At 71.0% G+C, this 55127-nt stretch carries 60 protein-coding genes and 3 tRNA genes (1 of these 63 running past the window's edge); 36 read left to right on the forward strand and 27 right to left on the reverse strand.

The genetic code is table 11. From position 1 onward, the window contains the following. Nucleotides 1–113 precede the first annotated feature (113 nt). Entirely contained in the window at nt 114–776 is a 663-nt protein-coding gene (locus Vau01_RS14820) for a TetR/AcrR family transcriptional regulator (protein WP_203992342.1), read from the reverse strand. A 78-nt stretch (nt 777–854) separates the two neighbouring features. Here Vau01_RS14820 and Vau01_RS14825 point away from each other — a divergent pair, with 78 nt between their 5' ends. Beyond that, nucleotides 855–1442, forward strand: a complete 588-nt coding sequence (locus Vau01_RS14825; RefSeq protein WP_203992346.1) for a DUF4386 family protein — start codon at nt 855–857, stop codon at nt 1440–1442. A 181-nt stretch (nt 1443–1623) separates the two neighbouring features. Here the strand turns inward: Vau01_RS14825 and Vau01_RS14830 are convergent, their stop codons facing one another. Genes Vau01_RS14830 through Vau01_RS14840 form a run of 3 tightly spaced genes read right to left on the reverse strand, consistent with a single transcriptional unit; the run spans nt 1624 to nt 5955 of the window. Next, entirely contained in the window at nt 1624–2892 is a 1269-nt protein-coding gene (locus Vau01_RS14830) for a metal-dependent hydrolase family protein (RefSeq protein WP_239151587.1), read from the reverse strand. Next, nucleotides 2832–3962, reverse strand: coding sequence for a glycoside hydrolase family 53 protein (locus Vau01_RS14835; protein ID WP_203992348.1), 1131 nt, complete (start codon nt 3960–3962; stop codon nt 2832–2834). Before Vau01_RS14835 ends, Vau01_RS14830 begins: the two co-directional genes overlap by 61 nt. 22 nt (nt 3963–3984) lie before the next feature. Beyond that, the gene (locus tag Vau01_RS14840) at nt 3985–5955 is read right to left on the reverse strand and encodes a beta-galactosidase (protein WP_203992351.1); all 1971 of its coding nucleotides are present in this window, start codon (nt 5953–5955) and stop codon (nt 3985–3987) included. Between the two features lie 165 nt (nt 5956–6120). On the opposite strand from Vau01_RS14840, the gene Vau01_RS14845 reads away from it, so the two are divergent. Genes Vau01_RS14845 through Vau01_RS14860 form a run of 4 tightly spaced genes read left to right on the forward strand, consistent with a single transcriptional unit; the run spans nt 6121 to nt 10219 of the window. Then, a complete protein-coding gene (locus Vau01_RS14845; protein ID WP_203992354.1) occupies nt 6121–7410 on the forward strand; it encodes an ABC transporter substrate-binding protein in 1290 nt (429 codons plus the stop codon). A 5-nt stretch (nt 7411–7415) separates the two neighbouring features. After that, complete coding sequence (locus Vau01_RS14850) at nt 7416–8294, forward strand: carbohydrate ABC transporter permease (protein WP_203992356.1); 879 nt, start codon at nt 7416–7418, stop codon at nt 8292–8294. Continuing rightward, nucleotides 8291–9187, forward strand: coding sequence for a carbohydrate ABC transporter permease (locus Vau01_RS14855; protein ID WP_239151588.1), 897 nt, complete (start codon nt 8291–8293; stop codon nt 9185–9187). The genes Vau01_RS14850 and Vau01_RS14855 overlap by 4 nt, the downstream gene beginning before the upstream one ends. A 21-nt stretch (nt 9188–9208) precedes the next feature. After that, complete coding sequence (locus Vau01_RS14860) at nt 9209–10219, forward strand: LacI family DNA-binding transcriptional regulator (RefSeq protein ID WP_239151590.1); 1011 nt, start codon at nt 9209–9211, stop codon at nt 10217–10219. Here the strand turns inward: Vau01_RS14860 and Vau01_RS14865 are convergent. Together Vau01_RS14865 and Vau01_RS14870 are read right to left on the reverse strand one after the other, a co-directional pair. Next, nucleotides 10216–11142, reverse strand: a complete 927-nt coding sequence (locus Vau01_RS14865) for an extracellular catalytic domain type 1 short-chain-length polyhydroxyalkanoate depolymerase (protein ID WP_203992362.1) — start codon at nt 11140–11142, stop codon at nt 10216–10218. The two genes, Vau01_RS14860 and Vau01_RS14865, sit on opposite strands and share 4 nt — an antisense overlap. A gap of 50 nt (nt 11143–11192) precedes the next feature. Continuing rightward, nucleotides 11193–11642 carry a GNAT family N-acetyltransferase gene (locus Vau01_RS14870; protein ID WP_203992365.1) on the reverse strand — a complete coding sequence of 150 codons (450 nt, stop codon included), beginning with the start codon at nt 11640–11642 and terminating at the stop codon, nt 11193–11195. A 54-nt stretch (nt 11643–11696) separates the two neighbouring features. On the opposite strand from Vau01_RS14870, the gene Vau01_RS14875 reads away from it, so the two are divergent. Next, entirely contained in the window at nt 11697–12299 is a 603-nt protein-coding gene (locus Vau01_RS14875; RefSeq protein WP_203992367.1) for a DinB family protein, read from the forward strand. Here Vau01_RS14875 and Vau01_RS14880 read toward each other — a convergent pair. The 6 genes from Vau01_RS14880 to Vau01_RS14905 form a co-directional block, all read right to left on the reverse strand. Further along, nucleotides 12289–13254, reverse strand: a complete 966-nt coding sequence (locus Vau01_RS14880; RefSeq protein WP_203992369.1) for a hypothetical protein — start codon at nt 13252–13254, stop codon at nt 12289–12291. The two genes, Vau01_RS14875 and Vau01_RS14880, sit on opposite strands and share 11 nt — an antisense overlap. Before the next feature lie 89 nt (nt 13255–13343). Then, nucleotides 13344–13553 carry a hypothetical protein gene (locus tag Vau01_RS14885; RefSeq protein WP_203992371.1) on the reverse strand — a complete coding sequence of 70 codons (210 nt, stop codon included), beginning with the start codon at nt 13551–13553 and terminating at the stop codon, nt 13344–13346. 140 nt (nt 13554–13693) lie between these two features. Next, entirely contained in the window at nt 13694–14557 is an 864-nt protein-coding gene (locus Vau01_RS14890) for a carbohydrate ABC transporter permease (protein WP_239151591.1), read from the reverse strand. Beyond that, nucleotides 14554–15474, reverse strand: coding sequence for a carbohydrate ABC transporter permease (locus Vau01_RS14895; RefSeq protein WP_203992373.1), 921 nt, complete (start codon nt 15472–15474; stop codon nt 14554–14556). Before Vau01_RS14895 ends, Vau01_RS14890 begins: the two co-directional genes overlap by 4 nt. A gap of 3 nt (nt 15475–15477) precedes the next feature. Continuing rightward, nucleotides 15478–16809, reverse strand: coding sequence for an ABC transporter substrate-binding protein (locus tag Vau01_RS14900; RefSeq protein WP_203992375.1), 1332 nt, complete (start codon nt 16807–16809; stop codon nt 15478–15480). A gap of 152 nt (nt 16810–16961) precedes the next feature. Continuing rightward, entirely contained in the window at nt 16962–17810 is an 849-nt protein-coding gene (locus Vau01_RS14905) for an ADP-ribosylglycohydrolase family protein (protein ID WP_203992377.1), read from the reverse strand. Between the two features lie 68 nt (nt 17811–17878). On the opposite strand from Vau01_RS14905, the gene Vau01_RS14910 reads away from it, so the two are divergent. The 9 genes from Vau01_RS14910 to Vau01_RS14950 all read left to right on the forward strand — a co-directional run bounded on the left by Vau01_RS14910 (nt 17879) and on the right by Vau01_RS14950 (nt 25891). Then, a complete protein-coding gene (locus Vau01_RS14910) occupies nt 17879–18550 on the forward strand; it encodes a 4-carboxy-4-hydroxy-2-oxoadipate aldolase/oxaloacetate decarboxylase (protein ID WP_203992380.1) in 672 nt (223 codons plus the stop codon). Then, complete coding sequence (locus Vau01_RS14915) at nt 18547–19674, forward strand: 4-oxalomesaconate tautomerase (protein WP_203992383.1); 1128 nt, start codon at nt 18547–18549, stop codon at nt 19672–19674. The genes Vau01_RS14910 and Vau01_RS14915 overlap by 4 nt, the downstream gene beginning before the upstream one ends. Further along, nucleotides 19671–20537 carry an NAD(P)-dependent oxidoreductase gene (locus Vau01_RS14920; protein ID WP_203992386.1) on the forward strand — a complete coding sequence of 289 codons (867 nt, stop codon included), beginning with the start codon at nt 19671–19673 and terminating at the stop codon, nt 20535–20537. Before Vau01_RS14915 ends, Vau01_RS14920 begins: the two co-directional genes overlap by 4 nt. Beyond that, on the forward strand, nt 20534–21538 hold the full coding sequence (locus tag Vau01_RS14925) for an amidohydrolase family protein (protein ID WP_203992389.1): 1005 nt from the start codon (nt 20534–20536) through the stop codon (nt 21536–21538). The genes Vau01_RS14920 and Vau01_RS14925 overlap by 4 nt, the downstream gene beginning before the upstream one ends. Then, nucleotides 21535–22431, forward strand: a complete 897-nt coding sequence (locus Vau01_RS14930) for an amidohydrolase family protein (RefSeq protein ID WP_203992392.1) — start codon at nt 21535–21537, stop codon at nt 22429–22431. The genes Vau01_RS14925 and Vau01_RS14930 overlap by 4 nt, the downstream gene beginning before the upstream one ends. Next, a complete protein-coding gene (locus Vau01_RS14935; protein WP_203992393.1) occupies nt 22428–23003 on the forward strand; it encodes a GNAT family N-acetyltransferase in 576 nt (191 codons plus the stop codon). Before Vau01_RS14930 ends, Vau01_RS14935 begins: the two co-directional genes overlap by 4 nt. Further along, a complete protein-coding gene (locus tag Vau01_RS14940; protein ID WP_203992396.1) occupies nt 23004–23918 on the forward strand; it encodes a phosphotransferase in 915 nt (304 codons plus the stop codon). Nucleotides 23919–23995: 77 nt separating this feature from the next. Further along, a complete protein-coding gene (locus Vau01_RS14945) occupies nt 23996–25285 on the forward strand; it encodes a vanadium-dependent haloperoxidase (protein ID WP_203992398.1) in 1290 nt (429 codons plus the stop codon). Nucleotides 25286–25405: 120 nt separating this feature from the next. Then, the gene (locus Vau01_RS14950; RefSeq protein ID WP_203992401.1) at nt 25406–25891 is read left to right on the forward strand and encodes a hypothetical protein; all 486 of its coding nucleotides are present in this window, start codon (nt 25406–25408) and stop codon (nt 25889–25891) included. Between the two features lie 20 nt (nt 25892–25911). On the opposite strand, the gene Vau01_RS14955 is transcribed toward Vau01_RS14950, so the two are convergent. Continuing rightward, the gene (locus Vau01_RS14955; protein WP_203992404.1) at nt 25912–26805 is read right to left on the reverse strand and encodes a serine hydrolase; all 894 of its coding nucleotides are present in this window, start codon (nt 26803–26805) and stop codon (nt 25912–25914) included. Nucleotides 26806–26921: 116 nt separating this feature from the next. Between Vau01_RS14955 and Vau01_RS14960 the strand changes: the two genes are divergently transcribed. Next, the gene (locus tag Vau01_RS14960) at nt 26922–27317 is read left to right on the forward strand and encodes a nuclear transport factor 2 family protein (protein ID WP_203992407.1); all 396 of its coding nucleotides are present in this window, start codon (nt 26922–26924) and stop codon (nt 27315–27317) included. Here the strand turns inward: Vau01_RS14960 and Vau01_RS14965 are convergent. Further along, a complete protein-coding gene (locus Vau01_RS14965; protein WP_203992410.1) occupies nt 27314–28231 on the reverse strand; it encodes a DMT family transporter in 918 nt (305 codons plus the stop codon). The genes Vau01_RS14960 and Vau01_RS14965 overlap by 4 nt on opposite strands. A 55-nt stretch (nt 28232–28286) precedes the next feature. Here Vau01_RS14965 and Vau01_RS14970 point away from each other — a divergent pair, with 55 nt between their 5' ends. The 6 genes from Vau01_RS14970 to Vau01_RS14995 all read left to right on the forward strand — a co-directional run bounded on the left by Vau01_RS14970 (nt 28287) and on the right by Vau01_RS14995 (nt 30799). Further along, nucleotides 28287–28838: a TetR/AcrR family transcriptional regulator gene (locus Vau01_RS14970; protein ID WP_203992413.1), complete on the forward strand. Its 552-nt coding sequence runs from the start codon at nt 28287–28289 to the stop codon at nt 28836–28838. Between the two features lie 7 nt (nt 28839–28845). Continuing rightward, nucleotides 28846–29235 carry a VOC family protein gene (locus Vau01_RS14975; protein ID WP_203992416.1) on the forward strand — a complete coding sequence of 130 codons (390 nt, stop codon included), beginning with the start codon at nt 28846–28848 and terminating at the stop codon, nt 29233–29235. A gap of 98 nt (nt 29236–29333) precedes the next feature. Further along, entirely contained in the window at nt 29334–30389 is a 1056-nt protein-coding gene (locus tag Vau01_RS14980) for a CapA family protein (RefSeq protein WP_239151592.1), read from the forward strand. 152 nt (nt 30390–30541) lie between these two features. Beyond that, nucleotides 30542–30614: transfer RNA gene (locus tag Vau01_RS14985), tRNA-Gly, on the forward strand. A 14-nt stretch (nt 30615–30628) separates the two neighbouring features. Continuing rightward, nucleotides 30629–30699 (forward strand) — tRNA-Cys (locus Vau01_RS14990). A gap of 25 nt (nt 30700–30724) precedes the next feature. Further along, nucleotides 30725–30799: transfer RNA gene (locus tag Vau01_RS14995), tRNA-Val, on the forward strand. Nucleotides 30800–31015: 216 nt separating this feature from the next. On the opposite strand, the gene Vau01_RS15000 is transcribed toward Vau01_RS14995, so the two are convergent. From Vau01_RS15000 to Vau01_RS15015, 4 genes are all read right to left on the reverse strand, one after another. Continuing rightward, nucleotides 31016–31927, reverse strand: coding sequence for a hypothetical protein (locus Vau01_RS15000; RefSeq protein ID WP_239151593.1), 912 nt, complete (start codon nt 31925–31927; stop codon nt 31016–31018). A gap of 131 nt (nt 31928–32058) precedes the next feature. Next, on the reverse strand, nt 32059–32661 hold the full coding sequence (locus tag Vau01_RS15005) for a hypothetical protein (RefSeq protein ID WP_203992422.1): 603 nt from the start codon (nt 32659–32661) through the stop codon (nt 32059–32061). A gap of 3 nt (nt 32662–32664) precedes the next feature. Further along, nucleotides 32665–33507 (reverse strand): lipase family protein, encoded by an 843-nt coding sequence (locus tag Vau01_RS15010; RefSeq protein ID WP_203992425.1) that lies wholly within the window; start codon nt 33505–33507, stop codon nt 32665–32667. Between the two features lie 3 nt (nt 33508–33510). After that, on the reverse strand, nt 33511–34476 hold the full coding sequence (locus Vau01_RS15015) for a trypsin-like serine peptidase (protein ID WP_203992427.1): 966 nt from the start codon (nt 34474–34476) through the stop codon (nt 33511–33513). 216 nt (nt 34477–34692) lie between these two features. On the opposite strand from Vau01_RS15015, the gene Vau01_RS15020 reads away from it, so the two are divergent. The 4 genes from Vau01_RS15020 to Vau01_RS15035 are packed head-to-tail and all read left to right on the forward strand — an operon-like array spanning nt 34693 to nt 40949. Beyond that, the gene (locus tag Vau01_RS15020; RefSeq protein ID WP_203992429.1) at nt 34693–38070 is read left to right on the forward strand and encodes a LodA/GoxA family CTQ-dependent oxidase; all 3378 of its coding nucleotides are present in this window, start codon (nt 34693–34695) and stop codon (nt 38068–38070) included. A 2-nt stretch (nt 38071–38072) separates the two neighbouring features. Next, nucleotides 38073–39164, forward strand: a complete 1092-nt coding sequence (locus Vau01_RS15025) for an NAD(P)/FAD-dependent oxidoreductase (RefSeq protein ID WP_203992431.1) — start codon at nt 38073–38075, stop codon at nt 39162–39164. 43 nt (nt 39165–39207) lie between these two features. Next, entirely contained in the window at nt 39208–40050 is an 843-nt protein-coding gene (locus Vau01_RS15030) for an IPT/TIG domain-containing protein (protein ID WP_203992433.1), read from the forward strand. Further along, nucleotides 40047–40949, forward strand: a complete 903-nt coding sequence (locus tag Vau01_RS15035) for a hypothetical protein (RefSeq protein WP_203992435.1) — start codon at nt 40047–40049, stop codon at nt 40947–40949. Before Vau01_RS15030 ends, Vau01_RS15035 begins: the two co-directional genes overlap by 4 nt. A gap of 21 nt (nt 40950–40970) precedes the next feature. Here the strand turns inward: Vau01_RS15035 and Vau01_RS15040 are convergent, their stop codons facing one another. The 3 genes from Vau01_RS15040 to Vau01_RS15050 all read right to left on the reverse strand — a co-directional run bounded on the left by Vau01_RS15040 (nt 40971) and on the right by Vau01_RS15050 (nt 44145). After that, nucleotides 40971–42923, reverse strand: coding sequence for a sensor histidine kinase (locus tag Vau01_RS15040; protein ID WP_203992436.1), 1953 nt, complete (start codon nt 42921–42923; stop codon nt 40971–40973). Beyond that, nucleotides 42920–43399, reverse strand: coding sequence for a D-alanyl-D-alanine carboxypeptidase family protein (locus Vau01_RS15045; RefSeq protein ID WP_239151594.1), 480 nt, complete (start codon nt 43397–43399; stop codon nt 42920–42922). The genes Vau01_RS15040 and Vau01_RS15045 overlap by 4 nt, the downstream gene beginning before the upstream one ends. Nucleotides 43400–43527: 128 nt before the next feature. Beyond that, nucleotides 43528–44145 carry a response regulator gene (locus Vau01_RS15050; protein WP_203992664.1) on the reverse strand — a complete coding sequence of 206 codons (618 nt, stop codon included), beginning with the start codon at nt 44143–44145 and terminating at the stop codon, nt 43528–43530. A gap of 111 nt (nt 44146–44256) precedes the next feature. Here Vau01_RS15050 and Vau01_RS15055 point away from each other — a divergent pair, with 111 nt between their 5' ends. The 3 genes from Vau01_RS15055 to Vau01_RS15065 are packed head-to-tail and all read left to right on the forward strand — an operon-like array spanning nt 44257 to nt 45925. After that, a complete protein-coding gene (locus tag Vau01_RS15055; RefSeq protein ID WP_203992441.1) occupies nt 44257–44532 on the forward strand; it encodes a hypothetical protein in 276 nt (91 codons plus the stop codon). After that, nucleotides 44529–44864: a hypothetical protein gene (locus Vau01_RS15060; protein ID WP_203992444.1), complete on the forward strand. Its 336-nt coding sequence runs from the start codon at nt 44529–44531 to the stop codon at nt 44862–44864. Before Vau01_RS15055 ends, Vau01_RS15060 begins: the two co-directional genes overlap by 4 nt. A gap of 53 nt (nt 44865–44917) precedes the next feature. Continuing rightward, entirely contained in the window at nt 44918–45925 is a 1008-nt protein-coding gene (locus Vau01_RS15065; protein WP_203992447.1) for an LLM class flavin-dependent oxidoreductase, read from the forward strand. On the opposite strand, the gene Vau01_RS15070 is transcribed toward Vau01_RS15065, so the two are convergent. Both Vau01_RS15070 and Vau01_RS15075 read right to left on the reverse strand, forming a co-directional pair. Further along, the gene (locus tag Vau01_RS15070; protein ID WP_203992449.1) at nt 45815–46591 is read right to left on the reverse strand and encodes a maleylpyruvate isomerase family mycothiol-dependent enzyme; all 777 of its coding nucleotides are present in this window, start codon (nt 46589–46591) and stop codon (nt 45815–45817) included. The genes Vau01_RS15065 and Vau01_RS15070 overlap by 111 nt on opposite strands. A gap of 57 nt (nt 46592–46648) precedes the next feature. Continuing rightward, complete coding sequence (locus Vau01_RS15075) at nt 46649–47623, reverse strand: ArsR/SmtB family transcription factor (RefSeq protein ID WP_203992451.1); 975 nt, start codon at nt 47621–47623, stop codon at nt 46649–46651. 59 nt (nt 47624–47682) lie between these two features. On the opposite strand from Vau01_RS15075, the gene Vau01_RS15080 reads away from it, so the two are divergent. Genes Vau01_RS15080 through Vau01_RS15100 form a run of 5 tightly spaced genes read left to right on the forward strand, consistent with a single transcriptional unit; the run spans nt 47683 to nt 50938 of the window. Further along, nucleotides 47683–48153: a pyridoxamine 5'-phosphate oxidase family protein gene (locus Vau01_RS15080; protein WP_203992453.1), complete on the forward strand. Its 471-nt coding sequence runs from the start codon at nt 47683–47685 to the stop codon at nt 48151–48153. Between the two features lie 17 nt (nt 48154–48170). Continuing rightward, nucleotides 48171–49340, forward strand: a complete 1170-nt coding sequence (locus Vau01_RS15085; protein WP_203992455.1) for a trans-sulfuration enzyme family protein — start codon at nt 48171–48173, stop codon at nt 49338–49340. A gap of 31 nt (nt 49341–49371) precedes the next feature. Next, nucleotides 49372–49968, forward strand: coding sequence for a helix-turn-helix domain-containing protein (locus tag Vau01_RS15090; protein ID WP_203992457.1), 597 nt, complete (start codon nt 49372–49374; stop codon nt 49966–49968). Continuing rightward, nucleotides 49961–50698 (forward strand): B3/B4 domain-containing protein, encoded by a 738-nt coding sequence (locus tag Vau01_RS15095; protein WP_203992459.1) that lies wholly within the window; start codon nt 49961–49963, stop codon nt 50696–50698. The genes Vau01_RS15090 and Vau01_RS15095 overlap by 8 nt, the downstream gene beginning before the upstream one ends. 54 nt (nt 50699–50752) lie before the next feature. After that, complete coding sequence (locus tag Vau01_RS15100; protein ID WP_203992461.1) at nt 50753–50938, forward strand: hypothetical protein; 186 nt, start codon at nt 50753–50755, stop codon at nt 50936–50938. Nucleotides 50939–50954: 16 nt separating this feature from the next. On the opposite strand, the gene Vau01_RS15105 is transcribed toward Vau01_RS15100, so the two are convergent. From Vau01_RS15105 to Vau01_RS15115, 3 genes are all read right to left on the reverse strand, one after another. Next, complete coding sequence (locus tag Vau01_RS15105) at nt 50955–51746, reverse strand: zinc metalloprotease (protein ID WP_203992463.1); 792 nt, start codon at nt 51744–51746, stop codon at nt 50955–50957. Between the two features lie 7 nt (nt 51747–51753). After that, the gene (locus tag Vau01_RS15110; protein WP_203992465.1) at nt 51754–53043 is read right to left on the reverse strand and encodes a hypothetical protein; all 1290 of its coding nucleotides are present in this window, start codon (nt 53041–53043) and stop codon (nt 51754–51756) included. A 96-nt stretch (nt 53044–53139) separates the two neighbouring features. Continuing rightward, entirely contained in the window at nt 53140–54102 is a 963-nt protein-coding gene (locus Vau01_RS15115; protein ID WP_203992467.1) for a helix-turn-helix transcriptional regulator, read from the reverse strand. 86 nt (nt 54103–54188) lie between these two features. Between Vau01_RS15115 and Vau01_RS15120 the strand changes: the two genes are divergently transcribed. Both Vau01_RS15120 and Vau01_RS15125 read left to right on the forward strand, forming a co-directional pair. Further along, nucleotides 54189–54590 carry a RidA family protein gene (locus Vau01_RS15120; RefSeq protein WP_239151595.1) on the forward strand — a complete coding sequence of 134 codons (402 nt, stop codon included), beginning with the start codon at nt 54189–54191 and terminating at the stop codon, nt 54588–54590. A 27-nt stretch (nt 54591–54617) separates the two neighbouring features. Continuing rightward, nucleotides 54618–55094, forward strand: coding sequence for a DUF488 domain-containing protein (locus Vau01_RS15125; protein WP_203992469.1), 477 nt, complete (start codon nt 54618–54620; stop codon nt 55092–55094). 1 nt (nt 55095) lies between these two features. Here Vau01_RS15125 and Vau01_RS15130 read toward each other — a convergent pair whose 3' ends face one another. After that, nucleotides 55096–55127 carry the final stretch of a Xaa-Pro dipeptidyl-peptidase gene (locus Vau01_RS15130; RefSeq protein WP_239151596.1) on the reverse strand. It continues 1813 nt past the right edge of the window, so 32 of the gene's 1845 nt are visible here — the last part of the coding sequence; its start codon lies off the right edge, out of view; it ends in the stop codon at nt 55096–55098.

The following is a 55127-nucleotide window of genomic DNA, read 5'->3' on the forward strand; positions in this document are numbered from 1 at the left end:
AACGGAAGCGACGACGTCGCCTCCGCCTGCTTGAGGGTCTCCGGCTCGATGATGCTGGCCCAGTTGAAGAGCCGCTCGTTGACGCGATTCACCGCCTCACGGTAGGCGGACGGTCAAGGCGGGGCAACGCGTTTGAGCGCCTGCTCCAGTCCGTCGAGAATCAGGTCGAGACCGAAGTGGAACCCGGCACCGAACGTGTAGCCGGGTTTCATGATGTGCTCCACGGCCATCTCGACGAGGTGCGGGTACTCGTCCGGCCGGAACGATCCCATGATGTCGGCCGTCGCCCCGCCCGGATCGTCGGAGGGCAACGCCGCCTCCTGGATGACGAACCCGTACACGTAGCTGTCGAGCAGCGCGTACGCGTTCGCGGCCAGTGCCACCGGGAACCCCGCCCGCCGCAGCACGGCGAGCGTCGTGTCGTGGTGCCGCAGCGTCGCGGCGCCGGGCGCCGTGCGCGATTCGAGCAACGGGACGGCCCAGGGGTGGCGCCGCAGCACGTCCCGCGCCGACGCCGCCCGGCGCCGCACCTGGTCCCGCCATCCGTCGGCGGGCGCCGGCGGTTCGATCCCGGCCCCGATCTCGCCGAACACCAGGTCGACGATGCCGTCGAGGATCTCCTCCTTGCTCGCCACGTGGTGGTAGACCGCCATCGGCTTGACCCCGAGCCCGTCGGCGAGCGAGCGGATGGTGAGCGCGGCGATGCCGCGGGCGTCGGCGAGCGTGACGGCGCCGCGCAGCACACGGTCGCGGGTCAACGGGTCACGTTTCGGCATGTCGCCGATCACTCTAGCAATCGCCGTACTTAGTACGGTAACCTCCTGCCGTACTAAGTACGGGACGAGGGGGTCGGCATGTCCACGAGAACCATCGGGCGGGTCATCGGCATGTTGTTCCTGAGCGCGTTCGTCCTCTACGGGGGCGGCGCGGCGTTGGCCGGATCGGCGTCCACGGTCGAGGCCGGCGCGGTGCTGATGGTCGCCAACTGCGTCGCGGTGGCCACCATCGGCGTGCTGGCGCTGCGCATGCTCGGCACCGACGCCGTCCCGTATCTGGTCGGCCGCGTCGGTGAGGCGCTGCTGCTCGCCGTCGGGGTCGTGTTCGTGCTGCTGCGGGCACCGGTCACCGACGCCGCGGTCGACTACTCGTACCAGGTGGCGATGCTCTCGCTGGGCATCGGCAGCATCCCCTTCTGCGTGGCGTTACGGCGCGGCGGGTTGGTGCCGTACTGGCTCGCGATGTGGGGACTCGTCGGGTACGCGGTGCTCGCGCTCGGTGCGGTGGCGGAGATTCTGGGATATGCCGTCGGGGTCGCGCTGTCCGTACCCGGCGGCCTTTTCGAGCTGACGTTCGGAGCGCTGCTCCTCGTCCGCGGGCTGCCGCTGCGTCCGGGGCGGGGAAGCCGCCGCCCCGAACCGGCCGGAATCGCCTCGGTTGCCTGAGCGCCCGATCGATGGTTCTGTCCACAACTGCAGGCCGCAGGGTTTGCCTGGCTTTGGCGTGGTAATCCAAGCTGGCGCGAGATCGTGGAGGATGATCAGTGTTGGGGGCCTGATCATCCTCCACGATCCGGCGGCTCGGGGTTGCGGAGGCGCGTTACGGACACGACTTCCGGCCCTCTGCCTAGCGTTCGACGATCGTGCCGGCCTGTACCACCGTGCGGACGTGGGTGTCCGGTGTGGACAGTGGACCGGCGTCGGTCAGCGGATCGCCGTCCACCAGCAGCAGATCCGCGTGCGCGCCCGGCGCGATGACGCCGATCTCGCCGGCCATGCCGAGGAGATCCGCCGCCACCGTGGTCGCCGACCGCAGCACCTCGGCGGGCGGCTGCACCTCGGCCCGGATGCGGAACTCCCGCGACTGGTGCCGCTGCATGCCGCCCAGCAGGTCGGAACCGTAGGCGATGCGCACGCCGGCGCGGAACGCGCGCTCCAGCGCGCCGAGGCCGGCGTCGAGCACCTCGGCGACCTTGCGCCAGCTGTCCTCGGGCAGGCCGAACGTGCGGCCCTCGTCCTGCAGCGCCCAGTACGTCACGAGCGTCGGCACCAGGAAGGCGCCGGACGACAGCAGGAGCGACACGCTGCGGTCGTCGATCAGGTTGCCGTGCTCGATGGTGCGCACCCCGGCCTCCAGCGCGCGGTTCACCGAGCGGGCGGTGTAGGCGTGCGCGGCCACGTACCGGTTCGCGGCGTGCGCCTCGTCGACGATCGCCCGCAGTTCGTCCATCGAGTACTGGGTGGAGTCGATGCGGTCGGTCGGTGACGCCACTCCGCCGCCGGCCATCACCTTGATGTGGTGAGCTCCCTTGCGCAGTTCGTCGCGGGCGGCGACGCGCACCGCGTCGACCCCGTCGACCACGCGGCCCAACCCGAGGTGGTGGCACGGGTCCTCGTACGCCTGCTCGCCGGACGAGCGGCCGTCGCCGTGGCCGCCGGTCTGGCTCAACGCCTTGCCACCGAACACGATCCGCGGCCCGTCGAGCAGACCCTCGGCCTGTGCCCGGGCGAGCCCGAAGTCGGCGCCACCCGTGTCGCGCACGGTGGTGAAGCCGCGGTGCAGCATGTCGCGCATGAGCCGCGCGGCGTGCGCCGTGGTGTAGCTCGCCGGCCACCGGCTCAACGATGCCAGGTCGGCGGTGGCGGCGTTGACGTGCACGTGGCAGTCGATCAGCCCGGGCACGACGCGCAGCCCGCGCGCGTCCAGGACGATCGCGTCGTCGGGAGCGCGCAGTCCACGACCGACCTCGACGACGCGACCGTCGACCGCGAGCACGTCGTGCCCCTCGAGCCAGCCGGCAGCCCCGCCGTCGAGAACGTCGCCGGAGCGGACGATCAGCGGTACGCGTTGTACACCTGCAGCGCCGGGAGCGCCCGGTCGTTGAAGTCGAACCACGCCTGATTCTCCCAGCCGTCGCCCGAGGCCGGGTCCGCCGGGTCCCACCCGGCGCCGGTCACGGCCGTCCAGGTGGGCTCCCAGTAGAAGACGCCGATGCCGCGCCCGTTCGGCACCGCGGCCACGATGTCGCAGATCGTGCGGAACGCCGTCACCTGCCCGGCCGGCGTCGCCGGAATGCCCGCCGTCGCGGCCAACGACGCGGTGAAGATCTGCGGTTCGAAGTCGTCCTCGGCGGTGGTGAACCCGTACGCGGTCTCGGCGACCATGATGTCGCGGCCGTACCGCGCCGAAAGGTCGTTCAGGTTGGCGGCGAGCGAGTCCGCGGTGCCGTGCCAGTACAGGTAGTGCGACACCGCGATCACGTCGAACGGCACCCCGTACGAGACGGCGTTGTCGAACCACCACCGGTGCCCCGCGTTGTTGCCGCCCTCGGCCAGATGCAGCACCACCCGCGTGCGCGGCGACGCCGAACGCGCGGCGGTGCTGCCGGCGGTGAGCAACGCGGCGAGGTTCGGCCAGTTGTCCCAACGGCCGTCCGGCCACAGCATTCCACCGTTGATCTCGTTGCCGATCTGCACGAGGTCAGCCGGCGTGCCCTGCGCCCTGAGCGCGCCGAGCACGTCGGCGGTGTGCCGGTACACGGCGTCGCGCAGTTGCGGGAACGGCAGGTTCGCCCACGCGGCGGGCTTGTTCTGCTTGCCCGGGTCGGCCCACGCGTCGGAGTAGTGGAAGTCGATGAACAGCTTCATGCCGGCGGCCTTCACCCGCCGGGCCATCGTGAGGACGGTCGCCTTGGAGTTGTAGCCGTCGGCCGGGTTCACCCAGACCTTCAGCCGGGCCGCGTTCATGCCGCCGGCGGCGAGCAGCGCGAACGGATCGGCGCGGCGCCCACGCGCGTCGCGGTAGACGGCGCCCTTGTCGAGGTTCTTCTTCAGCGTCGAGATGTCGGCGCCACGCAACGCGAGGCGCCTACCCGACCGGCGAGGACCCGCCTCAGCTGGCGTTCCGAAAGCGGTGACCGCAGTGGCGGCTGCGGCCGTCGAGGCGAGGAGCGTTCGTCTGCGCATCATGGATCCCTTCGACGGAAAGCTAGAGCACGCGCAGTACCCGAACGGCGCCGCCGGGCAGCGGCAGCCCGTCCGGGCAGGGGAGGTCGGTGAACAGTTCGTGGCCGGCCGGCGCGGGCAGGCGCACCGGCTCGGAGCCGTGGTTGATCGCGACGAGGTACGACCCGCGCTCGCCGGTGCGGCGCACCACCTCGACGCCGTCGGGAATGTCGGTGACCGGCGGGATCCCGGCGTCGGCGAGCGCCAGGGTGAGCACGGCGTCGAGGCCGTCCGCGTCGAGCCGGGTGGACACGTACCAGGCGTGCCCGTCGCCGTACGGGTGCCGGGTGACGGCCGGCTGCAGCGCCGCCGGTCCGTCCACATAGGACAGCACTGCCTCGGCACCGTTCAGCCGGAGGTCCTCCGTCCAGATGTCCGATGTGTACTGTCCGACGTGGACGGTCTCGCCGGAACGCAGCGGCAGGAACTCCTCCACCCGCACGCCGAGCACGTCACGCAGCGCGCCGGGATGGCCGCCCGGGTGCACGGTGTCGGTCGCGTCGACGATCCCGGAGAAGTACGAGACGACGAGCGTGCCGCCGCCGGCGACGAAGTCGGCGAGGTTCTTCGCCGCCGCTGTCGTGGTGAGGTACAGGCTCGGCACCACCACGAGGCGGTAGCGGCCGAGGTCGCCCTCCGGGTGCGTGAAGTCGACGGTGTGGTGCGCCCGCCACAGCCGCTCGTAGTACGCCTCGACCCGGTCGCGGTACCGCACGTCGGTCGACGGGCGCGAGTCGAGTTCCAGCGCCCACCACGACTCCCAGTCCCACACCACCGCGACGTCGGCGAGCACCCGGCTGCCGACCAGCTCGTCCAGTGTGGACAGATCGGCGCCGAGAGCCGTCACCTCGCGCCAGATCCGGCTGTCGGTGCCCTGGTGCGGAACCATCGCCGAGTGGAACTTCTCCGCGCCGAACCGCGACGCCCGCCACTGGAAGTACAGCAGCGCGTCGGCACCCCGGGCGAGGTGCGCCAGGCTGTTGCGGGCCAGCTCGCCGGGGCGCTTGGCGATGTTGCGCGGCTGCCAGTTCACCGCGCCCGTCGAGTGCTCCATGAGGATCCACGGCGCACCGCCGGCGACCGCGCGCGTCAGGTCGGCGCACATCGCCAGTTCGATGTGGTTGTCGGGGCGTTCGGCCTGCAGGTAGTGGTCGTTGGCCACCACGTCGACCTCGCGGGCCCACTTCCAGTAGTCGATCGACTTGCAGTTGGCGAGCATGAAGTTCGTGGTGACGGGCGTGTCCGGCGCCCGCCGCCGCAGGATCTCCCGTTCCCGCCGGTAGTTGGCGAGGTGCCGGTCGCTCGCGAAGCGCGCGTAGTCGAGTTCCTGCGCCGGGTTGATCACGGCCGTGCTCGCCCGGGGCGGCGTGATCTCCTCGAAGGAGGTGTACCGCTGGCTCCAGAACGACGTCCCCCAGGCGGTGTTCAACGCGTCGACGTCGCCGTGCCGGGCGCGCAGCCACGTGCGGAACGCCGCGGCGCACCCGTCGCAGTAGCAGGCGTCGACGCCGTTGCCGTACTCGTTGTTGACGTGCCACATGGCCACCGCCGGGTGGCGGCCGTACCGGTCGGCGAGCGCGCCGGTGATCCGGTTGACGGCCGTGGCGTACGCGGGGGAACTCGGGCAGAAGCTCTGCCGGGCCCCGCCGCCGAGCACGGTTCCGGTACGCGTCACCGGACGGGCCTCCGGGTGGCGGTGCAGGAGCCACGGCGGCGGGGCGGCGGTGGGCGTCGCGAGATCGACCCGGACGCCGCCGCCGTGCAACAGGTCGAGGACGCGGTCGAGCCAGTCGAACGTGAACTCGCCCGGCCGGGGTTCGAGGTGGGACCAGGCGAAGACACCCACGGTGACGAGGTTGACCCCGGCCTCGCGCATGAGCGCGACGTCCTCGGCCCACACCGTCTCCGGCCACTGCTCCGGGTTGTAGTCCCCGCCGAAGGCGATCCGCCCCATTGATCACTCCCGCTGTGAGCGTTCCCAGTCCTGCTCCCGATGATGCGGTCACATATCGACGGAGCGCAAGGTATTGACACAACGATCGGCGCATTTTAAGACTGGAAACGTTCACAGTCCGGCCACTCCCGTCTTCCACCGCCACCCACACCACGGAGTGCACCGATGAAGCGATCGCGCCTGCTTGCGTCCGTTTTCTGCCTCTTCTTACTCACCGGAACCGCCGCCTGCGGCGACGACGACGACGGCGCCAAGGGCCCGGTCGAACTCACGTTCTGGTCCTGGGCACCCAACATCGAGAAGGTCGTCGACCAGTGGAACGCCGCCAACCCCGACATCAAGGTGACGTTCAACAAGCAGGCCGGCGGCGACGAGATGCTCACCAAGCTGCTCACGGCCGCGAAGGCGAACGAGGCGCCCGACCTGGCGCAGGCCGAGTACCAGGTGCTGCCGACGCTCGTCAGCAACAACGTGCTCACCGACATCTCGAAGTACGTCGGTGACGCCAAGAGCAAGTTCGCCGACGGCGTCTGGGGCCAGGTGACGCTGGGCGGCAACCTCGTGTACGCCGTCCCGCAGGACTCCGGTCCGATGATGCTCTACTACCGCCACGACCTGTTCGCCAAGTACGGCCTCACCGTGCCGAAGACCTGGGACGAGTTCGCCGCCACCGCCGCCGCGCTGCGCGCGAAGGACCCGTCGAAGTACCTCACCACGTTCTCCGCCAACGACCCGGGCTGGTTCACCGGTCTCACCCAACAGGCCGGCGGCAAGTGGTGGGGCTACAGCGGCGACACGTGGTCGGTCACCGTGAACGACGCCGCCACGAAGAAGGTGGCCGGCTACTGGAGCGACCTGGTGGCCCGCGGCGTGGTCGACAACAAGCCGATGTACACGCCCGAGTGGAACAAGGCGCTCAGCGACGGCACCCTGCTCGCCTGGCCCAGCGCGATCTGGGCGCCCGGCGTGCTCACCGGCAACGCCCCCGGCACCAAGGGACTGTGGACGATGGCCCCGCTGCCGCAGTGGTCGGCCGGCGAGAACCGCACCGGCAACTGGGGCGGGTCGTCCACCGGCGTCACCCGGAGCTCCAAGCACAAGGCGGAGGCGGCGAAGTTCGCCGTCTGGATGAACACCGACCCGGCGGCCACCACCACGCTCGTCAAGGAGAGCGGCATCTACCCGGCGGCGCGCGACGCGCAGAACGGTCCGGCGCTGAAGCAGCCGCCCGCGTTCTTCGCGCAGCAGGAGTCGTTCTACGTCGACGCCAAGGCGATCGCCGAGACCGCGGCGCCGTTCGTGTGGGGTCCGAACGTCAACGTGACGTACTCGACCTACAAGGACGCGTTCGGCAAGGCCGCCGCCGCGAAGTCGCCGTTCGGCCCGGCCGTCGACGCGATGCAGGAGGCGACCGTCGCCGACATGCGCAAGAGCGGCTTCAAGCTGGCCGGCTGATACCCATGAAGAGAACGACGACCACGCCGTACCTGTTCCTGTCCCCCGCGATCGTCCTGTTCACCGCGTTCATCGTCGTGCCGATCGGGTACACCGCCTATTTGAGCTTCCGCCAGGTAAAGGTGGAGGGGCTCGGGTTGGGCGCCGACGCGCGGCACGAGGTCTTCGCGGGGTGGCGGAACTTCCGGGACGCCCTGAGCGATCCCGAGTTCAGCGGGAGCCTGCTGCGGGTGCTCGGGTACGGCGCGGTCGTCGTGCCGGTGATGCTCGGGCTGGCGCTGCTGTTCGCGCTGCTGCTCGACACGCCGTCGGCCCGGATGCGGCGCTTCGCGCGCGTCTCCATCTTCCTGCCGTTCGCGGTGCCGGCGCTGATCGGCGGGATGTTGTGGGGGTTCCTGTATCTCCCGTCGGTCAGCCCGTTCCCGTTGGGCGACCTGGATCTGCTGGGCGGCAACGTCCTGCTGTTCTCGGTCGCCAACGTGGCGGTCTGGGGCGGCACCGGGTTCAACATGATGGTCCTCTACACGGCGCTGCGCGCGGTGCCGCCCGAGATCTACGAGTCCGCGCGGATCGACGGGTGCACGGAACTGCGTCTCGCGCTGCGCATCAAGATTCCGATGCTGACGCCGGCGCTCGTGATGACCGGCTTCTTCTCCATCATCGCGACCATCCAGGTGTTCGCCGAGCCGATGATCCTCAAACCGCTCACCAACTCCATCCCGTCGACGTGGACGCCGCTGATGAAGATCTACCGGGACGCGTTCGTGATCGGCGACCACTACAGCGCCGCCGCCACGTCGCTGGTGCTCGCCCTCGCGACGCTGCTGCTGTCGTTCACGTTCCTGCGGCTGTTCGGCCGGCGGGCGTTCGGGGGTGAGCGGTGACCGCGCTCCTCTCCCGGTCCGACACCGCGTCCACTGTGGACGCGGTGCGCCGGACGTCGGGACCGCGGCGCATCGGACTGGTGCCCACGGCGGTGCTGCTGCTGGGCGCCGTCTACTGTCTGGTGCCGGTCGCCTGGGTGCTCGTCGCCGCGACCAAGAACAAGAACGACCTGTTCGACACGTTCACGTTCGCGCCGGGCTGGTCGCTGTTCGAGAACATCGCCGACCTCTCGGCGTACCGCGACGGCCTGTTCTGGCGCTGGATGGCCAACACCGCGCTGTACGCCGGCGTGGGCGCGGCGGTGTCGGCGTTCGTCTCCGGGCTGAGCGGGTACACGCTGTCGAAGTTCCGGTTCCCCGGCAAGGCGATCGTGTTCAACACGCTGCTGGCCGGCGTGCTGATGCCGGCGATCGTGCTCGCGATCCCGCAGTACCTCCTGCTCGCCAAGCTCGGCCTCGCCGGCACCTACTGGTCGGTGCTGCTGCCCAGCATCATCAGCCCGTACGGCATCTACCTCTCCCGCGTGTACGCCGACGCGGCCGTACCGGACTCGCTCGTCGAGGCCGCCCGCACCGACGGCGCCACGGAGTTCCGGGTCTTCTGGTCGGTCGCGCTGCCCGTCATGCGGCCGGGTCTGGTGACGGTGTTCCTGTTCCAGTTCGTGGCGATCTGGAACAACTTCATGCTGCCGTTCGTGATGCTGAGCGACGACACGAAGTTCCCGCTGACGGTGGGGCTGCACCTGTTGCTGTCGCAGGGCGCCGACCAGCCCGTGCTCTACTCGCAGGTGATCGCCGGCGCGCTGCTGTCGATCGTCCCGTTGGTGGCGCTGTTCCTGGCGTTGCAGCGGTACTGGCGGGTCGACCTGATCTCCGGCTCGGTGAAAAGCTGAGTCCTCATGGAGAATGACGGGGTGCCCAGAGGTATCCGTCCCCGCCCGACCATCGACGACGTGGCGGCGGCCGCGGGCGTGTCCCGCGGCACCGTCTCGCGGGCGCTGAACGGCGGCCACAACGTGAGCGTCTCGGCCGCCGAGGCGGTGCGGCGGGCCGTGGCCAAGACCGGCTACGTCGCCAACCAGCACGCCCGCAGCCTGCGCACGCAGCGCTCGCAGTCGGTGGCGTTCATCCTCACCGAGCCGCAGGAACGGCTGTTCGAAGACCCGAACTTCAACGTACTGCTGCACTTCTGCGCGCGGGCGCTGGCGAAGCACGACATCACGTTGCTGCTGGCGCTCGCCGGCACCGACGACGACCGCAAGCGCGTCGGCCGCTACCTGTCCGCCGGGCACGTCGACGGCGCGCTGCTGGTGTCGACCCACTCGGGCAACCCGCTGCTGGCCGAGCTGCGGGCGCGCGGGCTGCCGCTGGTCGCCTGCGGGCGTCCGCTCGGATTCGAACGCGACATCGCGTATGTCGCGGCCGACGACCGCGACGGCGCCCGGCAGATGGTCGGATACCTGCGATCGATCGGACGCCGGCGGATCGGCATCATCACCGGCCCGCTCGACACGTCCGGCGGCGTCGACCGGCTGGCCGGCTACCGCGACGTCCTCGGCTCCTCCTTCGACGAGACGCTCGTCGCACAGGGCGACTACACGCGGGCGGCCGGCGCCGACGCCATGACCGCGCTGCTGGCACAGGCCCCCGACGTCGACGCCGTGTTCGCCGCGTCCGACCTGATGGCCGCCGGTGCGTTGTCGGCGCTGCGGCAGGCCGGCCGCCGGGTCCCCGACGACGTCGCCCTCGGCGGCTTCGACGACTCGGGAATCGCGGTCACGTCACAGCCGTCGATCACGACGATCCGCCATCCGCTGGAGCGCATCAGCGCCGAGATGGTGCGCCTGCTGCTCGCCCAGATCGACGGTGAGGCTCCGGCCGCGGTGATCCTGCCGACCGAACTCGTGGTGCGCGAGTCCGCTTAGAGCTGTGCCTTGAAGAAGTCCCAGACGACGCGGCTCGCGTCGGGGCGCGGCGGGGTCGGCTCGACGGCGTTGGGGCGGGCCTTCGCGCCGCCCGGCCAGCCGTGGCCGCCACCCTCGATCGTGTAGAGGATCACGGCCTTCTCGCACGTGTACGCGGTCCGCGTCACCTCCTGGTCCTTCGTCTCCACCGGCGGCCCCGCGCAGGCGTTGTGCGCCGTCCAGAAGTCGACCGCGTACCGCACCGACCGGTTGGTCCAGGTGCCGGCGGTGGGGAACTCGTCGCTGCTCGGTCCGCCGTCGTAGGGGACGGCCGTGTCGGCGGTGCCGTGCATGATGAGCACCGGGAGCTTCCGCTCGGGCCGGCACGTGTCGAGGTTCATCGCACCGGAGACCACCGCGATCGCCGCGATCCGGTCGGCGAGTTCGCAGCCGAGGCGGTACGTCATCATGGCGCCGTTGGAGAATCCGGTGACGAACACCGCGCCCGTACCGAGGCGCGCCGTCACGTCGTCGATGAGCGCGCCCACGAACGCGACGTCGTCGATGTTCCGGTCCTTCGCGTAGGCGCAGCAGTCGCCGGCATTCCAGGTGAGAAGCTTGTCCCCGAGGCGGCCGCTCCCGTCCGGGTAGACGACCACGAAGCCGCCCTCGTCGGCGACGCGGTCCAGGTGCGAGACCCGCTCGAACAGTTCGCCGGTCCCGCCCCCGCCGTGCAGGAAGACGACCACCGGTCTGCCCGCGGTATCACCGGCCGGCGTGTAGGCCCGGTAGTGCCGGTCCCGCCCGTCGACGGTCACCGTGTACTCCGCGACCCTGCCCGCGGCTCCGTTCGACGGCGTCGGGTCCGGCGCGCGGTCGCGCCCGCACGCACCGACGGCCAGCACCAGCACGCCCACGAGACCCAGTGCGACTCCCCTACGCATCGCCGCACTCAACACCCGAACCTTGTCGAAATCGTGTGAGGACAATCCGCTCAGAGGGCCCGGTCGAAGACCATCATGTCCTTGCCGGGCCCGTCGTACCCCACGACCGGCCCCGTCACCGAGAACCCCATGCTCCGGTGAAAGGCGATCGAACCGGCGTTCACCGGTGCGGTGATCGCACCGACCCCGCTGGACCCGGCCGCGCGGGCCAGCGCGAAGAACTCCTCGTAGAGGCGGCGGCCGAGCCCGCGGCCACGAGCGGCGGGCGTGACGCCGACGAAGTGGATGTAGGCGCGGCCGGGTTGCGACGGCGAGAGCATGCCGATGAGGAAGCCGGCGAGCGCGCCGTCGTCGTCGCGCGCCACCAGGCTGGTGCGGTGGAAATGGTCGAGGAAGAGGCGGGGCAACAGGCCGGCGACCGCGCGTCCCCACCAGTCGTCGACGACGGCGACGATCTCGTCGTAGTCCGCGGCCCGGGCGGGGCTCAACTCCGCTTCCATGATGTGAATCATCGCTGTTGATGCCACCAGCCGCGTGTGGCAGGGTCCTCTCCCATGGCAGACGACTTCATGAAGACGTATCTGCACGACTACCTGAAGGATGTACGCCAGGCCGTGCTCGCCAAGGTCGACGGGCTCTCCGAATACGACGCCCGCCGCCCGCTGACGATGACCGGAACCAACCTGCTGGGCCTGATCAAGCACCTGGCGATCTGGGAAGCCAGGTACTTCGGCGCGGTCTTCGACCGTCCCTTCCCCGAGCCGCTGCCCCGCTGGGACGTCGAATCCGAGCGCCTGGCCACCATGTGGGCGACCGAGCACGAGTCCCGCGCGGACGTCATCGACCGGTACCGGCGGGTGCGGGAGCACAGCGACGCGACGATCGACGCCCTTGCCCTCGATGCTCCCGGCCACGTGGAGTGGTGGCCGGATCCCGAGGTGAAGCTGTTCGACGTCCTGGTCCACATGCTCGCCGAGACCAGCCGGCACGCCGGCCACGCGGACATCCTCCGCGAGGAGGTCGACGGAGCCGTGGGGGCGGACGCGGAGAGCATGGCCCGGAAGCGGCACGACGCGGACTTCTGGGCGGCACGACGCGCGACGATCGAGCAGGTCGCCCGGGCAGCCGATTCCGCCGGGAACGGCGTCAATAGATGACGCGATCCCGTCCGTTGTAGTACGCGAGCCGGAGCGTCACCGTCCCGGTCGACTCGTCGGACCGTAGTTCCAGGCACAGTTCGTAGGGGTTGAGCCAGCCGGTCCGCCGGCAGGGAAATCCGGCGGTGGACGCGTCGTACCCGGTGGCCGGCCAGCCCTTGGCGCGCCGCAGATGGTCACCGAGCCGCCGGGCCAGCTCCCGCACGTCCGCCGCGTCGGTGGCGGCAACCGTGAACTGGCGGAAACAGGTGCGGGGGCCGAAGCCGAAGTTCTCGGGCAGGGCGCACCGCGCCTCCTCCTGGACGACCGTGGTGGCCGGTGGCAGCGGCAGGATCGCGTCGCGCGGCGGCAGCCGTTCGTCGCCGACGACCGGTACCGCCACGGCGGCGGCCACGCCGATCGTCCACACGAGCGCGCCCGCCACCCGGCGCGTGGTCGGCAGTTCCCGCGGCCGGCGCCACGACTCGACCGCGGTGGCGGACCCGACGACGACGCCCGTCCCCACCAGGTACCAGCGCAGCCCGTCGTCGATGGTGGGCGGGGTGCCGTAACTCCCGGACATCACCGTCCACAACGACCACCCGGCGACACACGCGGCGACCACGACGGCCACGCGCCAGGCAAACGGCCTGGACCGGCCCAGCAGGGCCCAGGCGACCGGGAACACCAGGACCACGGGGACGATCACGGCGACCTCGGCCGGCTCCAGCAGCTCGTCCGCGACGGGATCGCCCGGCTGGACGATCGGCCACACCGGCGCCGTGGCGGCGAGCGCGCCGACCACGAACAACAGCCGTGACCGCCAGCGCCACGGTCCCGGCGGCCGGACCACGGCCGCGCGGAAACGACCGCGCCGGCCGCTGATCCATCCGCCCGGATGCGGGAAGCGACGGCCCGTGACGTATCCGAGCAGCGCCACCACGAGCAACACCAGCACGCCCAGCAATGTGTCCACGTGCCTTCGACGCCGGCCGGCGCGGGACGGTTGCCGGTCACGCGAGTTTCATCCGCCCCGCCCGTCACAGGGAGTGGGACTCACTGTCATCACCGGTCGCTGGCGGCACCCCGGATGATCGACACCACCGGTATGCCACGGTCCGCCGCCGGGACGATCACCGGCGACCGCGGGCATCCCGGCGGCAACAGCTCGGCCGGCGACCACCGCGACGCCGTCGGGGCCTCCGGCGCCCCCTCGGCGGTCAGCACGTCGGCGCGCCGACGGGGATCGGCGTGCGGGACGGTGTACCTGGTCATGGGGGGTCCTCCAGGCGGTCGACACGGTCGGCGGGCGGCGCGTACACCTGACCCGTCGACCGCCGGAGGCGGTGGTTGACACGTCGGTCGATCGCCCTTTGGTTGTTTCCGCGGAGCGGTAACGGTGCCGGTCGATGTTCCTAGCCCTTGGTGGAACCCAGGGTCAGGCCGGCCACGAACTGGCGTTGCAGGATCAGGAACACCAGCAGCGTCGGCAGCGCCACGATGATGGACCCGGCCGACAGCAGGTTGTAGTCCGTGAAGAACTGGCCCCGCAGGTTGTTCAGCGAACTGGTGATCGGGAACTTGTCGCCGTCGCTCAGCAGGGCGGTGGCCCAGAAGAACTCGTTGTAGATCCAGGTGACCTGCAACGTGCCCAGCGCGGCGAGTGCCGGCCGGATCAGCGGCAGCGTCAGCTGGAAGAACTGGCGGGCGACGCTCGCACCGTCGACGGCCGCCGACTCGTAGAGCTCGTGCGGAATCGTCTTCATGTAGTTGCTCAGCACCAGCGCGCAGAAACCGATCTGGAACGCGGTGTTCACCAGGATCAGCCCGAGGTAGCTGTTCAGCAGCTCCCCGTCGGAGTTCAGCCATTCCGGCAGCGGAATCTCGTTGAACGCCTTGTACACCGGGATCAGCAGCGCCTGCGGCGGCAGCAGGTTCGCCGCCACGAACACGCCGAGCAGCGGGATGTTCAGTTTGAAGCTGAACCGCGCCAGCACGAACGCCACGCACGCCGACAGGAACAGCGTCAGCAGCACGGCGGGAACCGTGATGTAGACGGAGTTGAGGAACTTCTCGCCGAACTCGGCCCGCTCCCACGCGTCGGAGTAGTTGTCGAGCGAGAACCCGCCGAACGAGAAGTAGCCGTGCTCGGCGGTGTACTCGTAGTCGCGGAACGAGTTGAACGCGCCCCACAGCAACGGCATCAGCCACAGGATCGCCATCGACGCGAGAAAGACGTGCAGCACGATCCGCTGCGGCCGGGTGGGTTTCCGGTTCACCCGCGGTCCCCTTTCATGGTTGCCCGCAGGTGGATCACCACGTACGCCGACGAGATGACGAGCATGATCGTCGCCAGCGCCGACCCGAACCCGACGCGGCTGGCCTCACCGACGATGTTCTGCACGACGAGCGCCGCGATGACCTCCAACCCGTTGCGCCCCTTGTTGACGATCCACACGATGTCGAACGCCCGCAGCGACTCGATGATCGTGATCACCAGCACGATCAGGTTGATCGGGCGCAGCACCGGGAAGATGACCGAGAAGAACGCGCGTCCCTCGCTGGCACCGTCCACTGTGGCCGCTTCCCGCAGCACGGGGTCGACGGCCTTCAGCCCGGCCAGGTAGATCAGCATGATGTAGCCGGTGTGCTTCCACGAGGTGGCGACCAGCACCGCCCACAGGTTCACGTCCGGGTCGCCGTACCAGTCGATCTCGGTACCCAGCACGGCGTTCAGCAGGCCCTGGTCGCGCGAGTAGATGAGCTGCCAGATGAAGCCGGTCAGCGCCAGCGACAGGATGACCGGCAGGTAGAACGCCGTCTGGTAGAACCGCGAGAAGCGCATCTGCCGGTCGACGAGCACGGCCAGGAACATGCCCAGCGGCGTCGGGAACAGGAACAGGAACCCGACCCAGATCAGGTTGTGCCACATCGCCGGCCAGAACGGCGGGTAGTTGGTGGCGATGTTCTTGTAGTTCTCGACGCCGATCCAGTCGATCTCGTCGAGGCCGCCGAACCCCTCCCAGCGGGAGAACGACAGGATCACCGACGCGAGCGCCGGCAGCCACACCAGCAAAACGACGAACGTCAACGGGACGCCGACCATGAACGAGACGACGACGCGGTCGCCCCCGGTCAGCTTGCGAAGCCGGCGCCGGTTCTTACCCGGCGCCGGTTCGGGGAGGATCTCAGCCATGGTCTAGTCGACGAAGATCGTCTTCTTCTGGCTCTCGATGCTCTTCAGGATCGAGTCGGCGTTGCCGGGCGACTTGATGAACTCCTGGAGCGCCGGGATCATCACGGTCGACGCGAAGTCGGGCCGGGTGTCGCGGTCGAGGAACTGGGCGATGTTCTTGGCCTGGCTCACCAGCTCGGCCGACTTCTTCTGCAGCGTCGTGTACTTCGCCGTGTCGGCCTTCGAGTTCGACGCGATGAACGGCTCGCCGAGGTTGCTGGCCTGCTGGGACGCGTCGGTGCTCGCCAGGTACTTCAGGAACTTCTTGGCGCCGGCCTTGTTCTTCGGCTTGGCGGCCATGCAGAAGCCGTCGATCGGCGCGTCGATCGCGCTGGCGCCGATCTTCGAGTCGATCTCCGGGAAGTTGAACAGGTCGATGTCCTCGCGGTCGGCCTGCGGGATCTGGTCGATGATGAACGTGCCGAACATGTACATGCCGCTCTTCTTCTGGTGCAGGCCCTGCGCGGCCTCCTGCCAGGTGCGGCCCAGCGAGTCGGGCTGGTGGTACTCCAGCAGCGTCTTCCAGGTCTGGAAGACCTTCTTGACCTCCGCGCCCTCCCACGACTTCTTGCCGGCCATCAGGTCGATGTGGAACTGGTAGCCGTTGATGCGCATGTTGAGGATGTCGAACGTGCCCATCGCGGGCCAGCCGTCCTTGTCGGCGAACGCGAACGGCGTCAGGCCGTCCTTCTTCATCTTGTCGGCGAGGGCGTACAGCTCGTCGAGCGTCTTCGGGATGGCGTAGTTGCGCTCGGCGAACAGGCTCTTGCGGTAGAAGACCGCCCACGGGTAGTACGACTGCGGCACGAAGTACTGCTTGCCGTCCTCGCCGGTCGACGCGGTCTTGAACGCGTCGGAGACGCCTTCCAGCGGCCAGACGTCGCTGACGTCGCCGATGAGCTTGCGGCGAGCGAAGAACTGCATGCGGTACCCGGCGAACCAGCTGAACACGTCGTCCGGGTTGCCCTGCAGGTAGTTGTTGATGTTCTCCTGGAACGAGTTGTGGTCGATCTCGTTCAGCTTGACCGTGATCCCGGAGTTCTTGCTCTGGAAGTCGTCGACGGCGGCCTTGCGCTGCTTGGCGAACGTCGACCCGACCTCGTTGGACCCGAACGTGACCTCACCGGCGCCCGAGCCCTCGTCGGCGCCGCCGTCGTCGTCGTCACCGCAGGCGGCCAACGTCGGAACCGCGGCGAGGGCGCCCATCGCGCCGGCACCACGCAGCAGGGCCCGGCGGCCCAGCGGAAAGCCGACCTCGGACGGCGACGGGGACCGGTGACGGAGCCAGCGTGACATCCGAACCTCCAGCGGAGCGGGCGGCGGGGACGCCGCTAGAACGTTAAAAAGTTGGGGCAGCAGACAAATTGGAGTCGTAGAGGAACATCAAAAGCAATCGTCTCTGCTTGTTTCGCAATCGTTTCGCAATCTTGACGACCGCGAGGTGACGCTCAGAGAGCGCGCAGACGCGCGTCGAGCGCCTCGAGGTATCCGCGCCCGTAGGTGCCCGTCTCCAGGCCGGCGAGCAGGTGGTCGGGGAGGTCCTGCGGCAGGTCGGCCGCGCACGACCCGGCGGCCAGCGCGATCGTGGCGACGGTGTCGACGTCACCGGTGAAGTCGACGCAGCGCCGCAGCACGTCGCTCATGCTGCTGCCGGCGGTCACGGCCGTCACCGCCGCCCGCACGCTCATCCAGCCCGGCGCGCCGACGGCGCCGGTCCACGGCGTCGCCCAATTCCGGGCAGATCCGGCATCCGGCACGTGCTCGGTCAGGAACCGGCCGAGGTCGGCGCGCGGGCCCAGGTCGTAGCGGAAGTAGTGCGGCATCAGCGCGGCGGCGCAGGCGGCGGCGATGCCGGCGGGCGTGTCGTGGGTGATCGCCGCCTGCACGCGCGTACGGGCGAGCACCTCGTCGAGATCGGGGAGGACGCCCACCGGGCAGGCGCGCATCGCCGCCCCGCTCTTGTCGCTGTGCGGGCGGATGCGGGCCAGGAACTCGTCACCGTCGGCGACGCTCTCCAGGAAGCGCTGGAAGCCGCCGGCGTAGCCGGACCGCGGATCGCGCCGGAACACCTCGACGAACTTCGCGGCGAGGACGCGCGGGGTCCAGTCCAGCCCGTCGACGAGCGCCTCGGCGATCGCGAGGCTCATCTGGGTGTCGTCGGTGTAGTGACCGGCGGGAATCTCGTGCGTCGGGTGCTCGATGTACCCGGACAGGTCGTTGTGCGCCCGCACGACCTGCTCGGGCGCGTACTCGAAGCCGGCACCGTACGCGTCACCGATCGCCAGTTCCACCAGCACGGGAGTGACGGTACCCGATCTTGCACCGGGTGTGCGTCATCTAAGATCCTCTGAGCTGGAGGTGTTCCATGCCTGTCGTCGTCCGCAACACGCCCCGCACCGATCTCTCCGTCGTCGACGCGCTGGGCGCTCTCGGCACCGCGACCGTCCACGAGGCGCAGGGCCGCACCGGCCTGCTGCACCACCGGTTGCGCCCGATCTACCGGCCGGCCGCCGTCGCCGGCAACGCGCTGACGTGCACCGTCGCGCCCGGCGACAACTGGACGATCCACGTGGCGGTCGAACAGGCGCGGCCCGGCGACGTCCTGGTGGTGACGCCGACCAGCCCGTGCGACGACGGTTACCTCGGCGACCTGCTCGCGCTCAGCCTGCGCACGCACGGCGTCCGCGGGCTGGTGATCGACGCCGGCGTGCGCGACGTCGCCGCGCTCACCGAGATGCGCTTCCCGGTGTGGGCGAAGGCGATCTGCGCGCAGGGCACGGTCAAGGAGACGCCCGGCGACGTGGGGACGCCGATCGTGTGCGCGGGCGTGCCGATCCGGCCCGGCGACGTGATCGTGGCCGACGACGACGGCGTGGTCGCGGTCCCCTGCGCCGACGCGGAGACCGTCCTCGACGCCGGCCGCCGGCGCGAGGAGAAGGAGGCGTCGACGCGGGCCCGGCTCGCGGCCGGCGAACTCGGCCTCGACATCTACGGGATGCGCGAAAGGCTTGCCGCGAAAGGGTTGCGGTACATATGACCGGTGTTCCGTGTGACGTCATGCGGGGTGGCACGTCGAAGGGGCTGGTGTTTCGCGAACGCGACCTGCCCGCCGACCGGGCCACCCGCGACGCGGTGCTCCTCGCGGCGATGGGCTCGCCCGACCCGCGCGAGATCGACGGCCTGGGCGGCGCGCACCCGCTCACGTCGAAGGTCGCGGTGGTCTCGCCGTCCGACCGGCCCGACGCCGACGTGGAGTACCTGTTCCTCCAGGTGTGGCCGGACCGGCCGGAGGTCTCCGACAACCAGAACTGCGGCAACATGCTCGCCGCGGTCGGGCCGTTCGCGATCGAGCACGGCATGGTCGAGGCCGGCGACGGCGTCACGCCGGTGCGCATCTGGATGCGCAACACGTCGACGCTCGCCACCGCCGTCGTCTCGACGCCCGGCGGTTCGGTCTCCTACGAGGGCACCGCGCGCATCGACGGGGTGCCCGGCAGCCACGCGCCGATCCCGGTGGAGTTCGCCGACATCGCCGGATCGTCGTGCGGCGCGCTGCTGCCGACCGGCAACGTCGTCGACGTCGTCGAGGGCGTGCGGGTCACCTGTGTCGACAACGGGATGCCGGTGGTGTGCCTCGCGGCCGCGGACGTCGGGCTCACGGGTGCCGAGTCGCCGGCCCAGATCGAGGCGCGCGCCGACGTGCTGGCGCGCGTCGAGGCGATCCGGCTCGCGGCCGGCCCGCTGATGAACCTCGGCGACGTGACCGACCGGACCGTGCCGAAGATGAGCCTGCTGTCGCCGCCGGTCGCCGGTGGCGCTATCGGCACGCGCACGCTGATCCCGCACCGGGTGCACGAGGCGATCGGCGTGCTCGGCGCCGTGTCTGTCGCGACCGCGTGCCTGCTGCCGGGATCGGTCGCGGCCGACATCGCAACCGGCATCGCCGCCGGCATCGCGGCTGGCGTCGCGGCTGGCGTCGCGGCACAAGGCGGCGGCGTGGACGTCGAGGTCGAGCATCCGACCGGGTTCTTCACCGTGACGCTCGACGTGACCGCCGGAACCGACGGGCCGACCGTGCGGCGGGCGGCGTTGCTGCGCACGGCGCGGCTCCTGATGCGCGGCGAGGTCATGGTTCCGTCGTCGGTGTGGGAGGGGCCGTGAGTCGCGTCACGCTCGTCGGGCTCGGCGAGGTCGGCCGAACCTTCGCCGAGGACCTACACGGATGTGAACTGTCCACATGGGACACCGCGTTCGACCGGCCCGACAGCGCGGCGTCCCGGAACGCCGCCGAGCTCGGGATCACCGTCGCCGCCTCCGCGCCGGACGCTGTCGGCGGCGCCGACCTCGTCATCAGCGCGGTCACCGCGGCCAACTGCGTCGACGCCGCGGTCGCGGTGGCGGCCGGGATCCGCGGCGGTGCCTGGTACTTCGATCTGAACTCCAGTTCGCCCGGTCACAAGACCGAGGCGGCACGGGTCATCGACGGTGCGGGTGGCCGCTACGTGGAAGCGGCACTGATGTCGCCGATCGGGCCGCGCCGATTGGCGTCACCATTTCTCCTCGGTGGCCCGCATGCCGCCGACTTCGCCGCGGTGGCGGAAGCGTGGGGGCTCTCGGGGGTGAGCGTCGCGTCCGACACCGTCGGCCGCGCGGCCGCGACCAAGCTGTGCCGGTCGGTGCTCACCAAGGGTCTGGAGGCGTTGTTCACCGAGTCGCTGCTCGCCGCCCGGAGCTACGGCGTCGAGCGCGAGGTGCTCGCGTCGCTGTCGGACCTGTTGCCACCGGCCGACTGGGAGGCGATCGCCGGGTACTTCGTGTCGCGCTCGCTGCAGCACGGCCGGCGCCGCGCCGAGGAGATGACCGAGGCCGCGGCGACCGTCGCGGAGGCCGGCGTGGAACCGTTGATGTCGACCGCGACCGCCGCGCGCCAGGCGTGGGCCGCCCGCTTCCCGGATGCGGCCGACGCGAACGCGACGTTCGCGATGATCGACGCCGTGCGGGCGGCGATGGAGGAGCCCGAATGATCATCGACTGCCACGGCCACTACACGACGGCGCCCGCCGCGCACACCGAATGGCGGGCGCGCCTGCTGAACAGCTCCGAGCCGCCGGACTACCCGCACATCCCCGACGACGAGATCCGCGAGTCCATCGAGACGAACCAGTTGCGGCTGCTCACCGAGCGCGGCGCCGACATGACCATTTTCTCGCCGCGGGCGTCGGCGATGGCCCACCACGAGGGCGACCTCGCCACCGGCATCGCGTGGGCCCGGGCGTGCAACGACCTGATCGCCCGCGTGGTGCACCTGTTCCCCGACACGTTCGTCGGGGTCTGCCAACTGCCGCAGGTCGCCGGCGCGCCGCTCGACGCCGCGATCGCCGAGCTCGAACGATGTGTGTCGATGGGGTTCGTGGGTCTCAACCTGAACCCCGACCCCAGCGGCGGCCGGTGGACCTCTCCCCCGCTGACCGACCGCTACTGGTACCCCATGTACGAGGCGATGGTGACGCACGACGTGCCGGCGATGGTGCACGTCTCGGCGAGCTGCAACCCGGTGTTCCACGCCACCGGCGCGCACTACATCAACGCCGACACCACCGCGTTCATGCAACTGATCCAGGGCGACCTGTTCGCCGACTTCCCCGGCCTGCGGCTGGTGATCCCGCACGGCGGCGGTGCCGTTCCGTACCACTGGGGGCGGTACCGCGGCCTCGCCGACATGCTGCGCAAGCCACCGCTCGACACGCACGTGATGCGCAACGTCTTCTTCGACACCTGCGTCTACCACCAGCCCGGGATCGACCTGCTGGCCACGGTGATCGACGTCGACAACATCCTGTTCGGGTCGGAGATGGTCGGCGCGGTGCGCGGCGTCGACCCGACGACGGGTCACCATTTCGACGACACCAAACGCTACGTCGACGCGCTCGCCCTGGCCGACGCCGACCGCGCGAAAGTGTTCAGCGGCAACGCCCGGCGCGTCTATCCCCGACTCGACGCCCACCTAAAAGCGAGGGGACGATGACCTTCACGCCCGACGCCGGGTGGCTGCCCTACCACCCGTCCCCGTCGAAGCCGGCGTACACGCCGCCGCCCGGCGCGGTCGACGCGCACTGCCACGTGTTCGGACCCGGCGACGCGTTCCCGTACGCGCCCGAGCGCAAGTACACGCCCACCGACGCCGGCAAGAGCGACCTGTTCGCACTGCGCGACTTCCTCGGCTTCGACCGCCAGGTCATCGTGCAGGCGACGTGCCACGGCGCCGACAACGCGGCCCTGGTCGACGCGCTACGGGCGGCGGGCGACCGGGCCCGCGGGGTGGCGACGATCCGGCCCGGCGTCTCCCGCGCGGAACTGGCCGACCTGCACGACGCGGGCGTGCGCGGCATCCGGTTCAACTTCGTGCGTCGACTGGTGGACCCGAAGCCCGCCGCGTACTACCGCGAACTCGTCGACCGCGTCGCGGAGTTCGGCTGGCACGTCGTCATCTACTTCGAGGCCGCCGACCTCGCGCCGAACCGGGACCTGTTCACGTCGTTCCCATGCCCGGTGGTGGTCGACCACATGGGCCGCCCCGACGTCACCAAACCGGCCGAGTTCGACCTCTTCCTCCGATTCATGGCCGAACACGACAACGTCTGGAGCAAGGTGGGCTGCCCGGAACGGCTGACCGTCAGCGGGCCGCCGGAGTACGCCGACGTGCTGCCGTTCGCCCGCACGGTGGTGGAACGGTTCCCCGACCGGGTGCTGTGGGGCACCGACTGGCCGCACCCCAACATGAAGAGCCACATGCCCGACGACGGGCTGCTGCTCGACCTGGTGCCCCGCATCGCGCCGTCGGAGGAGTCGCGCCACAAGCTCCTCGTCGACAACCCCACCCGCCTGTACTGGGGTCACGTGGATAGGGTCGGGAGGTGACCGACACGATCAGCCTGGCCGGGCCGGCCGACCGCAAGCGGGTGCTGGACTCGCTCGTGGCGGCCTTCGCGGCCGATCCCGTTCTGCGCCACCTCTTCCCCGACGACGACACCTACCCGCGGTACGCCACCGCGTTCTTCGGGCGCCTCTTCGACAAGCGCGTCGCCGCGCGCACCGTCTGGACCATCGGTCCGGGTCTGTCGGTCGCGATGTGGGACACACCGGCGAACGGCGCGGCGGAACCGCCCGGCGGCGACCCGCTCGACGACCTGCCCGCCGACGCGCGCGCCCGGATCGACGCCTACGACCACACCGTCCACAATGGACTCCCCGACCACCCGTTCTGGTACCTCGGCGTGCTCGGCACCCACCCCGACCACAAGGGCCGTCGCTGGGGCCGCGCCCTGATCGCCGACGGCCTGCGCCGCGCCGCCGACGACGGCCTGCCCGCCGTGCTGGAAACGAGCAACCCGGGCAACGTCGACATCTACCGCCGCGCCGGTTTCGAGGTCGTGGGCGAACTCACGGCCGGCCCGCTCCAGGTCTGGGTGATGGAACGGCCGCCCGCCTAGATGGCAAGACCCTTATGGGACGCGTTGAGGCCCGCCCTCCGCACGGAAATCGAGCGACTGGCCGGTGGTCGGGTCGTCGACGCCCGATCCTGCGCGGGCGGGTTCTCGCCGGGGTTCGCGTCCCGCCTCACGCTCGCCGACGGCGGGCGGGTCTTCGTCAAGGCGATCGACGCCCGGCGGTGGCCGCACGAGGTCGCCGCGTACCGGGCCGAGGCACGCGTCAACGCGGCTCTGCCGAATGGTGCGCCCGCGCCCCGGTTCCGCGGCGCGCTCGACGACGAGCGGTGGATCGTGCTCGCGTTCGAGGACGTCGACGGCGTCACCCCGGAGCCGTGGACGCCCGACGCGCTCGGCCGTGTGCTCGCCGCCACCGCCGACCTCGGCCGGCCCGCGGTGCCGCTCGACCGCGACCATCCCCGGCTCGGCGGCTGGGCCACGCTGACGGCCGACCGCCTCGCGCCGCACGACCCGTGGGCGGCGGCGAACCTGAAGCGGCTCACCGACCTCGAACGCGCCGGCCTCGACACGGCCTGCGGCGACTCGCTCGTCCACGGCGACCTGTATCCGCACAACATCCTGCTGACGCCCGACCGGGTGGTCGTCGTCGACTGGCCGCACGCCCGGCTCGGTGCGCCCGTCGTCGACCTGGTGACCGTCCTGTCGAGCGCCGCCGCCGACGGCCTCGACCCCGAAGCGGCGCTGCGCCGCCGCGCCGATTCGGGAGCCGCCGGCGTCCCGCCGGGTGACGTCGACGCGGTGCTCGCCGCGCACGCCGGCTTCCTCGTCTCCGGCGGGCTGGCGACGATGCCGCCCGGCCTGGAACCCATCGCGGCCGCCAAGCGCCGCCTGGGCGCGGCCGCCGCCCGCTGGCTCCGCCACCGCATCGATGACGGCAAGAGTCCGATCACGGACTGAATCGACCTCCGCTCCGCCCGATCGGGCAGGGTACGACCGGACGAGCGCGTCGGACCCAACGCCGGGAGGCGGTTCAGATGAGGAAGCTCGTGATCGTGGCCGTTCTCGCCCTGCTGGGTACCGGAGCCGCCGCCCCGGTGCGGGCGGGATCCACCCGGCCCGACGTCGACGCGGTGCGGGGCTGGAACGGGCTGGCGCTGGACGCGGTGCGCACCACGCGGGCCACCGACGCCGACGCCGCCCGGCTCTACGCGATGCTCAACGTCGCCGTGTACGACGCCGTGAACGGCGTCGCCGGCAGCCGGCCGGCCCGGGCGCACGCGCTGGTGCCGGGGCCGGGGCCACGGGACGCCGACCCGCAGGCGGCCGCGGTGACCGCGGCACACGCGGTGCTCGTCCACCTCGATCCGGCCAGGACCACCGACTACGACGCGCGTCGCGACGCCGATCTCGCGGCCCTGCGCGGCGGCCCGGCCGTCGCGCGCGGAGCCGCGTGGGGCCGGCACGTCGGCGCCGGGGTGATCGCCGCACGGACCGGTGACGGCTCGACGCCCGTGGAGAGCCAGCCGGCCGGCACCGGACCCGGCGTGTTCCGGGCCGCGTGGTCGGGCACGCAGTACCGCGCCGTGCGGCCGTTCGCGGTCGCCGACGCCGGCCGGTACGTGCCCGGGCCGCCGCCGGCGTTGACCGGCGTGCCCTACGCGGCGGCGTTCGCGGAGGTGGCGGTGCTCGGCTCGGCCGCGCTGCCGGATCCGGAACTGCTTGCCACGTACCAGTTCTGGTCGTTGCCGGCCGGATCGAGCCAGCCGCCCGGTGAGTGGCTGCGGATCGGGCTGGACGTGGCCGGCGCACGGCACCTGCCGCTGGCCGACCAGGCCCGGCTCACCGCGCTGCTGACGATGGCGCTCGCCGACACTACGGTCGCGACCGTCACCACGAAGTACACCTACCGGCACTGGCGACCGACGACGGCGATCCGCGAGGCCGACACCGACGGCAACCCGGTGACGACCGCCGATCCCCTGTGGAGCGCCCGCGCCGGTTCGGTCGGTGGCACGCCGGAGTACGTGTCGGGTCACAGCTCCTACAGCGCGGCCGGAGCCGCGACGCTCGCCGGCTTCTTCTGCGCCGACGCGATCCCGTTCAGCCACGCCACCGACTCCGCGCCGGGCGGCACGCCGCGCGACTACGCGGGGTTCGCGGCGGCCGCCACCGAGGCGGGCCGGTCGCGGGTGTACGGCGGGCAGCACTTCGAGTTCAGCAACCAGGCGGGTCTGGCGCTGGGCCGCGGGGTGGCCGGTGAGGTGCTGGCGACCCGGTTGCTGGTCCGTTCCGGGCCGACGCACGTCGGCGCCTGCCCGCGCTGAACGGCGTCAATTCTCGGTAACGGGTCCCAGCACGCGGGCCGAATCAGTCGGTGTTCAGTGGGTGTTCAGTGCCACCGGTCACGCTTCCGGCAATTTCACCCCGCCGAAGGGAGCTTGCCGATGAAAACGAGTTGGTGGCGCCGGATCGCCGCCCTCGGGTGCGTCGTGCTCGGAACGACCGCCCTCGCCGCCACACCGGCACAGGCCACGTTGAGCCCGGCCAGTCCGATCAGCATCCAGTTGTCGGGCCGGGACTCCAGCAACAACACCGTGCTGGTCGGCAGCGCGGTCGGCTCGCTGGCGTTCGACGACAGCAACACGTGGTACCGGTTGTCGGTGACGGTGTGCCGGCAGGGCAGCTACTCGTTCCCCAACTTCCGGGTGCTGGTCAACGGCGCCAACCAGTACCTGTACGTGAACGAGAACAACGCGCGGCCGCAGGTGTGCGCGGGATACCCCGGTTACCCGGCGAACGGCACCCTCGACGGTGACTTCTCGTACGGCGGGACCATCTACACCATCACGATCTGCCTGCAGGGCGTGCTGTTCACCAATCCGGTGAAGTTTCCGGAGCGCTGTTTCACGTACGACAACCCGTTCAGCTGAGAGGTAGTCAGGGGCCGTGCTCATCCGCCGACCGTTTCGCGGACGAGCGCGGCAACCTGCTCCACGGTGCGGATGCCCGACGCGTACGCGGAATGGCCGCGGGAGAGGACGACGACGAGCAGATCGCTGTCGGCGTCGGTGATGCGGCCCAGGCTGTTGAGGATCCAGCCGCCGGAGACGGGGTACCAGCCGTTCTTCACCGCGGTCCGCTCGCCCGCGTGCGCCGCGGCCGACACCCCCCAGTCCTGGTCGGCGACGACGGCCGACATGAGGTCGAGAACGTAGCTCCCGCCGGGCACGGCGCCGGCCGGGTCGGCCAGCTGGGCCAGCAACCGGAGCTGGTCCTCGGCCGTGGTCGTCGTCTCGCCCCAGTCGCCGTCGGAGCCCTGCCGGGTCGAGGTGAGGCCGAACGTCGACAGGGTCGCGGAGATGCCGCCGGTGCGGCGCCACAACGCCGACGCGGCGTCGTTGTCGCTGTTCCTGATCATCGTGGCGGCGAGCGACTTCTCGGCGCTCGTGAGGGACCGGCCGGCGCGGTTCGCCTGCAGCAGCAACGTCGCCAGGATGTCGACCTTGACGATGCTCGCCGTGCGGAACTGTTTCGTGGCGGCGTAGCTGTAGGCGCGGCCGGTGCGGCGGTCCAGAACCGCGACGGCGAGGTCGACGGATCCGCCGTCGAGCTGGGCGAGCCGGGCGGTCAGGGCCGCCTCCCGCTGCTGCTGCTCCAACTCCTGCCGAACGGCCTCCCGCGCCCGCGCCACCGGCTCGCCGATCCAGCGCGGCGCCGCGATCTCCACTGTGGACACCGGCGTGCGCAGCGCCCGCGCCGGCACCGGCGGCGCCACCGAACCGACGAGCCCCGCCATCGCGGCGGCCCCGGCGACCACCGACATCAGCAGACGCGGCATCATCATCCGCCGGATGTTCCGCGCACAGCCACAGAGGAGCCTGTGGCCGTGCTCGGTGCCGTCTTCGAAAAGCCTGTGGTTGGCCTGTCAGCCTTTATTCAGGACTTATGTAGGGTGCGGTCGTGGACGGGACAGTGGATGGGACGACCGAGACGCGGCGCATCGCGACGGAGTACGTGGAACGGTTGGAGCGCCGGGACTGGCCGGGCGTCACCGAACTGCTCGACGAGAACGTCGTGTACGACATGCCGCAGACCCGGGAGCTGATCCGGGGCCGGGCGGCGTTCATGCGGTTCAACACCGAGTACCCCGGCGACTGGCACCTCGTGGTGCGGCGCGTGGTCGCCGACGGGCGGTTCGCGGCCCTGTGGCTCGACACCCGCGTGGGCGACGAGCGCCAGGACGCCTGCGTGTGGCTCGAGCTGTCGGAGGACGGGCGCATCACCCGCGTCACCGATTACTGGCCCGACCCGTATGAGCCTCCGCAGGGCCGCGAACACCTGGCCGAGCGTTATTAGCCGAACTGCACCAGCAGGCAGCCCGCCACGAGCAGGCCGAGGCCGCCCAGCCGGGTGACCGTGAGCGGACGGCGCGGGAGCCGGAACAGCCCGTAGTGGTCGATCAGCGCCGAGGCGAGCTGCTGCCCGGTCACCGTGAGGGCGATCGTCGTGGCGGCGCCGATGCGCGGGATCAACAGGAACGTCGCGGTGACGTACGCGGCCGCGCAGGCGCCGCCGAGCCAGCCCCACCACGGCACCGTGCCGAGCGCGCCGACGCGCGGCCGCGCCGTCCCCTTGAGGGCCAGCAGCACGAGCAGCACCACGACGATCGTCAGCGTCGCGACGGCGAAACTGACCAGCCCGACGGCCAACGGCTCGCCGAGGTCCGCCCGCAGCCGCGCGTTGATCGCGCCCTGCACCGGTAGCGCCGCGCCGGCCACCAGGCCGAGGCCGAGCCAGCCCGCCCGGGCCATCGGAATCCCGCCGGCCCGCTGGCCCACGACGATCGTGGAGATCCCGGCGAGCACGGCGACCGCACCGGCGACCGTGGCCGCCGTCAGCGGCCGGCGCGGCACGTCGAGCAGGCCGCCGCCGTCGAGCGCGAGCGACGCGAAGACCTGCCCGGTGACGAACAGCCCCACCGACAGCACCGCGCCCACGCGCGGGAACAGCAGGATGCCGCTGGTGATGTAGAGCGGGCTGGCCAGTCCGCCGACGAGATGCCACCACGTGGCGTCGGGCAGCGCGCCGAGCGCCCCGAGCGCGCCGGCGGTCAGCGCGAGCAGGGCGAGGATCGTGGTGGCGACCATCAGTTGCGCCGTCGACGCGCCGTACGGCGTGCCGAGGGCGGTGCCGAGCTGGATGTTCACCGACGCCTGCACGGCGAGCAGGCAGCCGATCACGAGCGCGGCGGAGAGGAGCGCGACGGACATTCTTCAACCCCTAAGTGGACAACATGTCCACTTAGCCTACATCTAGATTGTCGGGATGGAACGGGCCGACGCCGCGCGCAACCGCACCCGCGTGCTCGACGCGGCCGCCCGCCTGTTCGCGGAGAAGGGCGCCGAGAGCACCACGATGGACGACATCGCCAAGGCCGCCGGAGTGGGCCGGGCGACGCTCTACCGCCGCTACCCCGACCGGGCCTCGATCGCCGTCGCGCTCCTCGACGAGCACGAACGCGCCCTCCAGGAACGGATGATCCGGGGCGACCCGCCGCTCGGTCCCGGCGCTCCCCCGGCCGACCGCCTGGCCGCCTTCTACGCGGCGATGGTCGACCTGCTGGAGACGCACGGACACCTCGCCCTGGCCACGGAGGTCGGGAGTTCCCGGTACGCGACCGGCGCGTACGGCTTCTGGCGCACCCACGTGCGGGCGCTGGCCCACCAGGCTGGCGCACCCGATCCGGACGCCCTCACCGACGTCCTCCTGGCACCGCTGGCCCCCGACCTGTACCGGTACCAGCGGGAGAAACTGGGCCACGATCCCGCCCGCATCGGCGCGATACTCGGTGAACTGGCGCGGGCCGTCCTGCCATGATGCCGAAATGACCTCGTTCATCTCGCACACCACCGTGAACGCCCTCGACGCGTACACCCAGTCCCGCTGGTGGCAGCGGGTGCTCGACTACGTCGAGGACCCCGACGACCCGAACGAGCCCGGCCACGAGGAGTGCCTGATCAGCTCCCGGGACGGGCGGCACCACGTCCTCTTCATCGAGGTCCCGGACAAGAAGCAGCTCCGCAACCGCGTCCACTTCGACCTGCGCCCGGTCGAGGGCTCGCGGGACGACGAACTCGCCCGCCTGCTCGGGCTGGGCGCCACGCAGGTCGAGGACCTGCGCAACCCCGACGGAACCGGCTGGGTGGTGCTGGCCGACCCGGAGGGCAACGAGTTCTGCATCCTGCGGAGCCGGGGCGAGGCAGGCCTGGGCTGACGCCGCTACGGTGGAGCCGTGACCGAGCACTTGTGCGAGGGAACCATCAAGCAGAGCCCGCCCGGTCAGGGCGGCTCACCACGAAGTGGGGAGCCGGCATGACCCGGTTGGCGGCGCTGGTGCTGGTCGCCGTGCTGTGTGCGTCCGGTTGCTCTGTCACGCGTCCCCCGAAGCCGGAACCGGCGCGATCAGCGCCACCACCCTCCACGCCGCCGTCCTCCGCCCCGCCGCCGCAGCCTTTCACGTTGGCCGTCGCCGGCGATGTCCACTTCACCGGGCGCACGGCCCCGCTGCTGCGCGACCCGGCGACCGCGTTCGGTCCGATCGCGCCGGTGCTGCAGGGCGCCGACCTGGCGCTGCTCAACCTGGAGACCGCCGTGACCGAACGCGGCACGCCGGAGCCCAAGGAGTTCCACTTCCGCGCGCCCGCGACCGCCTACGCCGCCGTGCGGGCCGCCGGCGTCGACGCCGTGTCGCTGGCGAACAACCACGTGCTCGACTACGGACAGGTCGGGCTGGCCGACACGCTGGACGCCGCCGCGCAGTCCGGAATGCCGGTGTTCGGCGCGGGCCGCAACGCGTCCGCGGCTTTTGCGCCGTGGCTCACGACGGTGCGCGGAACGCGCCTGGCGATCCTGGGCTTCAGCCAGATCACCACGCTCGCGGAGACGTGGGGCGCCCGCGACGACCGCCCGGGCGTCGCCCTGTCCTTCGACCTCGCCCGCGTCCGTGCCGCGGTGGCGGCCGCCCGTGCGGCAGCCGATGTCGTGATCGCGTTCAACCACTGGGGACCCGAGGGCGACGACTGCCCCAGCCAACGCCAGAAGGACTTCCTGGCGGTGCTGGTCCAGTCGGGTGTCGACATCGTGCTGGGCGCGCACGCCCACGTGCTGCAGGGCGTCGGCTGGTCGGGACGCACGTTCGTGTCCTACGGAATGGGAAACTTCGTGTGGTACGGCACGTCGCGGTCCACCGAGACCGGTGTCCTGATGCTGACGGTGCGCGGCCGCGACGTGACCGGGTGGGAGCTGGTGCCGGCGGTGGTGTCGGCGTCCGGGCAGCCGGTTCAATTGACGGGGGCGGCGGCGGAGCGGGTGAAGAACCGGTTCGCCGGGTTGCGCGGATGCGCGGGGCTGGCGGCGGGTCCGGGTTGATCCTTCCCCGTCGCGGCCTTGTTTGCGTGCCGGGTTCGCGGGGTTCGAGGCGTTTCGTGGCGATCCGACGCGCCAAAGGGGTAACCGGTTTGGCATGGGGTGGAGGGCTAGGCTAGAGTTTCCATCCGTCACCGGGTGTACCGGATGGCAATGCGGACGTAGCGCAGTTGGTAGCGCATCACCTTGCCAAGGTGAGGGTCGCGGGTTCGAGTCCCGTCGTCCGCTCGGAGGCCAGCCTCGGTGGAGTGGCCGAGAGGCGAGGCAACGGCCTGCAAAGCCGTGTACACGGGTTCAAATCCCGTCTCCACCTCGAACCCGTCACAAGCGGGTGCTTCGGGCGATTGGCGCAGTGGGAGCGCGCTTCCTTGACACGGAAGAGGTCACTGGTTCAAACCCAGTATCGCCCACCAGCAGAAATAGGGCCGTTCCCGGTGTCGGGAACGGCCTTAAATCGTCTCGGAGGTCAACCAGGGGGTCTTTGGGGTCGCGGTGAGCCCCCTCGGGCACGCTGAACATCCGGTTCATGATCCCGGCACCGGCTCGGCCAGCCGCATCACCGGCACGCGACAGTCGCGCATCCGAGACGGCATCAGCGTCCGGACGTGTACCCCGAGGGTTCATCACGGCTATGTCTGGAAGGGGTCCCAGTGGGCCGTGTAGCGCAGTAGCGAGCGCGCGAGGTCGGGGTGTGCGGCGGCCCATCGGGTGTCGAAGAGGAACCACTGGTCGAATCCGAAGAAGTCATCGATGTGCCGGGCGACCTGGGCGATGTGCGTGTCCACACGCACCAGCGACCTGGTGGGCGGGTGCGGGCGGCTCCCGTCGTGCTCCGGCGTGTTGCTGATGCCGGCGGGCGACGGGTGATAGCCGGGAAGGCGGGCGTAGCGGTGGAGCGCCGGGGTGAGGTCATCATCGCCGGGCGTGATCAGGTCGCGGAGCAGGCGGAGCTCATGGGGCCAGCCGTCGACGTCGGAGGTGTCGACACCGCCCAGGTGGGCGGCGAGATCCGGCAGGGTCAGGCCGGGAAGGGCGACAGCACCGGCCAGGTCCAGATTCCGGTAGGTGTCGGGTGCGTCCCAGCCGAGCCGGACCGAGAAGACGCAATCCGGACCGGCCGCCCCCAGCTGTACTGTCCGCACCGGCACACCGTGGCTGAACGACGCGCCAGCCGCGGCGGCGTTGCCGGGCAGCGGCCAGGTGTCGTGGACCAGGAAGGCCAGCCGGTCGGGCAGGTCGACCACGGCGCCGTCGTCGATGAAGTAGTAGGCCAGGTCGACCTCGTCGTCATCGGTACGCACACGCAGGCCGCGCTCGCCGAGCCGGATGTAGTCGGCCTTGTCATCGGCCTCGACATACAGATGTTCGTGCAGCAGGTCGCGGAGGTCGTCGATGGTGTGCGGCCGGGGCAGGTTCCGCTTGCGCACCGCGTCAAAGATCGAGTCCAGGCCGTAGACGTTGCCACCCAACTCACGGTCGACCCACTCGTATGGATCGGTGTCATGGGCGTGGTCCCAGCCGTGGCGGAACCAGTCGAGCACCGTCAATCCTGGCCTCGTCACCACCCGTTTGCTGAACGGCGATTCATACCGCCACCGACACACGAAGTACACGGGCTGACTCTAGGCGAGCGGCCCTCCACAACCAGCCGACCCGAGCAACCCGATGCGGTTCAGCCGGGTTTGCGGTCCACCCTGACGATGAGGTCGCCCAGCCGGAACTGGTACGCCGCCTGGGGGTTTCCGGTCGGCGTGGTGACCGGTCCCGGCTCCGCGAGGACCATGGGGCTACCCGGGGCGGGCAGGCGGGCAGTCGCGTGGAGGAACGCGGCCGTGACCACGCCCCGGGCGGCCTGTCGCGCCGCCGACGCGTGGCCGCGGGCCCGCAGGTCCCCGCTGACGAACAGGGCCAGGGCGATCGCGGTGGCGGAGAAGACGACCGCGCCGCCGGCGATCAACGCCACGGTCACCGCCTCACCGACGTCGCCGATGAAGGTCGTGAAGAAGCCGGTGACGACCGGGATCGCACCGGCCAGGCCGCCCACGGCCGCGATCCACTTCGACCACCAGCGCGTGACGGCCGTGGCGCCCGACTTGATCACCTGCATCGACGGCGGCGTCTTGTCGTTCCATCCGCCGGCGGCCGCCGTGGCCCGTTCGCTCTCCTCGCCCAGCAGCGCGAGCCCCTGAAGCAGTTCGTCGAGTCCCACCGTCGGTCGGGTCAGATGCGCCGGTCGCGCCCACTGGAGGTCGTTGACGCTTCCCTTCTCCGCCACCGGTCAGCTCCTCAGAGCGGCCGCGCCGATGACCCGCGCGACCCGGGCGTGGCCGAGGTACCGCTCGATGGAGTGCGGTGCGTCCGAGTTCTCCACCTCGATCTCCTCCAGGGGCTCCTTCCAGGTCGGGCGCAGCGGATGGCCGAGCGCGACGACGTCGTTGACGTCCCAACAGGTCAGCCACGGTATCCCGGGGTTGACCGTGCCCTTGGTGAGCAGGTTGCGCTGCACGGAGTCCAGGCCGAGCGGGGAGCCGGCGGTGACCCACAACCGGGTGCGCTCCCGCAACCGCTGGTCGCTGAGCAGGTCACGGGCGACGACGGTGCCGAGGCTGTGCGACACCAGCACGATCGGGACGGTGTCGGGAATCGCGGCCTTGACGGCGGCCAGCACCGGGTCGCGGGCCTGGGTGAGGTACACGGCGACGTCTCTCAGATGCGCCTTGATGATCTCCTGGTCGAGGCGGGTCCGGCGGGCGAGAATCTCCAGCGTCCTGCGGACGGCCTTGGCGGAGAGCAGGTCCGAGAGGCGCTCCTCGTCGACGCGACCCGTGGCCGCCACCATCTCGGTCAGCATTTCGTTCTCGACCGCGGTGGTGTCGTCGGGCAGGTCGGGGTGTAGCGGCAGCGATTCCAGGTCGACCTCCTCGCCGCGGCGAGCCAGTTCGGCGGTGATCCGGTAGAGCAGGTCGCCGTAGAACGGGAACACTGACCGCACCCCGTCGATCGGTGGTTCGCCGGCTCTGGCCAGGCCGGCGGCGAGGCCGGCCAGCCAGTTGCGCTCCAGCTTGACCGGGTCCTTACCTTCCTGGCCGCGTCCGTGCACGAACACGATGGTCGCGCTCATCGTTCACTCCTCACCGAGTGCGTCGTCGATCAATTGGCGTGCCGCGTCCGCGAGCTCCGCCTCCCTGAGCCGGCGCACGATCCGGCTCACCCGTGCGCCTTCGTTCGCGGTGTACGCCTTGGTTTCCTCGCCCATGTCCGGCGTCCAGCGGGCCCCGTTCACGTCGAGATCGGCACCGCTCTCATCCCGCATGGGAACGCCGCCGTGGTGCAGCGCGACCATTTCCCACTGGTCGTTGAAGACGGGCGCACCCGACGATCCGCGACGGGCGTCGCTGCGATAGCGCAGCCACAGATCGTCCTCGGCGACCATCTGGTTCTCCCGGATGCTGATCCGCTTGCGGTCACCGCCCGGATGGTGGATGACGTTGAGGAACTCGGCTCTGACGGCCTTGCCGGTGCGGCCGATCAGCGGCACCGTCGCGTACGCCTCGCCGGGCGGGGCACCGTCCAGATCGGCGACGGCGACGACGGTGAAGTCGAGTTCCACATCCGTGCAGAAGAAGCGTTCCGGTACGAAAGCGCAGTACCGGGGTTGGGACTCCGTGCCATCGTCGGCGAACTCGTAGCCGAACTGCACACCCATCGCCGACGCGTCGTCCGCCGACCAGATCACGTGATTGTTCGTGATGAACAGGCTCGGCCCGATCAGGGCTCCGGTGCCCACCGCCAGACTGGGATGGGCCCGGGACGGGGCGGTGACGACGCGGCCGACGGCCCGGGCGGCGGCCAGCCCGCAGGACAGGAAACTCACCCAGAGGGAGTCGTCCTTGTTCACGATGCCGTCGAGGTCGAGACCGCGACGCATCAGTCGCTGCCGGCGATTGCCGAGTTCGGAGCTGGAATTCGCAGCGGCCAGGTCGCCGCTGGCCGTCGCCTTTGCCGTGTCGTCCAGTTGATGCGCGCTGTTTCGCCAGCGTTCGAGAATCTCCTTCGAACGTCTGGTTTCGCCTTCGGTGTCGGTTCCCATGGCGAGTCCTCCCTGCGGGGCACGGGGTTGCACCTGGAAAGGGTCCGCGGAAGACGCCCAACGGACCTGGACGAGCGTCGGATCACGGACACGCCCATTCACCCGGCAGGAGGACCGACCCGGCCGACGCGCCGGTGACGGTGTATTTCCACGGTATCGCGGTGGCTCACAACTGGTGCGTGCCCGCGCTGCGGGAACCGATGAAGGAGGCAGTTCGTGGCAACCGTCTACAAGATTCATCCGGCCATCGGCATCGCCCGGGTCGGCAACAGCCCCGACGACTTCTTCGTCGGCCCGGAGCGCATCGGCCAGCCGCCCGAGCCGCCCGGCGGATTCAAGGACGACCAGTGTCGCGTCAAGCGCCAGGCCGCACGATTCCGGGTGTTCGCCCACAATGACGACGGCACGGTCGACGAGATCACCGATGCCGAGGCCGAGATCACGTGGACGGTCAACCTCGCCAACACGAAGGCGGCCAACCCCGGGCGGGGCAACAGCGAAGACCCTGCCAAGCTGGCGATCGAGCCCGGTGCGCGCACCCTGAACGGCCCGAATGAGCGGCAGAAGTTCGACACCGGCACGATCGACTTCGACAACGCGCCGCTCACAACGGTGCCGCTCGGCGAGATCCGCAGCACGCCGGAGAACTACCTCGTCGTGCTCGGCGGCTCCGGCACGTCCGCCTCGCCCGGCGGAACCGCGCTTGACGGCTACTTCTGGGCCAGCGACGACTGGTACGACGACGTGTCCGACGGTCCGGTGACAGCGACCGTGAAACTGCGCTCCGACAACTCCACCCCGGCGGTTGTCGGGGCATGGGTGATCGTGGCGCCGCCGAACTTCGCACCCGACCAGAACAGCGTCATCACGATGTACGACCGTGTCTTCCAGGCGATGGTCGACGCCGGCATGATCCCCGCGCCGACCACCACCTCGTACACACACGACGTCTATCCGATCCTGCAACGCGCCCGCGACACGAATTCGGTCGACCGCACGTTCGGCTCGCACACGTGGACCGACCCGGTCACCTCCGATCCATTGCGCAACGCCATCTTCAACAAGCTCGCCGATCCCGCCGGGGGCGGCGGCAACATGCCGTCGCTCAACAACTCCGGCACCAACGACAACCGGCTCACACTCACGCAGTACGCGCACATGGAACGCTGGAAGAACGACAACTACGCCAACGACTGGACGGGCGTCCCGCCGCCGCAGGCCGACATCACACCCGACGGCCTCGACCGGGCCGCGCTCCAGGCGTGTGTCGGCGGCGCGTTCCTACCGGGCATCGAGACCGGCGGCCTACCCGGCACCCCTCCCCTGGTGAACCGGCCGATCATCGACCCGTCGAAGTACGCCGAACCGTTCCGGCTCGACCACTCGGCGCTGGACCCCGGAGCCCTCACCTACGTCATGGCGTTGCCGTGGCAGAACGACTTCTTCCAGTGCGCCGACAACTGGTGGCCGGTGCCGCGCCCGAACTACGTCACGCGGGGCGGCGTCGCCCAGCAGAGCTTCATCAGTGGCGTTGTCAACAGTGGACAGTCCATGGTGGACAACTGGCACAAGCTCGGCTTCGTGGTACGCCAGGGCACGGATCTGATCGAGGTCGACCGGTGCGACCTCGCGGGCGTCAACCTGCTCACGCCGTTGCTGAATTTCCAGCACGTGCCGCAGGGCCCGATGGGCATGGTTCGCGAGACGGCACTGGCCATCACGTTCGAGGTGAGTTCGCCGTCGTCGGCGCTGACGTTGGAGTACGCGCCGGGCGGGGCACCGAACCATCCGCAACTGGTGCCGTTCAACGCCTCGGTCACGGTCGGCCCGACCGCCAACGCCGTCGCCACCGCGCGTTTGTGGGTCATCTACCGCACGAGCAACCCCGGCGACGAGTTGCCCCCACAAACGGTCACCGTGCAGGAGGCCGGCGGTACCCGCACGTGGACGGTCACCATCATCGGCGACACGGTGGCCCGCAGGACCGCCGCCGCGGCCCTGGTGCTCGACCGGTCGACCAGCATGGCCGAGGACCGGGGCGACGGCCAGAGCAAGCACGCCTCGCTGCAACAGGCGGCGAACACGTTCGTCGACGTGATGCTCGAAGGCGACGGCGTCGGTGTCGTGCGGTTCAACCAGGACGCGCAGGTCCTGAAGTCGGTGCTACCACTGGGCGCGGGCGGACTGTCCGACATCAACCGCAGCGCCATCAAGGACATCATCAACGGCAACGGCCTCGACCCCAACGGCCTGACCTCGATCGGCGACGGCATCTTCGAAGGCCGTGGGATTCTCAACGCCACCACGACGCCGTTCGACGTGAAGTCGCTGGTGGTGCTGACCGACGGCGTCGAAACCAGCCTGCGGTCCATCGCCGACGTGGCCGGCGACATCAACGAGTTCACCTACGCGGTGGGCCTCGGCCAGCCGCAGAACATCAGCGTCCCGGCGTTGCAGACCATCTCCGGCAACAACGGCGGCTACCTGCTGGTGACCGGCGCGATCGGCACCGACAACCGGTTCCTGTTGCAGAAGTACTTCCTGCAGATCCTCGCCGGCATCAGCAACGCCGAGATCGTGCTCGACCCCGACGGCCACCTGGTCCCGGGACGCGTGGAGCGCGTGCCGTTCCAGTTGACCGCCGGTGACGCGGGCGTCGACGTGATCCTGTTGACGCCCAACACGGATATCGTCGACTTCCGCGTGGAGACGCCGAGTGGTCAGCTCATCGAGCCGTGGCGGGCGCAGTCCGAGCCGGGGATGCGGTTCGTGCGCTCCGACGGGGTGAGCTACTACCGGATCGCGCTGCCGTTCGAGTTCATGGCGGACCGGTTCGACGCGGGCGGCACCTGGCAGGCGTTGCTCACCGTCGGCCGGCCCCGGATCGAACGCAGCGACAGCCGCGACGGCACCGACCCGTCGATCCGCCACCGCCAACCGGTGGCGGCGCAACCGCCGCGCATCGTGACCGCGCCCTCCCGCTTCGCCCGTGCCCAGCGGGCGAGCATCCTCGCGGCCGAGCAGCCGTCGCTCGCCGGCGGCCCGATCGGCGAGCACGGCTTCCGGACGGTGCCGTACAGCGTCGTCGTGCACGCCTACTCGAACCTCACCATGGAAGCGCAGGCCGAACAGCACAGCTTCGTGCCGGGGGCGCGGGTGTTCCTGCACGCGACGCTCGCCCGGTCGGGTATCCCGGCGGCCGGCGACGCGCAGGTGTGGGCCGAGGTCACCGCGCCCGGCGGATCCACGTCGACGGTCCCGCTCGCGGAGAGCGAAAGCGGCCGGTTCACCGGGCGGTTCGACACCACTGGCGTCGGGGTGTACCGGATCCGGGTTCGGGCGCGGGGCACCACGCCGGGCGGGGAGGCGTTCGCCCGGGAGAAGACGCTGACCGCGGCGGTGTGGCGGGGCGGCGACCAGACCCCGCCGTCACCGTCCACAGGGGACGGTGCGCACGAGCAACTCTGCAAGTTGCTCACCTGCCTGTTGCGGCGCGACGGCGCGATCACGCCCGAGTTCGAGAAGCGTCTTCGAGCGCTCGGGCTCAACCTGGACGCTGCCCGCAAGTGCCTGGCCGAATTCTGCCGGGGCTAGTCGTGTCCGGTTACGACGTCGCGGTGGTCGGGGCGGGTCCAGCCGGCTCGGCCACCGCCCGCTGGCTCGCCCGCGCGGGCCAGCGGGTCGTCCTGCTGGAACGGTCGCGCTTCGACGCGCCGCGCGTCGGCGAGTCACTCGCCCCGGCCACCAACGGCCTGTTGCGGGAACTGGGTGTGTGGCAGGACTTCACCGCGCTGGCACCGGTGCCCTCGCACGGCACCCGCAGTGTCTGGGGCGGGCCGGTGCCGGCCAGCAACTCGCACCTCGTGAACCCGTACGGCTGCGGCTGGCACGTCGACCGGTTGGCCTTCGACCGGATGCTCGCGTCCGCCGCGGTGTCGGCCGGCGTCGAATTGCGGCTCGGCGTCGCCTGCCGGCGGGTCGAACGCGACGACGCCGGCTGGTCACTGTCCACCGGCGGCGGCCGACTCCGCGCCCGGATCCTGGTGGACGCCACCGGACGCGCCGCCAGCATCGGACGCCGGTTGGGCGGGCGGCGGATCGTGTTCGACCGGCTCGTCGCGATCGCGGCGATGTTCGAGGGGGACGCCGACGGCTACGTCCTCGTCGAGACCGTGCCGGACGGATGGTGGTACTCGGCACCGACCCCGCCCGGACACGCGTTGGCCATGCTGATGACCGACGGCGACCTGTGCCGCCCGGCCGTCGCGCCGGACCGGTGGCAGGCCCTGCTCGCCGGGGCACCCGTCACGGCCGCCCGGCTGGCGGCGACCCGACCACAGTGGGGGCCGCGGGTGTTCCCGGCACCGAGCCAGCGCCTGCACCGCGTGGCGTGCGACGCCCCGTGGCTCGCCGTCGGCGACGCCGCACTCGCCGTCGACCCGATCTCGGGCAGCGGCGTCGTCCGGGCGCTGCGGACCTCACGGGCGGCCGCCGAGGCGGTGCTCGCCATGCTGGACGGCACCGAACCGTCGGCGCTCGCCGCGTACGAAGCCGAACGCGACCGCGAATGCACCACGTACCTGCACGAGCGGGCGCTGTACTACGGCGCGGAACGGCGCTGGGACGCGGCACCGTTCTGGCGCCGGCGGACCAGCGTCCTGCCCTCACGCCCCCTGCTCGTAGGGTGAGACCTCACGTACGAGCGGCGGCCAACCAGCCAAGGCGGCCAACATGTACTCCCGCAAGCAATTCGCGATCATCGTCCTCGTCCTCAGCCTCACCGCCGGTGGATGTACAACCGACGGCGCTTCCGATGCACCGCAGGGCCAGGGTCCTCCCGGGCCGGTCGATCCCACAGCCGCGCCCACGTCGGGAACCACCACAACACCGACGTCGAAGACGACGACGCGAACGCGCAAGTCGTCGGCGCTCGTCGAGTGGATCAAGGAATTCACGCCGACCGGTGGCGGCGGCGGCTACGAGGAGGCGGCCTACATCTGGTTCATGAAGGGCGATTGCGAGACGACCCTGTCCATCGCCCGTAACCGGGACGGTGAACTCGGGACGATGGACGAGGCGCTCCGGACCCTCTACGAAGGCGCGGCCGCCGCCTGCCTGGCCGCCTTTCACCAGCGGCGCGACATGTGGTCCGTCGCGCTCGCCAGGCACGGCAAGGTCGACACGAGCGGGATGTCGTGCTGGCACCGGTCGGTGTACCGGATATTCACGGCGCTGGTCGAGGCGTACCGAGACGATCCGGAGGTCCGATTCAGCAGGACCGGCGGCAGTGGTCGGTCCGAGTGCCCGCAACTGTCCGGCCTGTCTCCGGATCACGGCTCCCGATCGGGCGGCTATCAGGTGGAGGTCGAGGGCAGCAATCTCCCCAGATCCATGAACCTCATCTTCGTCACCGGCGAAGACATCACCGTCTCCGCCAGCACCACGGGCGGGCGCTTGTCGTTCACGATGCCGCGGTACGAAGGATCCGTGACGTCCGTGACCCTGAAGATCGCCGACGCGCCACGGATCGAGGGTGTCTACGCGACCTTCGTGTTCGACGGACGACCGCGGTGAACACCACTACCCGGGCACGTCGGCTGCGTCTCGTCCGCGTTCGGTCGCGCCGGTTCCGGCCGAGGACGGTGCCCGTCCGGGAACCGACCCCGCCGACGCTCGGCCACACCGACAGGCTCGCTGCGATTTCGAGTATCGCCTCGCCGATCGCCGTCGTCACCGCCCTGCTCGTGTACTACGGCTGGGTGCGCATGAACGTTCAGGCGGAGGATCTCGGGTACGACGTCTCCGTCATCGACATGTCGATCCAGGACTATGTCTTGAAGACCGTCAACGTCCTGTACATCCCGCTCGTGCTCGTCTGCGTGCTCGCGCTGGCGATCCACGCCCTGCATCGGTGGATCGTCCGCCGCGACAAGCAGCTGCTCCGCCGGCTCGCCACCGCGTTGAAGTACTCGTTCGTCGGCTGGGTCGGCCTGGCCGTCGCACTGATGGCAGGGGGGATGCCGATGGGCGGGTCGGAGCTGCCGATCGGCATCACGCTCTCGCTCATGTGCGCCCTGTACGGCTCCGTTCTCGTGCCGCCCCAGGACACGAGCCGACGCGTTCGGGTCCTTCTGCTCGCGCTGCTGGCCCTCGTGGCCTTCTGGGATTCCGAGCGCCTGGCGCGCGTCATGGGACACGCGTATGCCGAGTCGATCCTGGCCGACCCGAGCCAGCTGGTGGGCGTGATCGTCCACAGCGAGAAGGACCTGTCGATCGACGGAGTCACCCCCACCAGGATCGACTCGCCGGAAGCCGCATACCACTTCCGGTACGAGGACCTGCACCTGCTGCAGCGCTCCGGTGACCGGTTCCTGGTCGTGACCGACGAGTGGGCGACCGGCCCGCGGCACGTGTACGTTCTCCGCGAGAGCGATTCCGTCCGGATCGACTTCGTTCGTCGGAACGCAGGGTGACCGCCCACGACGCCCTGACGATCAGCTCCGGCGGGGAATCCAGAGCTCGATCTCCGTGCCCTTGCCGGGGCGGCTCCTGATGGTCGTGGTTCCGCCGAGGTCCCGGATCCGGCCGCGGATCGACTGCTCCACCCCGAGGCGTCCGGCGCGGGCCGCTTCGTCGAGCCGCCGGGATTCGAAGCCGACACCGTTGTCGCGGACCGTCACGCGGACGCCGTCACCCTCGTCCTCCAACAGGATCCACGCCCGGGCGCCCGGGCCCGCGTGTTGCCGGACGTTGTCCAGCGCGGCCTGGACCGCCGCGGTGAGCTCGGCCGCGGGACCGGCCGGCAGGATCACCGGGTCGGCCGGTGCGGAGACCTCGATCGCGGGCGACGACAGCCCGGTGAGCGTGGCCCGCAGGTCCGCTTCGGCGGCCGCACCGGGGGTGGTGGTGCGTTCTCCGCTGAGCAGGGTGCGCAGCGCCGCCTCCTGCTCGCCGGCCAGAGCCGCCAGTTGCGCGCCGGACCCGCCCAGTTCCGAGCCCTCCCGCTGAACGAGCGCGAGCACCTGGAGCACACCGTCGTGGATCGGGCGGGCCAGCCGGTCCCGTTCGGCGGCGGCCGCCTCCTGCCGGATCAGCTCGGCCCGTTTGCGGTCGGCCCAGCGCTGGAACAGGACGTGCGCGAGGCCCAGGCCACCGATCGCCGCCGCACCGACCAGCAGCATCGTCGCCGCATTGTCGAGATGGACATACCTGCCGAGCGATTCCACCGCATACGGCTTGCGCTGCTGGGCCACCGGGACCGTCTGCACGCCGGCCGCCACGATCACCGCGGTGATCGGACCGAGGACCGCGGGGACGGCACCGCGCGGGGCGAGCACCGGCGTGGTCGCGCCGACGACCGCGGTCGCGGCCGCCACGCTCAGTCCGAGCATCAGAACCGCCGGGGTGACGCGATGCTGAAAGGCGAGTTTCTCCGGAACGCCGCTCGTCGCGGTGTGTGCGACGAATACGCAGATCGCCGCGCCCACGGTCAGGGTGACCGCGGCCACGGTCCGCCATCTGTTCACGACGGCGGCCGCTCCGATCGCCACCCCCAGGCCGGCGCCGAACCAGCGGGCCGGACCCGCGTCCTCGGCCGCGCGCAGGGCGACGAACATCGGCACGGCGACGGCGATCTGCGTGATCGCCGCGGTCAACGATCCGGCCAACGGCCACAGCCCGATCACGATCGACACGAGGAGCGCGGCGGCCAGCGTCATCCCGCCGGTGATGGCCAGCATCAGTTCCGGGTAGATGAACAGGGTGCCCGGCCAGACGTCCAGCAGATCGGCGAGTTGATCGGGCGGCAGCGTCGCGAACGGCACCGGGGCCAGCGCCACCAGTCCACCCGCGACGACCAGCCGGAACCGCTTCCACTCCCACATCCGCATGTCGCGCGGCCCGATGGCGGCGGGGTCGCCCCGCCACCACCAGACGACCGATGCGACCGCGGCGACACCGGCCACGACGAGCACGACGCGCCAGGTCGACAGCGCCGGCTCGAGATAGGGGCGCCGGAGATCGGGCACGACGTGGCCGAAGAGCCCCGCACCGATGGCCAGCCCCGCCACGGCCGCGCCCGCTCCCGGCGCACCGGTCACCCACAGACTCTGCGCGGCGGCGAGCGTCCCGACGACGAGCAGCGGGAACGCCGCGCGGAACGCGTCGGAGAACCACATCCCCAGCGCGGAGTCCAGCGCCACCGGAACGCACAGCAGCCCACCCGCCGCCAACAGGTACGGCCACCACCGCAGCAGGCAGAGCGCCAGCACGGTCGCCAGGGCCGGGATCAGCGCGGTGAACGGAATAAATTCCATGAAGCGGCTGAATCCGACCACGTAGAGCGGGGGCGAGAATCCCCCGCGCGAGGTGGACTGCACCGCCGCGATGAGCAGACAGCCGCCGACTCCGGCCAGGACCGTCGACCACCGCGCCACCCGTTCGCTCATGCCACTGATACTGATTGATGCGCCGTGCGGATATCGTCCGGGTGGGCCAAGCGGGCCGGGCGGCCGTCCGCGCAGTACTCGAAATGCCACCATTCGTTGTCGTAGCGCCGGTAGAGGCCGTACGTCGCGCCGTGCACCTCCAGCCACCGCGCGCCTTCCGTCGGCCGGACGTCGAGAGCCAGACCCGCGACGTGCCGCGACTCGTGCGGCGGTAGCGCCCGTCGCCGGGCCGCTGCCACGGAGCCGGCGCGTTCGACCGCCGCGGCGAACAGCGCGGCCTGGGTGGCGAAGTCGCGGTGACCGGACGTCAGCCCGAGCAGTTCTCCGTGCCGCCACAGGGCTTCCGCGCGGGCCGCCTCGAACGCCGCGCGTGTCGCGGGCGTGAGACCGGCCAGGTTCTCGGCCGGGAAGCGCAGCGCCAGCGCCCACTGGCAGGCGGTGTGCCGGGCCCGTCCGGGAGTCACGGCCACGGCCACGGGCGCCAGTGCAAATGCGAGCAGACGCGTGACAGCGCGGTAAATCGCGTCACGCCGCCTCGATCGGTACAGGGCCATGCAGCGAAGATCCCCGACGCGACCCCGGCGGGCATGAGTAGAACTACCTACTACTCGAGACCGTTCTCGAGCGCGTAGCGCACCAGCGCGCTGCGGTTGTGCAACTGGAGCTTGCCGAGCGTGTTCTGCACGTGGTTCTGCACCGTGCGGACCGAGACCGCCAGTTCCTCCGCCACGTCCTTGTACGACAGGCCCTTGGCGACCAGTCGCAGCACCTCGGTCTCCCGGGCGGTGAGCCGGGGCCGTCCCGTCGGGGCGGTGGCCAGCTTCCGGTACTCGCCGAGCACGAGGCCGGCCAGTCCGGCGGTGAAGACAGCCTCGCCGTCGGCCGTGCGCCGCACCGCGTCGAGGAACTCCCGCCGGCCGGCCGATTTCACCAGATAGCCGGTGGCGCCGGCCTTCAACGCGTCGAGGACGTCCCGCTGCTCCCCGCTGGCGGACAGCATGAGGATGCGGACGGTCGGCACGACGTCGAGCAGGCCGCGGATCACCTCGACGCCGGACAGGTCGGCGAGCTGCAGGTCGAGTACGACCACGTCGGGCCGGGCCGCGGGAGCCACCCGCAGCGCCTGGGCACCCTCACCGATGACGGCGGTGACCTCGTAACCGGCGTCGGTCAGATCCCGGGCCACCCCGTCACGCCACATCGGGTGGTCGTCGACCACCATCACCCGCACGGTCACAGCCGCCACGATAAGGGTCACTGTCGCCCGCCCCGCTGCAAGACGAGCAGGCCGCCGGCACTGCCGTTCGTATCACGTGCGTAGTACGCTGAACAGGTGCCCTACGAGTGGGACGATTGGGCACTTGCCGCCCTCTTCAGTATCGAATCGGACGAAGTGCGGCAGGTGCTCGAGGCCAAGCGGCGCTGGCCGCGACGCGCGACCAGCGCTACCGGCGTCGCCGTCCTGACCGTGTGGGGGCGGACTGCGACGGGGCGGCCGCTCATCGTCGCCGTCTATCACCGGGCCGGCCGCACGTGGAAGATCATCGGGGCACGCGACATGACCGACGAGGAGCTGAGCGAGTTCGGTCGGTGGGAGGAGACACCATGAGTGAGATGCCGCAGACGCCCGAAGACGTGACCGCGTTCCTGGACGGTCTCGCGTTCGAACCCTCGACCGGCCCGCAGGACGAGGCGGCGCTGCTGGACTCGTTGCCGCCCGCGGGCTCGGCTGTCATGGTCGTCCGCTCGCTTCGCCTGCCGCTCGAGCTCGACCAGGCCGCCGCTGTCGCCGCCAAGGCGGCGGGAATCCCGAAGACCAGCTGGATCCGGCAGGCCATCGAGATGGCGCTGGCCGTCGAGGCCGAGGACGACCAGCCCATCTCCCGCGCCGAGGCACTGCGCGCCCTGACCCTGCTCCGCCCGGCGCGTCACGTGGCCTGACTTCGCCGGCCACTGACAGTACGTGTCAGGGATCGGTCGTAGCGTTCCGGCGTGTGAAGGTCGGCATGATGGTGTTCCTGGCCAATGAGAGCGCGGGCAACACCGCGCGTCCCTACGAGACGATCCGCGCGGTGGTGCGGCAGGCGGAGGCGGACGGCTTCGACAGCGTCTGGCTCCCCGACCACTTCCTCTATCGCAAGCCCGATACGCCCACCAGGGGCGTGTGGGAATGCTGGACGATGCTGGCCGCGCTGGCCGAGGCGACTCAGCGGATCGAGATCGGCACCCTCGTCCTGTGCAATTCTTTCCGGAATCCGGCCCTCCTCGCCAAGATGGCGACCGCCGCCGACGAGGTGAGCGACGGTCGCCTGATCCTCGGCGTCGGTGCGGGGTGGAACGAGCCGGAGTATCGGGCGTTCGGGTTCCCGTTCGACCACCGCGTCGACCGGTTCGAGGAAGCCCTGCAGGTTCTCACGCCGCTCCTGCGCGACGGGCACGTCGACTTCGCCGGACGGTACTACCAGGCGCGCGACTGCGACGACGTGCCGCGCGGTCCGCGGCCGGCCGGGCCGCCGTTGCTGGTGGGCGGCGAGGGTCCGCGCATGCTCGGGCTCGTCGCGCGGCACGCGGACCTGTGGAACACCGGCTACATGGGCACTCCCGACACGATGCTGGCGCCGATCGCGCGGATCGAAGCGGCGTGCCGGCAGGTCGGTCGCGACCCGGCGACGCTCGGCGTCACGGCCCTCATCGGCCTCTGGTTCCCGGACCTCAACGCCGAGAAACCGGCCTTCTTCCCCGATCCGTTGACCGGCACGGCCACGGAGATCGCGGCCGCGCTGCGCGGTTACGAGGACCTCGGCGTGCGGCATGTGATGGTCCAGTGCCAGCCGTACACCGCGGAGACGCGCCGGCGCCTCGCCGACGCGCTCCGGATCTACCGGGACGGGTCAGCCGGCGTCGTGGGCGGTGCTGTCGAGCCAGTGTCGGGCGAGGTCGGCGTCGCCGACGACGGTGACGTCGGTGAGCGGGAGTCGGCGGGTCAGGGTCAGCAACAGTGACTGCGCCGGGCCGGTCACCGTGACATCGGCCGGCCGCGTTCCGGGCTGCCACCTCGCGCCGTCGGGCCGCCGCTCGATGAACCAGGCCCCCGTGTCGGTGGCCTGCCACTGCAGGGTCTGGCCGGTGCCGCGGATGGCGTGGGCGGACTCGGACCGGCGCAGCTCCCACGTGGGCGAGGTGAGCATCGCGAAGTGGTTGCTGATGAGCGCGGCCGCGACGTCGGGGGCGATGTCGGCCGGCCGGCCCGCCGCGTTGGCCGCGTCGAAGCCGTGGACGACCGCCTCGTTGACGGAGCTGGTCAGCCAGAACTGCCCACCGGTCCGCCCGTCCGCGGCGGCGTTGAACACCGGCGCGTCGAGCGCGTCGTCGGAGCAGGCGGCTGCGACCCGCCGCGCCGACTCCGACAGCCACGCCGTCCACTCGCCCGGGTCGGTGGGGAGCACGGCCACCTCGGTGGGCAGCTGTGCGGGGTCGGTGATGCGCCGCTCGATGATCTCCGCGACCCAGTGCTGGGTCTGGCCGACGTGCTCGACCAGCTCGGTGACGGTCCACCCCGGGGTTGTCGGCACGGCGGCGTCGGGTCCGGCCGCGGCGGCCGATTCCGCCAGTCGTCCGGTGTATTCGACGATCGCCCGGCGGGCGCGGTCAGCGTTCAGCTCGGTCATCGGATTGTCCTTCCGCAGGTTTCGTTGTGCTGTCTGAGACTCCGCGTGCCGGCCAAACTAATCGGCGACGGGACGGCAGAGAGTGTCGCCCGCCAGCGTCCGGGCGTAGACGACCCGGCGGCCCTCCCGCCGGCGGGTGACAAGTCCGGCCCGGCGCAGGACCGTCAGGTGGTCGCTGATTCCGCCGGCGCTGACGCTCATCCGGCCGGCGAGGTCGAGGGTGGCGGTCGGACGTTCGAGCTCCCGCAGGATGCGGGCCCGGCGGTGGCCGATCAGCGACTCCAGGGCCCCGTCGTGGACGTCGGCCGGCTCCCACAGGTCCCCGATTCCCCGCGGTGGGTAGACGAGGGCCGGGTCCCAGGGCGGGTCGGTCCGTGGCCAGACCAGTGGCCAGGTGAACGCCGACGGGATGAGGAGCAGGCCGCGGCCGGCGAGGTCGACGTCGACCGTCCGCACCGCCGGCCGGACGGTGAGCCGGTCGGCCTCCCACCGCACCGACGGGTGCAGGTCGGCGAACGCCGCCCGCGACCCGACCGCGACCAGGCTCCGGGCGCGGGCGGTGAGCTCCGCTTCGAGCAGTGCCGAGATCCTGGTCCACCGGGGCGCCAGGACCGAGTCCCAGAGCGCCCGCATCTCCCCCACCAGCGCGCCGAGCGCCCCGGCCGGATCCTCGACGAACGGGCGGGCGCCGACCGGCAGGCCGTCGGCGTAGCGGTGCGTGATCTCGGCGACGACCTGCTCCGGTGACGTCGCGGCGACCCGGTCCAGCTCGGTCTCGACGGTCGGGTGCGGCTCGCGCGGCGGCGGGCTGACGAAGACCGGCCAGTACGGTCCGCCGAACGGGGTCGCGGCGTCGAGCAGCGACAGGTCGAGGCCGCGCGTTCGCGGCGCCGCCCACTCCGACCAGCGCCGGTGCACCGCGTACCGGTCCGGCCGCCGCAGCACGTAGAAGGCGCCGATCAGCTCCATCAGCGGCGCTACGGCGAACCGGGTCCGCAACAGGTCGTCCTGGCCGAAGCGGTAGCGGATCACGGATTCAGCCTAGGCCGAATCTCTCGGTGCGGACGCTGCCGCCGGTCTACAAACGACCCATGACTGACGAGACGGCGCGGACGATCATCGACGCCAACAGCTACCTGACGCTCGCCACGGCCGACGCCGACGGCAAGCCGTGGGCCACGCCCGTCTGGTTCGCCGCGGACGAGTACACCGACTTCATCTGGCTCTCCCGGCCGACCACCCGGCACTCGACCAACATCGCCGCCCGCCCGGACGTCGGGATCGTCGTCTTCGACTCGACCGTGCCGATCAACCAGGGCCAGGCCGTGTACGTGGAGGCGGTGGCAGGGGAGGTACCGGCCGCCGAGGTCGAACGGGCGGTAGCGGTCTTCTCGGCCCGGTCGGTCGCCCGGGGCGGCAGGCCCTACCGGGCGGCGGACGTCGTCGAACCGGCCGGCTTCCGGCTCTACCGGGCCCGGGCGGTGGCGCACTACGTGCTCGACGCGCACGACAGCCGCGTCCCGGTCGCCCCGGGCAGGAAGGCTTCCGGACCTGCCCGGTGAGGGGGTAGGAAACCCTGGTGAACACGTACCGGCCCGGCCGCGACCACACGTCCCGCACGTTTCCCGTCGTCCCGCCGATCTACCAGACGACCACGTTCGAGCTCGACGACACCTCCTACGCCGACATCCAGGGGACCGGCGGGCTGCACGAGACGTGGTACTCGCGCTTCGGCAACCCCACCGTCGACGCCGCGGCGGCCGAGGTCGCCCGGCTGCACGGCGCCGCCCGGTCGCTGATGACGGCCAGCGGCATGGCGGCCGTCGCGACGACGCTGGTGACGCTCCTGCGCAGCGGCGACACGGTGGTGGCGTCTAAGCAGGTGTACGGCGACACCGACGACCTGTTGACGCGCGACCTGCCGGCGCTCGGCATCACGGTGATACGCGTCGACGCCTTCGACACCGACGGGTGGGAACGCGCCGTCGCCGAGCACCGGCCGACGGTCCTCTACGGCGAGACGCTGTCGAACCCGCAGCTGCGTCTCATGAACATTCCCGCCGTCGCGGACATCGCGCACGCGGCCGGAGCGCGCCTGGTCGTGGACAACACGTTCGCGACGCCGTTCTGCACGCGTCCGCTCGCGCTCGGCGCCGACGTCGTCGTCGAGTCCGCGACCAAGTTCCTGGCCGGCCACTCCGACGTCGTCGCGGGCGCCGTGACCGTCGACGACGAGGCGCTCGCCGAGGAGGTGCAGCGGCGCCTGATCACGTTCGGCGGCTGCCTGGACCCGCACGCGGCGTTCCTGGCGTGGCGCGGGATGCGGACGTTCGGCGTCCGGCTGGCCGAGGCGTGCCGGTCGGCCGAGATCATCGCGACCAAGCTGGCGGAGGAGCCGGACATCGAGCACGTCCGCCACCCGAGCCGGCTCGACCACCCGGACGCCGGCGCCGTCGTCGACGCGGTGATGCCCGGTGCGAGGGGCGCGATGCTCAGCCTCGTGTTCGCCGGCGGTGACGAGCGCGTCCTGCGGGTGCTGCGGCGCCTGCGGGTGGCGGTCGAGGCCACCAGCCTGGGCGGCGTGGAGACGCTGGCGAGCGTCCCCTTCAATTCGTCCCATTTCAATATGACGCCGCAGCAGCGCGCGGACGCCGGCATCCCGCCGGGGATGCTGCGCCTGTCGGTCGGCCTCGAGGGCGCGGACGAGCTGATCGCCGACCTGCGGCAGGCGATCGCCGCCACCAGTTGACTGCACTCGATCATGCACTATATTGCACCTCGTGGACGAGAGTACGGCGGCGTTGGCGGGCGTGATCGGCGCCCGGGTCCGCCAGGAACGGCTGTCGCGGACCTGGACGCTGGACCAGCTGGCGGACGCGGCGGGCGTCAGCCGGCGGATGCTGGTCAACGTCGAGCAGGGGGTGACCAACCCCAGCGTCGGGACGTTGCTGCGGCTCAGTGACGCCCTGGGCATCGGCCTGCCGGCGCTGGTCGAGCCGCCGGAGCCGGCGGCGCTCAGGGTCACCCGCAACGGTGCCGGCGTCGCGCTGTGGACCAGCGACGCCGGCGGTCGCGGCGTGCTGGTGGCCGGGACCGGGCCGCCCGACGTGGTCGAACTGTGGGACTGGACGCTCGCGCCGGGCGACCGGCACGCCAGCGAACCCCACTCGGCCGGTACCAGGGAGCTGATCCAGGTCCGGGACGGCGCCGTCACCATGGAGGTGGCCGGCGACCCGGTCGTCCTCGATCCGGGTGACGCGCTCGCGTTCCCCGGCACCGTCGCCCACTCCTACGCCAACACCGGCCCGGTGCCGGCACGGTTCTCGCTGGCCGTGTTCCAGCCCGATGTGGGATCGAGGGGGAACCGCCGTGGCTGACCTTCGCGATGTCCTCGACGACGCCGAGGTCGCGCCGGACGTGTTCGCCCTGCGTCCGGACTACCGGGCGCTGTTGATCGCCGTGGACGGGCTGATCCCGGGTCCCGGCGACGCCGACAGCGAGGCACTCCTGCGGCAGGCCGAGTCCGCGGCCGGAAAGCTGCTCGCCGGCACCGCCGTCGACAAACTGCCCCACATCGCCGCCTGGCGGGACGCCTACCGCGCGTTCGGAGCCAAGCCGCAGCGCACCCGCAACAGCCTGGAGGCGCTGACCCGCCGGACCGCGACCGGCCTGCCCCGCGTCAACCGGCTCACCGACGTCTACAACGCCGTCTCGGTGCTGCACCAGGTCCCGCTCGGCGGCGAGGACCTGGCCGGCTACCACGGCAGCCCGCGACTCCTGCGCGCCACCGGCAGCGAGCCCTTCAACACCGTCGCCGACGGGACGGTGGTGGTCGAGCACCCCGACCCGGGCGAGGTCGTGTGGTGCGACGACGCCGGCGTCACCTGCCGGCGCTGGAACTGGCGCCAGGGACGCCGTACCCAGCTCACGGCCGACACCACCACGGCGCTGTTCATCCTGGACGCCCTCGCGCCCCTGACGGACCATGCGCTGACCGCAGCCGCCGACGATCTGGTGGGCCACCTCCGACGCGCCGCCCCCGACCTCCAGGTCACCACCCGCCTGTTCCGCGACGCAGCCGCCGAACGGGCGGTCCCACGGGCGTAGTCTTCGCGGAAGGTCACGTGACGAACCCCCGCCCGGGCCGGGGAGGGAGCGGACATGGGAAAGAGGACGCGGGTCGCCCGCGAACTTCGCTACCACCACCCGTCGGAACATCCCTGGCCGGACTGGGAACGTCCCGATGACGACGACGGTGACGGCGGTGCCCACGTCCGCGAGCCGCGCACACCGCTCCCCCACGGCCCGGGGGCGGCGGCGATGCGGGACCTGCCGCGGGTCGTCTGACCGACGTCGCGGGGGCTCAACCGCCCGGATTGATCATGCAGTGGGTCTTCATTTCCGCGCCCTGCGCGGTGGTGATTTCGGTGTTGTCCTGCGAGGGTTCGCAGGACGTGCGGAAGGGCCACACCCCCGACGGGCCGCACATCAGGTTGCCCTCGTCCGACACGTGGTCCAGGCTCAGGTAATGACCCAGTTCGTGGGCGATCAGGACGCCGGTGAACTGCGGGGTCCACGATAGTTCCACCACGGTGCCCGACATGTTGACCAGCGAATCCTTGCTGCACGGTCCGGGGCTGGGTGATCGGCCCGCCAACGCGCCCATGGTCTGCACCACGAAGAGGTCGACGGCGCCCGGGCGGCCGCTGAAGTGCACGGTGAGCGAGACCGCTCCGGTGAGGCTGGTGATGTCCGCGAAGCCGGCCGCGTCGGCGACCGGAATCCGGCCCCACTCGATGCGTCGGACCCCGAGGTCGACCTGCGCGTACAGGTCGCGCACCAGTTGCAGCGCGTACTGCAGCTTCGCCACCTGGTCCACGTCGACCACGCCGGAGAAGTCGGGCTCGTGCCCGACCAGGAACACGACGAGGTCGACCGACGGTCCGGACACGGTCTCCAGGTGCCGCCGCAGCGACCGGGTGGTCGGCGCGACGGCGGTGCCGGATCCGGGCAGGACGTCGGACCAGGCCAGCTCTCCGAACAGGCGGGCGTCGTCGTCGCGGTGGATGTAGCCGTACACGTCTGCGTTGACGGACAGGTCACCGGTCTTGTCCAGGTGGCGTTCGGCGATCTCCCGCAGCGACAGCGTCGTCATGACGGTCTCAGCCCAGCATCAGCAGCACGGGGATCAGCCCGGTGCCGGTGTCCAGCGGCGCGAGGGCCTTGCCGATGATCGCGCCGATCGCCTTCACGGGATCGTCGGCCCGCATCGCGTGCCCCTCGGTCGTCGACGTGGTGAGCAGGTCACCGATTCCGATCGGGCCGTGACCGGCGTCGGCCCGGCAGTACACCCGGCCGGCAATCGCCACGGGTACGCGTTGTCCACCGGGTCTGGACGCCAGGCGCAGCGCGGGCTGGAAGTCACCGGCACCCGAGGCGACCCCGACGACCCGCCTGTCGAGCGCGGCCGCGGCGGGTGCCACCCGGTCGGGTCCGACGGCCACCACCACCGCGCCGGGCGCCACCGGTGCCGCGGTGTCGAAGTCCTCGGCGACGTCGGCGCCCATGAGCTTGATGTCGCCGGCACTCCCGTCGAGAAGGATCCGGTCCGCACCGGTGTCGTCGCGGACCTGGATGTCACCCGCGTTGCCCTCCCCGCCGACGGTCAGCGTGGCGGAGCCGCCGTTCATGTAGAACACGTCGCGTCCGCCGAGATCGCGGACGCGGAGGTCGCCTTCCTTGTCCACCGCGCCGACGGTCAACGTCGCGTCGGTCGCGCTGGCCCAGACGGTGGCGTTGTCGTCGACGTCGCGGAGGAAGAACCGGCCGGCCCGGTCCGCCCCGCCGACCGTCACCGTCGCGTCGTCACCGTTGAGAACGATGGATCCCCCGCCGTGGCCGTGACGCACGACGATCTCACCCTCGTTGCCGATGGTGCCGACGTCCAGGGTCGCGCTCTGCCCGTTCAGGTGGAAGGCGGCACGTCCGTTCGTGTCGTTGACGACGACGTCGCCCCCGCTGCCGTCGGCGCCGACGTACAGCGTCGCGTTGTCGCTGTTCAGGTGGAACACGTCGGTTCCGGCGCCGTCACGGACGACGACGTGGCCGCCGTTGCCCTCCACGCCGGCGTGGACCGTCGCGTCGGAGCCGCGCAGCAGGATGGTCTCGTCCTCCCCGTCGCCCATGACGTGGACACTCCCGGGACGTCCCGGCAGCCACCCCACGCCGCCTCCCGGGCCGGGAACGTCCACCTCGAAGGGGACGCCGGGTGCGCCGACGGTCAGCCTGGCGGTCCCGGCGCGGAACTTCAGGACCTCGGTGCGGCGGCCGTCGGCCTCCCCGTGTATCGACAGATTTCCGGTGCGGTCAAGGCGAGCGGTCTCGTTGCCGGCCGCGTCGTCGAGAATGAGGTCGTGCCGCTCGATCGTGACGTCTTCGTCGAAGGTGGGCATGGTCGGGGGCTCCTTGCCGTTGCCGGGCACCAGTCACAATGGTCGATGCCGGCCACGGCGTACCCCCAGTGTCCGCCATGTGACGCTCCGGGAGCATCAGTGGCCTTCATGCCGACACGCGTACCGGTCGGCGAACGCGCTCGCCCGGTCCCGTAGGGCGTCGCGCAACGACTCCGGCGCGAGCGCCTCCGCGCCCATGCTCAGCTGCCACAGCGCCCACTCCGCGTGCCGCGAGTCCTGGAACGTGACCTCCAGCCGCAGCCAGCCGTCCGCCTCGGGTTGTTCGGCGCGGACGGCCACAGCGGCGTCGAGCAGGTCCTCGCGGCGGGCCGGGCTCACCCGCACCAGCACCGTGAGATGGCCGTCGGACAGGAACCGGTCGCGGCGGTCCCGCCAGATGCGGTCGAGGTCGACGCGGCTCGGGCGCTGCGCGGGTTCGGGGAGTGCCTCGGCGGCCAGCACCCGCGACAGCCGGTAGGTGCGGTCGGCGCCGGACCTCGTCGCCAGCAGGTAGCCGCGGTCGCGGACCGTCACGAGGCCGATCGGGTCCACCGTGCGCCACTGCGGCGGCTGGTTCGTGGCCGCGTAGTGGATGCGCAGTTTGTGCCCGGCGAGCACCGCGCGCCGGACCTCGACCATCGTCTCGCGAGGCACCTCCTCGGTGACCACCTTGCGGGACAGCAGGTCGGTCTCCGGCTCGACGAGGAACCGGCTGGCGGCGTCGCTCGCGGTGGCTCGGTGGCTTTCCGGCAACGCGTCGACCACCTTGCGCATGGCCGAGGCGAGTGCCGGGCGGAGGCCGAAGAAACCGGCGGTCAGCAGAGCGAGGGCCTCGTCGTGGTTCAGCCCGGTGAGCTCGGTGCGGAATCCGGGCAGCAGGGCGAAGCCGCCGTGCCGGCCACGGTCGGCGTGGACCGGGACGCCGGCCGCCGACAGCGCCTCGATGTCGCGCAGCACCGTGCGGGTGGACACCTCCAGCTCGCGGGCCAGCGTGTCGGCGGTCAGCCGGCCGCGCTGGCGCAGCAGCAGAACCAGCGAGACCAGCCGGTCGGCACGCATCCGGAAACTCTAACGGAATACATGACAGAGGATGTCGTGATTTGTTGCGAGAGTCCCGAGGGAGATCGAGAACGAACGGAGCTGATGTGGCAGTGGAACGAACGGCGGTCAACCCGGTGGCGTGGTCGAAGGAGCTGGGATTCAACCAGGGTGAGCTCGTCTCCGGGCACACCCGCACCCTGTACTGCTCCGGACAGACCGCGATGGACGCCGACGGCCGGCCCCAGCACGACGGTGACATGGCCGCACAGCTGGCGCTGAGCCTCGACAACCTGGCGGCGGTGCTCGACGGGGCCGGCATGTCGCTGGCGAACCTCGTCCGGCTCACCGTCTACACCACCGACGTCGACCAGCTGTTCCCGCACTACGGCGTGCTGGCGGCACGGCTGGGCGCCGCCGGCGTGGCACCGGCCACCACGATGCTCGGGGTCACCCGGCTGGCGGTACCCGGTCAGCTGATCGAACTTGAGGGAACCGCCGTCGCGTGATGCGCTTACCGCCAGGGGTGATTTCCGATGAGCGGAATGGTGACGATCGGCGTCTACGGCTTCGACGCCGAATCCTTCCTGCGAAGGCTGGAGCGGGCAAAGGTCAAAACCTTGTTGGACGTGCGTCAGCGCCGCGGTGTGCGCGGACCCGAGTACGCGTGGGCGAACTCGCAGCGGCTGCAGGCCGCGCTCGCCGGAGCCGGCATCACCTACGAGCACCACCCGGAGCTCGCGCCGACCACCGAGCTACGCCGGCTCCAGTACGCCGAGGACGACCGCCGGGGCGTCGGCAAGCGCTCGCGCCTCGAACTCGCCGACGGGTACGCCCGCCGCTACACCACCGAGATCCTCGACCACGCCGACCTCGCCGGGATCGTGCCGCGGAGCGGAACAGCGGCGCTGCTCTGTGTCGAGCGCGACCCCGAGGCCTGCCACCGGTCGCTGATCGCCCGGCGGTTGACCGAGCGGCACGGCGTCACGGTCGAGCACCTGCTTCCGGAGTGACCTACGGGATCACCTCGATGGCCGGCGGGTCGG

Origin of the sequence: Virgisporangium aurantiacum (genome assembly GCF_016863635.1) — a bacterium.
In the GTDB taxonomy this organism is placed as follows: domain Bacteria; phylum Actinomycetota; class Actinomycetes; order Mycobacteriales; family Micromonosporaceae; genus Virgisporangium; species Virgisporangium aurantiacum.

What these genes read in the sequence shown, in the direction of transcription:
- Vau01_RS14820 (WP_203992342.1), bottom strand. Translation starts at nt 776, where the DNA reads ATGCCGAAACGTGACCCGTTGACCCGCGACCGTGTGCTGCGCGGCGCC.
- Vau01_RS14825 (WP_203992346.1), top strand. Translation starts at nt 855, where the DNA reads ATGTCCACGAGAACCATCGGGCGGGTCATCGGCATGTTGTTCCTGAGC.
- Vau01_RS14835 (WP_203992348.1), bottom strand. Translation starts at nt 3,962, where the DNA reads ATGCGCAGACGAACGCTCCTCGCCTCGACGGCCGCAGCCGCCACTGCG.
- Vau01_RS14840 (WP_203992351.1), bottom strand. Translation starts at nt 5,955, where the DNA reads ATGGGGCGGATCGCCTTCGGCGGGGACTACAACCCGGAGCAGTGGCCG.
- Vau01_RS14845 (WP_203992354.1), top strand. Translation starts at nt 6,121, where the DNA reads ATGAAGCGATCGCGCCTGCTTGCGTCCGTTTTCTGCCTCTTCTTACTC.
- Vau01_RS14850 (WP_203992356.1), top strand. Translation starts at nt 7,416, where the DNA reads ATGAAGAGAACGACGACCACGCCGTACCTGTTCCTGTCCCCCGCGATC.
- Vau01_RS14865 (WP_203992362.1), bottom strand. Translation starts at nt 11,142, where the DNA reads ATGCGTAGGGGAGTCGCACTGGGTCTCGTGGGCGTGCTGGTGCTGGCC.
- Vau01_RS14870 (WP_203992365.1), bottom strand. Translation starts at nt 11,642, where the DNA reads ATGGAAGCGGAGTTGAGCCCCGCCCGGGCCGCGGACTACGACGAGATC.
- Vau01_RS14875 (WP_203992367.1), top strand. Translation starts at nt 11,697, where the DNA reads ATGGCAGACGACTTCATGAAGACGTATCTGCACGACTACCTGAAGGAT.
- Vau01_RS14885 (WP_203992371.1), bottom strand. Translation starts at nt 13,553, where the DNA reads ATGACCAGGTACACCGTCCCGCACGCCGATCCCCGTCGGCGCGCCGAC.
- Vau01_RS14895 (WP_203992373.1), bottom strand. Translation starts at nt 15,474, where the DNA reads ATGGCTGAGATCCTCCCCGAACCGGCGCCGGGTAAGAACCGGCGCCGG.
- Vau01_RS14900 (WP_203992375.1), bottom strand. Translation starts at nt 16,809, where the DNA reads ATGTCACGCTGGCTCCGTCACCGGTCCCCGTCGCCGTCCGAGGTCGGC.
- Vau01_RS14910 (WP_203992380.1), top strand. Translation starts at nt 17,879, where the DNA reads ATGCCTGTCGTCGTCCGCAACACGCCCCGCACCGATCTCTCCGTCGTC.
- Vau01_RS14915 (WP_203992383.1), top strand. Translation starts at nt 18,547, where the DNA reads ATGACCGGTGTTCCGTGTGACGTCATGCGGGGTGGCACGTCGAAGGGG.
- Vau01_RS14925 (WP_203992389.1), top strand. Translation starts at nt 20,534, where the DNA reads ATGATCATCGACTGCCACGGCCACTACACGACGGCGCCCGCCGCGCAC.
- Vau01_RS14930 (WP_203992392.1), top strand. Translation starts at nt 21,535, where the DNA reads ATGACCTTCACGCCCGACGCCGGGTGGCTGCCCTACCACCCGTCCCCG.
- Vau01_RS14940 (WP_203992396.1), top strand. Translation starts at nt 23,004, where the DNA reads ATGGCAAGACCCTTATGGGACGCGTTGAGGCCCGCCCTCCGCACGGAA.
- Vau01_RS14945 (WP_203992398.1), top strand. Translation starts at nt 23,996, where the DNA reads ATGAGGAAGCTCGTGATCGTGGCCGTTCTCGCCCTGCTGGGTACCGGA.
- Vau01_RS14950 (WP_203992401.1), top strand. Translation starts at nt 25,406, where the DNA reads ATGAAAACGAGTTGGTGGCGCCGGATCGCCGCCCTCGGGTGCGTCGTG.
- Vau01_RS14955 (WP_203992404.1), bottom strand. Translation starts at nt 26,805, where the DNA reads ATGATGATGCCGCGTCTGCTGATGTCGGTGGTCGCCGGGGCCGCCGCG.
- Vau01_RS14965 (WP_203992410.1), bottom strand. Translation starts at nt 28,231, where the DNA reads ATGTCCGTCGCGCTCCTCTCCGCCGCGCTCGTGATCGGCTGCCTGCTC.
- Vau01_RS14970 (WP_203992413.1), top strand. Translation starts at nt 28,287, where the DNA reads ATGGAACGGGCCGACGCCGCGCGCAACCGCACCCGCGTGCTCGACGCG.
- Vau01_RS14975 (WP_203992416.1), top strand. Translation starts at nt 28,846, where the DNA reads ATGACCTCGTTCATCTCGCACACCACCGTGAACGCCCTCGACGCGTAC.
- Vau01_RS14980 (WP_239151592.1), top strand. Translation starts at nt 29,334, where the DNA reads ATGACCCGGTTGGCGGCGCTGGTGCTGGTCGCCGTGCTGTGTGCGTCC.
- Vau01_RS15010 (WP_203992425.1), bottom strand. Translation starts at nt 33,507, where the DNA reads ATGAGCGCGACCATCGTGTTCGTGCACGGACGCGGCCAGGAAGGTAAG.
- Vau01_RS15015 (WP_203992427.1), bottom strand. Translation starts at nt 34,476, where the DNA reads ATGGGAACCGACACCGAAGGCGAAACCAGACGTTCGAAGGAGATTCTC.
- Vau01_RS15030 (WP_203992433.1), top strand. Translation starts at nt 39,208, where the DNA reads ATGTACTCCCGCAAGCAATTCGCGATCATCGTCCTCGTCCTCAGCCTC.
- Vau01_RS15040 (WP_203992436.1), bottom strand. Translation starts at nt 42,923, where the DNA reads ATGAGCGAACGGGTGGCGCGGTGGTCGACGGTCCTGGCCGGAGTCGGC.
- Vau01_RS15050 (WP_203992664.1), bottom strand. Translation starts at nt 44,145, where the DNA reads ATGGTGGTCGACGACCACCCGATGTGGCGTGACGGGGTGGCCCGGGAT.
- Vau01_RS15060 (WP_203992444.1), top strand. Translation starts at nt 44,529, where the DNA reads ATGAGTGAGATGCCGCAGACGCCCGAAGACGTGACCGCGTTCCTGGAC.
- Vau01_RS15070 (WP_203992449.1), bottom strand. Translation starts at nt 46,591, where the DNA reads ATGACCGAGCTGAACGCTGACCGCGCCCGCCGGGCGATCGTCGAATAC.
- Vau01_RS15080 (WP_203992453.1), top strand. Translation starts at nt 47,683, where the DNA reads ATGACTGACGAGACGGCGCGGACGATCATCGACGCCAACAGCTACCTG.
- Vau01_RS15100 (WP_203992461.1), top strand. Translation starts at nt 50,753, where the DNA reads ATGGGAAAGAGGACGCGGGTCGCCCGCGAACTTCGCTACCACCACCCG.
- Vau01_RS15105 (WP_203992463.1), bottom strand. Translation starts at nt 51,746, where the DNA reads ATGACGACGCTGTCGCTGCGGGAGATCGCCGAACGCCACCTGGACAAG.
- Vau01_RS15110 (WP_203992465.1), bottom strand. Translation starts at nt 53,043, where the DNA reads ATGCCCACCTTCGACGAAGACGTCACGATCGAGCGGCACGACCTCATT.
- Vau01_RS15115 (WP_203992467.1), bottom strand. Translation starts at nt 54,102, where the DNA reads ATGCGTGCCGACCGGCTGGTCTCGCTGGTTCTGCTGCTGCGCCAGCGC.
- Vau01_RS15125 (WP_203992469.1), top strand. Translation starts at nt 54,618, where the DNA reads ATGAGCGGAATGGTGACGATCGGCGTCTACGGCTTCGACGCCGAATCC.